Below are 56,135 nucleotides of genomic sequence, written 5' to 3' on the forward strand. Positions count from 1 at the left end.
GGAGGACACCTGGCTCGGCGACGAGCGCTACAGCGGCGACGCCCCGCTCGAGCTCGAGGGCGCCCTCGGCGCCGTCACCATGGGCCTCATCTACGTCAACCCGGAGGGCGCGAAGGGCCAGGCGGACCCGCTCGCGACGGCCCACGACATCCGCGTGACGTTCGGCCGGATGGCGATGAACGACGAGGAGACCGTCGCCCTCATCGCCGGTGGCCACACCTTCGGCAAGGCGCACGGCGCCGGCAACCCGGACCTCGTCGGCCCGGAGCCGGAGGGCTGCCCCGTGTTCTCCGGCGGCCTGGGCTGGAAGAACCAGAACGGCACCGGCAAGGGCGCCGACACCGTCACCAGCGGTCTCGAGGGCGCCTGGACCCCGAACCCCACCCAGTGGGACAACGGCTACTGGGACATGCTGTTCGGCTTCGAGTGGGAGCTCACCCAGAGCCCGGCCGGCGCCAAGCAGTGGAAGCCCAAGGAGGCCGAGGGCCAGGAGCTCGTGCCCGACGCACACATCCCGGGCAAGAAGAACCCGCCCATGATGGCGACGAGCGACCTCTCGTTGATCGTCGACCCGGAGTACCGCAAGATCTCCGAGCGCTTCCGGGACAACCCGGAGGAGTTCGCCGAGGCCTACCGCCGCGCCTGGTTCAAGCTGCTGCACCGCGACATGGGCCCCGTCTCGCGCTACGTCGGTCCGTGGGTGCCGCAGGAGGTCCAGCTCTGGCAGGACCCGATCCCGGCCGTCGACCACGAGCTGCTGTCGGACTCCGACGCGGCCGAGCTGAAGAAGCAGATCCTCGACTCGGGCCTGACGGTCTCGCAGCTCGTGCACACCGCCTGGTCGTCCGCGGCGTCCTTCCGCACCACCGACAAGCGCGGTGGCGCGAACGGTGCTCGCCTGCGGCTCGAGCCGCAGGCGAGCTGGCCGGTCAACGCCGGCACGCAGGAGGTCATCGCCAAGCTCGACGAGGTCCGCTCGGCGTTCGGCAAGCCCGTCTCGCTGGCCGACACGATCGTGCTGGCGGGCGCCGCGGCCGTCGAGAAGGCCGCCGCGGACGCGGGCGTCACGGTCACCGTGCCGTTCGCCCCCGGCCGCACCGACGCCTCGCAGGAGCAGACGGACGTCGAGACGTTCGCCTTCCTCGAGCCCCGCGCCGACGGCTTCCGCAACTGGATCACCCCGGACGTGAAGCTGGAGCCGGAGACGCTGCTCGTCGACCGCGCCTACAACCTCGAGCTCTCCGCCAAGGAGCTGACCGTCCTCATCGGCGGTCTGCGGGTTCTGGGCGCGAACACCGGCGGCACGCAGCACGGCGTCTTCACCGACCGGCCGGGCGTCCTGTCCCAGGACTTCTTCCGCAACCTGCTCGACCTCGGGGTCGAGTGGGGCACGTCGAAGGACCAGGAGGGCGTCTACGAGGCCCGCGACGCCGACGGCAACGTGGTCCGCACCGCCACCGCGGCCGACCTGGTCTTCGGCTCGAACTCGATCCTGCGCGGCATCGTCGAGGTCTACGGCGCCGACGACGCCAAGGAGAAGTTCGTCCGCGACTTCGTCAAGGCGTGGGACAAGGTCATGAACCTGGACCGCTTCGACCTGCGCTGACGTTCCGTCCGACGACGCCCCGGTCCGCCGCCCGCGGTGGACCGGGGCGTTCGTCGTCCGCGGCCGGGAACCGGGGCTCCTCGGGCGCCCGGCGACGCGCCTCGACGAATGCGCTCCGCGGCGTGCCCGTCCGGGCCCGCCACGCAGTAGGGTGCGGTCGGTCGTTCGGTTTTCGAGGTCCGTGTTCAGCACGCTCGCGGAAACACGGCGATGGACCGCGGCCCCGTCGTCACCGTGACGGAGGGACCCGCCATCGGGGTCGACCGGGCCCCGCACACCGCGGAGGGCCCCCTGCGAGGAGCAGTCACATGGCACAGGGCACCGTCAAGTGGTTCAACAGCGAGAAGGGATTCGGCTTCATCGAGCAGGACGGCGGCGGCGCTGACGTCTTCGTCCACTACTCGGAGATCGACAGCACCGGCTACCGCAGCCTCGACGAGGGCCAGCGGGTGGAGTTCGAGATCGGCCAGGGCAAGAAGGGCCCGCAGGCCACCGGCGTCCGCGTCATCTGACGGCAGCACGGACAGGAGCCCGTCTCCCCCGGGGGGGCGGGCTCTCGCCGTCCGGGCCCGGATCACGCCGAGCCGGCGGGGCGGAGCTCATTTCCGATCGGGTCGCCGGCCACGACCGGGCACTACACGTGTGTGGAGACGAGGGGAATCGAACCCCTAACCCCCGCCTTGCAAAGGCGGTGCTCTGCCAATTGAGCTACGTCCCCGTGGGCCCAACGCTACCGCGGGAGGCGCGAGGTGCACGCGGTCAGCGTGTCGCCTCGTGCCAGGGATCCTCGCCGGGGCGGCTCTTGGCCTTGAGAAGGACCAGGATCGCGGCGCCGGCTGCGGCGACGAGAGCGAGGATCTTCTTCACGTCGATCACCTTCGAAGCCGGTGCCGGGAGGAGTGGGCCTAGCTGGATTTGAACCAGCGACCTCATCGTTATCAGCGATGCGCTCTAACCAACTGAGCTATAGGCCCCTGCGGCAGGAACGACGATACATGAGCCCCCGCGGGCCTCCCGCACCGGCCCCTCGAACCGGGGCGGGAGGTGAAACCGCAGGTCGGCGGCCCGTGCCGGGGGCGCCGGGCGGGCGGACCTCAGTCGCGCTCGGAGAGCGTGACCTCGATCCCACCCACGAGGTCGGCGGAGACGTTGTAGACGAACGCGCCCACGGTCAGCGCGACCGCGAACAGCAGGCTGTTGATCGCGCCGATGATCGCGGCGAAGCCGAACACGCTGCCGGCGCTGATGAGCGAGCCGCCGCCGCCCTGACCACCGCCGGAGACCAGGTCGGCGTAGGTGCCGTTGAGCCGGTCCCACACACCCATGCCGTCGAGCACGCCGTAGAGCACGCCGACCGCCACGAGCCAGATGAAGAACAGCACCACGGCCAGCACCAGCGCCAGCTTCAGCACCGACCACGGGTCGAACCGCTTGACCTGCAGCAGCGCCTGCCGTGGGGCCCGGCCGGCCACGTTCGGCACCTCGGCGTGCACCTCGGCGCCGGTGCCACCCGGCAGGGTCGCGGCGCCGGCGGCCGCCCCGATCCCGGCCGCACCGGGCGCGGCGTTCCGGTCGATGTAGGCCGTGGGCGCCTCGCTCAGCAGCGAGTCGACCGCCGGCGAGCGCTGCGGCGCCGGGCGGGGGGTCGGCGCCCCGGCGGCGCGGTCCGCACCCTCCGTGCCGTCGGTGTCCTCCTCGCCCTGTGCGCGCCGCCACGGCGGGGGCGTCGGTACGGTGCCGGGCCGGGCCTCCTGGCTCTCGCCCGCCCCGTCCGGGCCGGCGCCCGACGTGGCGGCCTCCGGGCGTGGGCTGGGCACCGGCCGGGACGACGAGCCGTCGGTGTCACCCGCCGCGGCGACGCCGGCGACCGGGGACACCGCGGACCCGTTCGACGACGTCGACCCGTTCCCGGACGGCGCCGAGGCCGCACCGGAGGCCGCACCGGACGCGGAGGCCGCGCCGGCCGACCCGTTCCCGGCCGAGCCCGGCTCCGCGGCCGCGGGCGTGGTCCGGTCCTCGGCCGCGCCGGCCTCGGTCGGCACCGCCGCGGCCCCGTGGCCGGGGAGTTGGGTCGGCTCGGGGCTGTCGGTGGCGACCCGCCCCTCGTCCTGGGCGCCCGGCGGCGTCGCCGGCTTCTCGTTCTCGCTCACGAGGTGGAGCTCTCCTCGTCGGTCGGCGTGCAGGGCAACCTGCGGGTCAACGACGTCACCGGGTGGCCCGGCCTCAGCCGGTCACCTCGGGGGCGTCCGCATCGTCCTCCGCGTTGCGCGCGACGGCCAGCAGCGTGGCGCTCTCGCCGAGGTTCATGAGGCGGACCCCCTTCGTCTGCCGGCCGGCCTTCCGCACCTCGCGGGCCGAGGTCCGGATGACGCCGCCGGTCGACGTGATCGCGTAGAGCTCGTCGTCGATCCCGACGATGAGCGCGCCGACCAGCGTGCCACGCCGGCGGTCGTACTGGAGGGTCAACACCCCCTTGCCGCCGCGTCCCTGGACCGGGTAGTCCTCGATCGGGGTGCGCTTCGCGTACCCGCCGGCGGTCGCCACCAGGACGAAGCGGTCCGGCTGGACGACACCGATGGACAGCAGCCGGTCCCCGTCGTTGAACCGCATACCGAGCACGCCGGAGGTGGCGCGGCCCATCGGGCGCAGCACCTCGTCGCTGGCGGTGAACCGGATCGACTGGCCCTCGGCCGAGACGAGCAGCAGGTCGTCGTCCGCGCCGCAGAGCACCGCGCCGACCAGCTCGTCCTCGTCCCGCAGGTTGATGCCGATCAGGCCGCCGGAGCGGTTGGAGTCGAAGTCCTCGAGGCGGGACTTCTTCACCAGGCCACTTCTCGTCGCCAGGACGAGATACGGCGCGGCCTGGTAGTCCTTGATCTGCATGACCTGGGCGATGTGCTCGTCCGGCTGGAAGGCGAGCAGGTTCGCGACGTGCTGGCCGCGGGCGTTGCGGTTCGCCTCGGGCAGCTCGTAGGCCTTGAGCCGGTACACGCGGCCCTTGTTCGTGAAGAAGAGGATCCAGTCGTGTGTGGAGCACACGAAGAAGTGGGCGACGATGTCGTCCTGCTTCAGCGTGGCGCCCTGCACGCCCTTGCCGCCGCGCTTCTGCGCCCGGTAGAGGTCGGTCTTGGTGCGCTTCGCGTAGCCGGTCTGCGTGATCGTGACGACCACGTCCTCGACGGCGATGAGGTCCTCGTTGGTGACGTCGCCGTCGTCCGGGACGAGCCGGGTGCGCCGCTCGTCGCCGTGCTTCTCGACGATCTCCATGAGCTCGTCGCGGACGATCTGCCGCTGCCGCTCGGGCCGGTCGAGGATGTCCTGCAGGTCGCGGATGACCTCCTCGATCTCGGCCAGCTCGTCGATGATCTTCTGGCGCTCGAGGGCGGCCAGCCGGCGCAGCTGCATGTCGAGGATGGCCTGCGCCTGGATCTCGTCGATGTCGAGCAGGTCGATCAGGCCCTGCCGGGCGACGTCGACCGTCTCCGACGCCCGGATCAGCGCGATGACCTCGTCGAGCGCGTCGAGCGCCTTGACCAGACCACGCAGGATGTGGGCCCGCTCCTCGGCCTTGCGCAGCCGGTAGCGGGTCCGCCGGACGATGACCTCGATCTGGTGCCGGACGTAGTTCCGGACGACCTGGTCCAGCCGCAGCGTGCGGGGCACGCCGTCGACGATCGCCAGCATGTTGACGCCGAAGCTGTACTGCAGCTGGCTGTGCTTGTACAGGTTGTTCAGCACGACCTTGGCCACGGCGTCGCGCTTGAGCGTGAACACGATCCGCATGCCGACCCGGTCGGACGACTCGTCGTTGATCTCCGAGATGCCGGTGATCTTGCCGTCCCGGACCATGCCCGCGATCGACTCGATGAGGTTGTCCGGGTTGACCTGGTACGGCAGCTCCGTGACGACAAGGGTGGTGCGCCCCTTGGCGTCCTCCTCGACCTCGACCACCGCACGCATGCGCACCGAGCCGCGGCCGGTGCGGTAGGCGGACTCGATGCCGTCCCGCCCCACGATGAGGCCGGCGGTCGGGAAGTCCGGGCCCTTGATCCGCGCCATCAGCGCGTCGAGGAGCTCCTCGTCGGACGCCTCGGGGTTGTCCAGCGCCCACGCGACGCCCTCGCCGACCTCGCGCAGGTTGTGCGGCGGGATGTTGGTGGCCATGCCGACCGCGATGCCGACCGAGCCGTTGATCAGCAGGTTCGGCACCCGCGAGGGCAGGACGACGGGCTCCTGCGTCTTGCCGTCGTAGTTGTCCAGGAAGTCGACGGTCTCCTCGTCGATGTCCTGGAGCATCGCCATGGCCAGCGGCGAGAGCCGGCACTCGGTGTACCGCATGGCCGCGGCCGGGTCGTTGCCGCGGGAGCCGAAGTTGCCCTGCCCGTCGATCAGCGGGTAGCGCATCGACCACGGCTGGGCGAGCCGGACCAGCGCGTCGTAGATCGCCGAGTCGCCGTGCGGGTGGTAGTTGCCCATCACCTCGCCGACGACGCGGGCGCACTTGACGAAGGAGCGGTCCGGCCGGAAGCCGTTCTCCCCCATCGAGTAGAGGACGCGCCGGTGCACCGGCTTGAGGCCGTCCTCGACGAGCGGCAGCGCACGCCCCACGATCACGCTCATCGCGTAGTCGATGTAGGAGCGCTGCATCTCCTGCTGGATGTCGACCGGCTCGATCCGGTCGCCACCGCCCGCGCCGCCCTCGGCGGGCCCGGTGGGTGGGAGCGTGGGGTCCAGGGTGTCGGTCATCGTCCTTCTCTCACGTGCGTCTCGTACGGGCGTCTAGCACAGACGTGTGATCTAGACGTCCAGGAAGCGCACGTCCTTCGCGTTGCGGGTGATGAAGGAGCGCCGCGACTCCACGTCCTCGCCCATCAGGACGGAGAACAGCTCGTCCGCCGTGGCGGCGTCGTCGAGCGTGACGCGCGAGAGCATCCGGTGCGCCGGGTCCATCGTGGTCTCCCACAGCTCCTTGGCGTTCATCTCGCCGAGGCCCTTGTAGCGCTGCACGCCCTCGTCCTTGGGCAGCTTCTTGCCGGCCTCGCGACCGGCCGCGATCAGCCCGTCCCGCTCCGCGTCGGAGTAGGCGAACTCCGGTTCGGCGCCGCGCCCGCCCCACTTGATCTTGTAGAGCGGGGGGTTCGCCAGGAACACGTGACCGGCCTCGACCAGCGGCCGCATGAACCGGAACAGCAGCGTGAGCAGCAGCGTGCGGATGTGCTGGCCGTCGACGTCCGCGTCGGCCATCAGCACGATCTTGTGGTACCGCAGCTTCGCGAGGTCGAACTCCTCGTGGATGCCGGTGCCCAGCGCCGTGATGATGGCCTGGACCTCGGTGTTCTTGAGGACGCGGTCGATCCGGGCCTTCTCGACGTTGATGATCTTGCCGCGGATGGGCAGGATCGCCTGGTACATCGAGTCCCGGCCGGACTTGGCCGACCCGCCCGCCGAGTCGCCCTCCACGATGTAGACCTCGGACTTGCTCGGGTCCGTGGAGCGGCAGTCCGCCAGCTTGCCCGGCAGCCCGCCGATGTCGCCCGCGCTCTTGCGCCGGACCAGCTCGCGCGCCCGGCGGGCGGCCAGCCGCGCCTGTGCCGACGAGACGGCCTTGTTGACGATGATCTTGGCCTCGGCCGGGTTGCGCTCGAACCAGTCCGACAGCCACTCGTTGCTGATCCGCTGGACGAACGACTTGACCTCGGTGTTGCCGAGCTTGGTCTTGGTCTGCCCCTCGAACTGCGGCTCCGCGACCTTCACCGACACGATCGCGGCCAGGCCCTCGCGGATGTCGTCCCCGGACAGGGCCGGGTCCTTCTCCTTGAGCAGCTTCTTGTCGCGCGCGTACCGGTTGACCGTGGTGGTCAGCGCGGAGCGGAAGCCCTCCTCGTGGGTGCCGCCCTCGTGCGTGTTGATCGTGTTCGCGAACGTGTAGACGGACTCGGAGTAGCCCGAGTTCCACTGCATCGCGACCTCGACCTGGTGGCCGGGCCCCTCGCCGGTGTACCCGATGACCTTGCGGTGGATCGGGTCCTTGCTCTTGTTGATGAACGCGACGAAGTCCTCGAGCCCGCCCGGGTAGTGGAAGGTCTGCTCCTTGACCTTGGCCACGAAGCCCTCGGCGTCGGGCTCGTCCGCGCCGTCGGAGTCCCCGTTGCGCTCGTCCCGCAGGACGATGGTCAGCCCCTTGTTGAGGAACGCCATCTCCTGCAGCCGGCGCTGGATGGTCTCGAGGTTGTAGGTCGTGGTCTCGAAGATCGCGGGGTCGGCCCAGAAGGTGATCGACGTGCCGGTGCGCTTGGTGGCCGCACCCTTGTTCAGGGGGCCGGGCACCGAGTGGTCGTAGTGCTGGGTCCAGACGTGGCCGTCCACGTGGATCTCGACGTCGAGCGCGCTGGACAGCGCGTTCACGACGGAGACGCCGACGCCGTGCAGGCCGCCGGACACCGCGTAGGACTTGCCGTCGAACTTGCCGCCGGCGTGCAGCACGGTGAGCACGACCTCGACGGCCGGCTTCTTCTCCACCGGGTGCATGTCGACCGGGATGCCGCGGCCGTCGTCCACCACGCGGACGCCGCCGTCGGCGGTCAGGGTCACCTCGACACGCGTCGCGTACCCGGCCATCGCCTCGTCGACCGCGTTGTCCACGACCTCCCAGATGAGGTGGTGCAGACCGCGCTCGCCGGTGGAGCCGATGTACATGCCGGGGCGCTTGCGGACGGCTTCCAGGCCCTCGAGGACCGTGATCGACGACGCGCTGTAGCCGCTCTTCTTCTCCGCCACGGGCTGTTGGTCTCCTCGCCACGAGAGCCGGCCCGGGGACGCGCGGGACGCGCGCCGGTACCGGCGAGGACCGGCGGGGCACGGGGACCCGCTCGGCACTACTGATGATTCTACCGGTCCGGCCCGACAGGAATGCGGCTAGGACACGTCCAGAAGCGTCACAGCGGCGCGATCCGGCTCCGAACCGGGTCCGGACGGCGGGAACGGGGGTCGAACGTCGCTCCCGCGGCGTCATGTCGCGCTGAGCGGCCCCCTCGCGGACGCGAACGGTCGTCCCCGCCTTCTCCCCCGCCCGCGCGGGCGAACGGCGTCTTCGCTCGATCCTCCTCAGCGAACGCGCCGTTCGTGCTGGTCGCGACAGGGCGTCGCGCGCAGATCAGCCGTACGTGTCGCGTGGGCCGCGGCCGCGGACGTGCCGGGGACCGTGCCGCCAGCTCGGCCCGCTCGGGCCGACGACCCGGATCCGACGGACGACGTCGGGTCCGACCGCGCCGGCGAGCCGCTGCAGCAGCTGGCGCTGCAGGGTGCGCAGCTGCGTGGCCCACGCCGTCGACTCCGCCTGCAGGGTCAGCTCGCCGTCCCGCAGCGAGACCGGCGTGCAGTGGTCGGCGATGTCCGGGCCGACGAGCGTGGGCCAGCGGCCCAGCACCGTGGCGTCGGTCAGCCGGGAGGACCAGCCGCGGTCCATCGCCACCCGGGAGACCAGCCGGCCGAACGGCTGCGGGTCCCGGTTGTCCGGTCCCGGGCCCGACCAGCGACGGCGGCGTCCCCGCCCGAAGCCCTTCGGTCGCGTCCCTCGTTGCTCCGCCTCCCGCTCGTGCCGCTTCTGCGCGTTGGCCTCGCGCGCCGCGGCGAGGGCGTCCCGGGCGAGGTCGGCGCCACGCCGGCCACCGTCGGCGGGCGGCTCCCCCTCGTCGCGACGAGCGGTAGGCGAGATCGTGTCCCCAGGGGTGTGGACAGGGTTGTGGATCACGGGACGGCCCGACGGTCGGTCGCCCGCGACGGGCGGTGTGTTGTGACCGGAGTCACGGGAGGAGCGGTGGTTATCCACAGTATCCACAACCTTGTCCCCAGGAGCGCCCGCCCGAAGGGCGCTCGACGTCTTCCGTTCCGTCCCACGTCAGGTGGTGTTCGACGGCGGTGCGTCCGGTTCGACCCGTACCGCCGATCCACCGCCCACCGCGTAGCGCGTCCCCAACAGCTCCGCCGGGACGTCCTCCTCGACCGCCGCCGTCACGACGACCTGCTCCGCCTCTGCGGCGACCGCGGACAACGCACGGCGCCGCTGCGCGTCCAGCTCCGCGAACACGTCGTCCAGGATGAGGACGGGTTCGACGTCGTCCGCCTTGAGCAGGCGGTAGGAGGCCAGGCGCAGGGCCAGCGCGATCGCCCACGACTCGCCGTGGCTCGCGTACCCCTTCGCCGGACCCTCGCCGAGATTGAGCAGCAGGTCGTCCCGGTGCGGCCCGACCAGGCACACCCCGCGCTCGATCTCCTGCCGGCGCACCTGCGCCAGCTCGTCGAGCAGGAGCGCCTCGAGCTCGGCGGAGGCGGAGCTCGCGGAGCCGACCCTCGGTCCGGCTGCGGCGGGCAGCTCACCGGGGATCGAGCACCGGTAGGCCAGGGTGAGCGGGTCCGACGACGGCGCCACCTCGGCGAAGGCCTTCTCGGCGTGCGGCGCGATGCCCTCGACCAGGTCGAGTCGGCCGGCCAGCAGCGCGGCGCCGTGCCGGGCGAGGTGCCCGTCCCACACCTCGAGCGTGGAGAGGTCGGCGCTGCGGTTGCGCGCGGTCTTGAGCAGCGCGGACCGCTGCCGCAGCACCCGCTCGTAGTCGCTGCGCACCCCGGCGTAGCGCGGGTAGCGGGCCACCAGCAGCTCGTCGAGGAACCGCCGGCGCTCGCCGGGGTCGCCGCGGACGAGGGCCAGGTCCTCCGGGGCGAACAGGACGCTGCGCAGGATGCCGAGGACCTCCCGCGGACGGGCCACCGGCGCGCGGTTGACCCGCGCCCGGTTGGCCTTGCCGGCGGTGATCTCCAGCTCGACGTTCAGCTCCCGGCCCTGGTGCACGACCTGGCCGCGCACGATGGCGCGCTGGGCGCCGCGCCGGATCAGCGGGGCGTCGGTGGCGACCCGGTGCGAGCCGAGCGTGGCGAGGTAGCCGATCGCCTCGACCAGGTTGGTCTTGCCGACGCCGTTCGACCCGACCAGGACCGTGACGCCCGGCTCCAGGAGGAGCTCCGCACGTTCCCAGGACCGGAAGTCCTCGACGGCGAGCCGACGCAGATGCACCCCGTAGGTCTACCTCAACCGTGCGTGGAGCCGGTGCCCGAGCTGGGGCCCGCGACGTCGCCGGGCGCGCCGGCCGGTCCGGCGGCCCTCTTCACCGCGTGCCCGCCGAACTGGTTGCGCAGCGCGGCGACGGCCTTCATCGCGGGCGAGGAGTCCTGGCGGGAGGCGAAGCGCGCGAACAGGGCCGCGGAGATCACCGGCAGCGGGACGGCGTGCTGGATCGCCTCCTCGATCGTCCAGCGGCCCTCGCCGGAGTCGTCCACGTAGCCCTCGAGCTCCGCCAGGTGCGGGTCCTCGCGCAGCGCGTTGACCAGCAGGTCCAGCAGCCACGACCGCACGACGGTGCCGCGCGACCACGCCTGGACCACCGCGGGCACGTCGTGGACCAGCTCCGCGGCCTCCATCAGCTCGAAGCCCTCGGCGTAGGCCTGCATGAGGCCGTACTCGATGCCGTTGTGCACCATCTTCGCGAAGTGGCCGGCGCCGACCGGCCCGGCGTGCGCGAAGCCCTCCTCGCGCGGGCCCTCGGGGCGCAGCGCGTCGAAGATCGGCATGGCGAGCTCGATGTGCTCCTTCGCGCCGCCCGCCATCAGGCCGTAGCCGTTGTCCTTGCCCCAGATGCCGCCGGACACGCCGCAGTCGACGTAGCCGATCCCCTTGGCGTCCAGCAGCTCCGCGTTCGGCCCGTCGTCGGTGTAGCGGGAGTTGCCGCCGTCGATGACCAGGTCGCCCGGCTCGAGGATGTCCGCCAGCGCGCGCACGGTGGAGCGGGTCGGGTCGCCGGAGGGCACCATCACCCAGACCACACGCGGCGCGGCCAGCGCCTTCGCGAGGTCCTCGAGCGACGGCACGTCGGTCACCTCGGGGCGCGGGTCGTACCCGACGACCTCGTGGCCCGCCGCCCGCACCCGGTCCCGCATGTTCCCGCCCATGCGGCCCAGGCCGATCAGTCCGAGTTGCACGTCCCGCTCCTCACAGCTCGCTCGTGGTCCCCACGCCGGCCGGCGCCGGCCCATCGTGCCGCATCCGGCGCCGGGACGATCAGTCGGAGCGAGCCCGCCCGGTGCCGAGGTTCGCTCCGCGAGCTCCGCTCGGTGCCGAGACTCGCTCCGCGAGCTCCGCTCAGCCCGGCAGGCGGACCGGCATCAGGAGGTGGAGGTACCCGGGGACGGCCGGGGCATCCGCGGCCTCCTCGCCGTCGGCCGGCGGGACGACCGGGCGCACCAGGGCGGGCCGGTTCGGCGTGGTGAACGTGAGCTGCGCCTTCTCGGTGTGCAGCGCGCCCAGGGCGTCGAGCAGGTAGCCGGGGTTGAACGCGATGGTCAGCGCGGAGCCGTCGAGCGCGCAGGGCAGCTCCTCCTCGGCGCTCCCGACGTCCTCGCCACCGGCCGCGAGCCGCAGCCCCTCCTCGCCGAACTCCAGGCGGATCTGCGCGACCCGGTCCGCGACCAGCGAGACACGCTTGATCGCCTCGACCAGCGCGGCGACCTCGATCTCGGCCGCGGTGGTGTGCTCGGACGGGATCAGCTGACGGAAGCGCGGGAACTCCGCGTCGAGCAGGCGGGTGGTGGCCCGGCGGCCGCCGCCCGTCATGCCGAGCATGCCGTCCCCCGCGGAGAGCGCGATCTCGACGGTCCCGGCGCCGGCCAGCGTCTTGGCGACGTCCGAGAGCGTCTTCGCCGGGATGAGCACCGCGGTGGAGACGCCGGCGTCCTCCGGCTGCCAGTCCAGCTCGCGGACCGCGAGACGGAACCGGTCCGTGGCGGCGAGGGTCAGCCGGGTCCCCTCGATCTCGAGCCGGACGCCGGTGAGCATCGGCAGCGTGTCGTCGCGGCCCGCGGCGACGGCGACCTGGGCGACGGCGCCGGCCAGCTCCGCGGCGTCGACCGTGCCGGCGCGCTGCGGCATCGCCGGCAGCTGCGGGTAGTCCTCCACCGGCATGATCGGCAGCGAGAAGCGGCTGTTCCCACAGTTGATCGTGGCGCGGGCGCCGTCGACCACGAGGTCCACCGGCTTGTTCGGCAGGGCGCGGGTGATGTCCGCGAGCAGCCGGCCGGAGACGAGCACCTGGCCGGGGTCGCCGATCGTCGCGTCGAGCTCCACGCGGGCCGAGGTCTCGTAGTCGAACCCGGAGACCGTGAGCCGCTCGCCGCCCTCCCTCGAGGCGGCGTCGATCAGGACACCGCCGAGGACCGGAACCGGCGGCCGCGCGGGCAGGCTGCGGGCCACCCAGGCGGCAGCGTCGGCGAGGACGTCGCGTTCGACCCGGAACTTCATGGCGAGGGAGACCTTTCACCGGTGGTCACTGGGTGTGACCGTTAGGCGGGCACACGGGACGAGCTGTGGGGAGCCCGGACGAGGTGGGTCCCCGGCGGGTCCCCGACGGCTCGGCCGTGCCACGGCTCCCCGGGATTCCGCCGACGACCCGGCGGTCCGGGATCGGCCGACTCACCGTAGAGCCTCGCGCGGCCGGGTGTCACGTCGCCCGGTTCCCGTCCGACGAGCGGTCGAGGGAGGCCCGCGCCCGCCCCGTCCGTGTGCTCCATCCACCCCCCTCTTTCTCTTCGAGTTCGTGAAAGAGAGAACTCCAGGAACAGGAACAGGTCCTGTGCACAGTGTGGATAGCCGCCGTCGGCGCAGGTCGGACGGTGCGGCGTCCTGGGGACCGAGCCTCGGGACCGACTCGGGACGGAGGCCGCGGGTCGTGGATGGCCGGCGTTCTCGGGAGGTTGTCCTGCGCCCGTCCCCGTCCGCGCGGCGAGTTGTCCACTGTTCTCGGGCCGTCCGTCCACGGGCTCCGGCGCGACAATCCACAGAGTTGTCCCCAGATGTGGGTGAAGCGTGGCCGTGCGTCCACGCTGCGCGACCGGTCGGCGTCGTCGCGGCAACCCGGTGGCGACGGGCGGCACCCACAGAAACCCCGCCCTGCACACGCTTTGCAACGGAGCGTGACCGTTTCCGTGACGGTCCGGGGCCGGCGCTGGGCCGACTGTGCGCCGAACGCCCACTACCGGACGACGAGCGGTGAGCGCGGGAGCGACACGCGGGCGGTTCCGATCTCGACCGGATGGAGATCGGGTCGGGGCGGTGGAGGAGCCGGCGGACCGGATGTGGATCTCCGCGGAGGTCACCCCGCCTACCGGGAAGAGGCGCTGCGAGGGCGGCTCGGGCCCGATCGCGATGAGCCGTGTGGGTGCCGGTGGTCCGGCGCTGGCAGTGACGGTGCGAGACCGGGTGGCTCGGCGCGTCGGGGGGCGCCTCCGGGGTGGGGAGCCTGGGGACGGATGGGGACAACTCGCGATCTGAGCCCCTCCGACCCCCCGCGAGCCCGGCGAGTTCCTGCCCTCGCGAGTCGGGGGACCTGCCGTCGCGGGTCGAGAGATCCGGCCCCGCGAGTCGGGAGTTCTGGCTCCGCGAGTCGGGAGTTCTGGCTCCGCGAGTCGGGAGACCTGGCACCACCAATGGGGAGAACCGGCCTTCCCGGTCGGAGTGCCTGGCACCACGAGTCGCCTCGTGCCGTCCGGGGGCTGGTCACGGCCCGGCCGGCGTCCCGTAGCGAGGCCCCTCCCGACCGGCGGCACGACCGGCACGGGGGCGCACCGTCGTCGACGGGAGGAACGGGGCGTTCGTCGGGTCGCCGCGCGGGACGGGGCACGATTCCGCCGGCTCCCCGGCGGGATCAGTGCCGGGCGCGCTGCTTGATGCGGGCGGTGAGCTCCTGCACCTGCTCGAAGGTCTTCCGCCGCAGTGAGATCTCGTTGCGGATCTTCTTGTCCGCGTGCATGACGGTGGTGTGGTCCCGGCCGCCGAAGGTCTGCCCGATCCGCGGCAGCGAGAGGTCCGTCAGCTCGCGGCACAGGTACATGGCGATCTGCCGGGCCTGGGCGAGCGCCTTCGTCTTCCCCGGCCCGCACAGCTCGTCCATCGTCACGTCGAAGAACTCGGCGGTGACCGCCATGATCGTCGGCGCGGTGATCTCGGAGGCGGCCGAGTCCGGGATGAGGTCGCGCAGCACGATCTCGGCGAGCTGGGTGTCGACCGGCTGCCGGTTGAGCGAGGCGAACGCGGTGACCCGGATCAGCGCGCCCTCGAGCTCGCGGATGTTCCGCTCGATCCGCTCGGCGATGAACTCCAGGACGTCCCCGGGCACCGCCAGCCGGTCCTGCGCCGCCTTCTTCCGCAGGATCGCGATCCGCGTCTCCAGCTCGGGCGGCTGGATGTCGGTGATGAGGCCCCACTCGAACCGCGTGCGCATGCGGTCCTCGAGGGTCTCGAGGCGCTTCGGCGGCCGGTCGGAGGAGACGACGATCTGCTTGTTGGCGTTGTGGAGGGTGTTGAAGGTGTGGAAGAACTCCTCCTGGGTCCCCTCCTTCCCCTCCAGGAACTGGATGTCGTCGACCAGCAGCACGTCGACGTCCCGGTAGCGGCGCTGGAAGGCGACCTTGCGGTCGTCCCGGAGCGAGTTGATGAAGTCGTTCGTGAACTCCTCGGTGCTCACGTACCGCACCCGCATCCCGGGGAAGAGCCGCTGGGCGTAGTGGCCCACCGCGTGCAGCAGGTGGGTCTTGCCGAGCCCGGACTCGCCCCAGATGAAGAGCGGGTTGTACGCGCGCGCCGGCGCCTCGGCCACCGCCACCGCCGCGGCGTGCGAGAACCGGTTCGACGCCCCGATGACGAAGGTGTCGAAGGTGTACTTCTCGTTCAGCCGGGTCTGCGACCGCGGCGCCACCGGGTCGCCGGCCTGCGGCGCCGAGTAGGTCGGCCAGACCTCGGGCCGGCCGGGACCGAGCGGTCCGGTCTCGCCCGGCGCCTGCGGCTCGACGCCGGCGGGCTCGGGCAGCTGCGCGGCCGCGGCCGGGTCGACCGGGATGCCCGACGGCGGGGTGGGCGCGTCCTGCGCGGCGCCCGCCGAGCCGTTGGTCGCCGGCGGGGCCAGCCCGGGCAGGGGCGACGCCGGGGCGGGGCCGCGGCCGTCGGCGATCTCGCCGAGCGACGGGGCGCCGGGCCGCACGCGGGCCGGCGGGTCGGGCACGTCCGTGCCACCGGAGGCGGCGTTGGCGTCGACCACCACCGCCAGGTTCACCTGCACGCCCATGTGGCGACCGATGGCGTCGCTGATCGGGCGCCGGAGGATCCGCTCGATCGCGTCCTTCGCGAACTCGCTGGGCGCGGCGAGCAGCGCCGTGCCGTCGAGGAGCCCGAGCGGGCGGGTGAGTCGCAGGAAGGCGCGCTGCTGCGCGGACAGCCCGGGCGAACCCGGGTCCGTCGCGGGTCCGGCGAGGTCGGCGATGACCAGGCTCCACACCTGGGCGAGGTCACCGGGTTCGGCCACCGCTCGGCCCCTCTCCGCGTGCCGACCTGCTGGGGAGCGGTGGGCACGACCTCGTTCGTCGTCTCGTCGGCGTGGGGCCGGGCATCCCCAGACTTATCCACACATGTGCGTAGACCGTACGCAGGGGAGTACGGCGGGCCGCGACCACCCTCCCGTCGGGGGCGCGCCCGCAGCGTCCGTCGTGGTGACAGTCGGAGAAGCCCCGATCCCCCCGGATGGAACTGCGAAGCCCGCACGCTAACAACGACCCGCCGCGAGCCACAAGACGCGCAGGTCAGGAGGGTGTGCGAGGCTGTTCGACGCCCCCGCCGTGGCCTGCGGGGATGACGCAGCGCACCCGCGTCGTCACCCGTGCGCGGACCCGTCCGGGGGTGGTTTGCGCCGCTCGGAAGCGGCTGCGTACCCTGGTCTGCAGGCGCGGTCCGTCGCCGGCACCTCCGTGTGCCCCGGACACGGCACCCGCGCATGACCGAGATCAGCAGCGACGGACGGCCCGGTACCCCACGGCGCCGTCGACCGGGAGAGTCGACCGTGAGCAAGCGCACCTTTCAGCCGAACAACCGCCGCCGGGCCAAGACGCACGGCTTCCGGCTTCGGATGCGCACGCGCGCCGGGCGCGCGATCATCTCGGCGCGCCGCCGCAAGGGCCGCGCGCAGCTCTCGGCCTGAGCCCCGCGCCGTCGGAGTGCTGCCCGCCGGCGCCCGGCTGACCCGTCGGGACGAGTTCGCCTCGACGATCCGCCACGGTCGCCGGGCGGGCCGCTCCCGGCTCGTCGTGCACCTGGACATGGCGTCCACCACCGACCCGGCCTCGCAGGCTTCGCCGCGGGCCGGGTTCGTCGTGAGCAAGGCCGTCGGGAACGCGGTGGTCCGCCACCGCGTCACCCGACGGTTGCGTCATCTCGTCGCGGCCCGGCTCGGCACCCTGCCGACCGGGTCGTCGCTCGTCGTGCGGGCGCTCCCGACCGCCGCCGCGGCGACCTCCGCCGAGCTCGGCGCGGAGCTGGACTCCGCGCTGCGCTCCGCGTCGAAGAAGCTGCGCGGCCGGGAGCCCGCCCGGTGAGCCCCTCCCCCGTCGCGCGCGTGCTGATCGCAGCGGTGCGCGTGTACCAGCGCTGGATCTCCCCCGCGCTGCCCCCGACCTGCCGCTTCTACCCGAGCTGCAGCGCCTACGCGCTCGAGGCCGTTCAGGTGCACGGCGCGGCACGCGGCACGTGGCTGGCCGTGCGACGGCTGCTGCGCTGCCACCCGTGGCACCCTGGCGGGGTGGACCCGGTCCCACCGCGGGCCCCGGACCACCCGGAACCCCCGGACCCTCCCGAACGTTCGGAACCCGACCGCCCCGCCCGCCCCGACGACCGTCGAGCCGCCGACTGCACTGAGAAGTGCGAGGAGCAAGCGCCGTGCTGAACTTCATCTACTACCCCGTGTCGTTCATCATGTGGGTCTGGCACAAGGCGTTCGGCTTCGTGTTCGGCGCGGACTCCGGCGTCTCCTGGGTCCTCGCGGTGATCTTCCTGGTCTTCACCCTGCGCGCCATCCTGTACAAGCCCTTCGTCGGGCAGGTCCGCTCGATGCGGAAGATGCAGGAGATGGCGCCGGAGATGCAGAAGCTCCGGAAGAAGTACGCCAACGACCGGCAGAAGCTGGCCGCGGAGATGCAGAAGCTCCAGTCGGAGAACGGCGCCAACCCGCTCGGCGGCTGTCTCCCGGTCCTGGTGCAGGTGCCGGTGTTCATCGGCCTGTTCCACGTGCTGCGCGAGTTCAAGCCGGGCAAGACCGAGAACTACTTCTTCGGCGCCGACGAGGTGCGCTCCTTCGTCGACTCGGACTTCTTCGGCGCCAAGCTGGGCGCGTCGGTCGTCAACACGCAGTACTCGACCACGAGCCTGGCCGAGCTCGGCGGCAACCTCACCAGCCAGCTGATCGTGATGATCCCGCTGATGATCATCGCGGGCATCTTCACGCACATCACCGCGCGGCACTCGGTGGCCCGCCAGATGGCCAACCCCGCGGCCATGGCGAACCCGCAGACCGCGATCATGAACAAGCTGATGCTGTACGTGTTCCCCATCGGCGTCGTGGTCGGCGGACCCTTCCTCCCGCTGGCGATCCTCTTCTACTGGGTCTCCAACAACCTGTGGACCCTCGGCCAGCAGTACTTCGTCTACAAGCGGATCGACGCCGAGGAGGCGGAGAAGAAGGAGAAGGCGACCGCGCAGCGCAACTCCCTCGCTCCCAAGCCGGGCCAGAAGCCGCAGCGCGAGGTCCGCGGCGTGGTGAACGGCAACGGCGTCGCCGCGGACACCGACGGGGTGGACGTCGGCTCGACCGGCAGCGTCGACGGGAACGCGGACGGCGGTGCGGACGGCGGCTCGGACGCCAGCACGGACGGCAGCGGCGACGGTGGAGTCCCGTCCGCGCCGGCGAAGAAGCCGGGCGCCAAGCCCGTGAACAAGCCGAAGCCGGGAGCGAAGCCCGTGGGCGGCAAGCCGGGCAACCGGCCCGCCGGCCAGGCCGGGCGCCCCGGTGGCGGCGGCAACCGGACGCAGGCCCGGAAGGGCAAGAAACGCCGGTGAACACCCGGGTCGGTCGCACACCGACCCGACGGACCTTCGAGCGGGCGGCCCGGGCGGCGCCGCCCGCTCACGTCGTCCGACCCGCCCCCGGGCGGAGCGGACGAGCTGACGTGGAGAGGAGACACACGTGCCGAAGACCGCGGAGAGCGGGTCCGAGGACCAGCTGATCAAGGAGGGGGACATCGCGGGCGACTACCTCGAGCGCCTGCTCGACATCCTCGACTACGACGGCGACATCGACCTCGATGTCGAGGCCGGCCGGGCGATCGTCAGCATCGACGGCGGGGAGGACCTCGTGAAGCTCGTCGGCGACCGCGGTCAGACGCTGGAGTCGCTGCAGGAGCTGACCCGGCTCGCCGTCCAGCAGGCGTCCGGCAACCGCAGCCGGCTCATGCTGGACATCGCCGGCTGGCGGCAGAGCCGCCGGGACGAGCTCACCGAGCTCGGCACCCGCACCGCCCAGGAGGTCAAGGCGTCGGGCGAGTCCGTGCGGCTCCGCCCGATGACCCCCTTCGAGCGCAAGGTCGTGCACGACGCCGTCGCCGCGGTCAAGGGCGTCTCCAGCGAGAGCGAGGGCGAGGAGCCGCGCCGGCAGGTCGTCGTCTTCCGCGACAAGTGAGGCCGGGTCCTCCCGGACCCGCACCCCAGCACCCGCCCGCGCCCTCCGTGTCCGCATCGGACCGGAGGGCGCGGCCGTGTCCGGCCCCTGGAACATCTGGACGGTTTCACGTGGAACATCCCCCCGCCGCGGCGGAGAAGGTCTTCGGCGAGCGCCTCGACCTCGCCGCCCGGTACGTCGAACACCTCGCGACGTCCGGCGTCGAACGCGGGCTCATCGGCCCCCGCGAGACCGACCGGCTGTGGGACCGGCACGTCCTGAACTGTGCCGTCGTCGCGGAACTCGTGCCGGACGGCGCGAAGGTCGTGGACGTGGGTTCGGGAGCGGGCCTTCCCGGGATACCGTTGGCGCTGGCTCGTCCGGATCTTCGGATCGTGCTCGTGGAGCCGCTCGCCCGCCGGGTGGAGTGGCTCGGCGAGATCATCGACGATCTGGGCCTGTCGCTCACCGTGGAGCGGGGGCGGGCCGAGGAGAATGCGATCCGGCGTCGATGGGAGGGGGCGGACGTGGTGACCGCTCGTGCCGTCGCGCCGCTGGCCCGGCTCGCCGGCTGGTCGCTCCCGCTGCTGCGGGTCGGGGGCCGGCTGCTCGCCGTCAAGGGCGCGTCCGCGCCGGACGAGGTCGCCCGGGACACCGCGGAGGTCCACCGGCTCGGCGGCGGTACTCCCGTGATCGAGCGGTGCGGCGCAGGTGTCGTCGACCCGCCGAGCACCGTCGTCTCGGTCGAACGGGAGAGCCGGTCCGCCGGCAGGCCACGGAGGAGGCGCTCGTGATCCCGCCGTTCCACGTGACACGTCGTCAGGAAGGCCCCGCGCGATGAGCATCGGCTGGACCCCCATCGCCGAGGAGGCGGAGCGTGCCGCCCGCCTGCGGCACCCCGACCGGCACTCGATGCCGAAGCCGGCGCACCGCCGGATCCTCACCGTCGCCAACCAGAAGGGCGGCGTCGGGAAGACCACGAGCACGGTCAACATCGCCGCGGCGCTGGCGATGCACGGCCTGCGGGTGCTCGTCGTGGACCTCGACCCGCAGGGCAACGCGAGCACGGCCCTCGGCGTCGAGCACCGGGCCGGCACGCCGTCGATCTACGAGGCGCTGCTCGGCGAGATCGGCATCGTCGAGGCCGCCGCGGTGAGCACGGCGTCGGACGACCTGCTGTGCGTACCCGCCACGATCGACCTGGCCGGCGCCGAGATCGAGCTCGTCAGCATGGTCGCCCGCGAGTCCCGGCTGCGGCAGGCGCTCAACGACGCGGTGCTCGACGAGCTCGCCGTCGACTACGTCCTGATCGACTGCCCGCCCTCGCTCGGCCTGCTGACGGTCAACGCGCTCGTCGCGGCCCAGGAGGTGCTGATCCCGATCCAGTGCGAGTACTACGCGCTGGAGGGGCTCGGCCAGCTGCTCAGCAACATCGACCTCGTGCGCTCGCACCTCAACACCGCGCTGCACGTCTCGACGATCCTGCTGACCATGTACGACGGCCGCACCAAGCTCGCCGACCAGGTCACCTCCGAGGTGCGTCAGCACTTCGGCGGCACCGTGCTGCGGACGGTCATCCCGCGCAGCGTCAAGGTCTCCGAGGCGCCGGGCTACAGCCAGACGGTGCTCGCGTACGACCCCGGTTCGCGCGGCGCGATGAGCTACGTCGACGCGGCCCGGGAGATCGCGGTGTACGGCTCGCGGATGGGCGGGCCGGAGACGAACGGGGCGTAGATGGCCGAGCGCAAGGGCGGGCTGGGCCGCGGCCTGGCCGCGCTGATCCCGACGGCACCTCCGGCCGAGCAGCCGGGGCAGCCCTCCCCCCCGACCCCGTCGTCGCGGGTGCCGGAGGCGTGGGAGCGCGGCGCGCCCGCGCGGCCCACCCTCCAGGCGGCTCCCGAGGCCGTCGCCGAGGCCGGTGCGGTCTACCGCGAGATCCCGGTCGCGGCGATCCGCCCGAACCCGAAGCAGCCGCGTACCCAGTTCGACGAGGAGCACCTCGCCGAGCTGGCCCACTCGATCCGGGAGTTCGGGCTGCTGCAGCCCGTCGTGGTGCGCGAGACCGGTCCGGACGAGTACGAGCTCGTGATGGGCGAGCGGCGCTGGCGCGCCTCCCAGCAGGCCGGCCTCGAGGTGCTGCCCGCGATCGTCCGCCGCACCGGCGACGACGCGATGCTCCGGGACGCGCTGCTGGAGAACATCCACCGCGTCCAGCTGAACCCGCTGGAGGAGGCCGCCGCCTACGAGCAGCTGCTCGCGGAGTTCGGCGTGACCCAGACCGAGCTGGCCGACCGGATCGGCCGCAGCCGGCCGGTGGTCACCAACATGATCCGGCTGCTGCGCCTGCCGGTGGCCGTGCAACGGCGGGTCGCGGCCGGCGTGCTGTCCGCCGGGCACGCGCGGGCCCTCCTCGGGCTCGACGACGCCGAGGCGCAGGAGGAGCTCGCCGCCCGGATCGTCGCGGAGGGCATGTCGGTGCGCGCCACCGAGGAGGCCGTGGTGCTCGCGCGCAACGAGAAGCACCCGGGCAGGCCGCGGCAGGCACGCTCCCGCCCCGGTCCGACCGCGGGAATGACCGAGCTCGCCACGCGGCTCTCCGACCGGTTCGACACCACGGTCAAGGTGGAGATGGGCGCCCGGAAGGGCCGGCTCGTCGTCGAGTTCGGGTCGGCGGAGGACCTGGAGCGCATCGCCGGGCTGATCGAGCGCGGCTGATCGGGGCCCGCACACACGAACGGCGCCGCCCCTCCGGGCGGCGCCGTTTCACGTGGAACATCAGCCCCGCTCGACGGCCCGGTCCACGAGTGCGGCGAACACGGCGCCCAGGTCGTTCCCCTCGGCCGCGACGGCGGTGGGCAGCAGCGAGGTGTCGGTGAGACCGGGCGACACGTTCACCTCGAGGATCTGGACCCGACCCTCCTCGTCGACGACCGCGTCCATCCGGGAGAGGTCGCGCAGCCCGAGCAGCGCGTGCGCCTGCAGCGCGGTCTCGCGGAGGCGGTCCAGGACGTCCTCGGGCAGGCGGGCCGGGCAGTGGAAGCTCGCGGCGCCCTGGGTGTAGCGAGCCGTGTAGTCGTAGACGCCGCCGGGCACGTCCACCTCGACGGGGGGAAGTGCGCGCGGCTCGGCGCCGTCGTGCACCACGGACACGGCGACCTCGGTGCCGGTCACGAAGCGCTCGGCGAGGACCGTGTCGGCGTAGGCGAGACAGCTGACCATCGCGGACGGCAGCTCGGCCGCGGAGCGGACCACCTGCGCGCCGAGGGCCGAGCCGCCCTGGTCCGGCTTGAGCATCAGCGGCAGCCCGAGCCGGTCGACCATGGCGTCGAGGACGGCCTGCGCGCCCAGCTCGCGGAACGTGGTGTGCGGCAGCGCCACCCAGTCCGGGGTGTCCAGCCCGGAGCGGGCTAGCTCGGCCTTGGCGGTCGGCTTGTCCCAGGCGCGCCGGCACGCCGACGCGACGGTACCCACGAACGGCACGCCGAGGAGCTCCAGCACGGCCTGCACGGCACCGTTCTCGCCCTCTCCCCCGTGCAGCGCGACGACGGCGGCGTCGGGCCGCTCGGTTCGCAGTCGCTCGATCAGCGCGGCGTCGGCGTCCCACTCGCGGACCTCGAGCCCGCTGGCACGCAGTGCCCCCGCCAGTCGACGCCCGGATCGCAGGGACACCTCACGCTCGTGGGACAGCCCACCGGCCAGCACGGCCACGCCTCGATCGCTCACCGGGGCATTCTGCGCCACGGCCCCGGGCGCAGTGCCGACCGGTCCGCGCTGTTCCACGTGAAACGGAACCCGCACGGGACGGACGATCGTCGCCGCCCTGGGGGAAGTTCGGCCCTGCCGCGGGCGGAACCGGGGCGGACGCTGCTGAGGTTGGGCCGCCGCGACGAGGAGGACCGTCCGGAGTTGTTTCACGTGAAACGGGCCGAGAACGACGAACGCCCCGCGGAGCGAGGTCCGCGGGGCGCGTCGAGGAGGAGATCCTCAGGCCGTGTCGGGGCTCGGGGTGTGCGACCCCCGCCGGAGCTCGGGAGCGGGCGCGGCGGGGAGACCGAAGGTGCGCCGGACGTCCAGCTCGGCCTCGATGACCCCGGCGAGCCGGCGGACGCCCTCCGTGATGCGCTCCGGCGTCGGGTAGCAGTACGAGAGCCGCAGCTGCCGGCTGCCGAGACCATCGGCGTAGAACCCGGTGCCGGACGCGTACGCCACCCGGGCCGTGACGGCGCGCGGGAGCATCGCCTTGGCGTCGACCCCCTCGGGCAGGGTGACCCAGACGTAGAAGCCGCCGTCCGGCACCGTCCAGGTGCAGCCCTCGGGCAGGTACGTCTCGAGCGCGGCCAGCATCGCGTCCCGGCGCTCCCGGTACTGCTCGGTGTAGGCCTTCACCTGCGCCCGCCAGTCGTGCTTCGCCAGGTACCGCGACACGACCATCTGCGTGAAGCTCGGCGGGCAGAGCGTCGCGGACTCCGCGGCCAGGACCAGGCGGTCCCGCACCGCCGGCGGCACCAGGGCCCAGCCGACCCGCAGCCCCGAGGCGAAGGTCTTGGAGAACGAGCCGAGGTAGATGACGTCGCGGTCCAGCGAGCGCAGCGCCGGGTACCGCGTGCCGCTGAAGCCGAGCAGCCCGTACGGGTTGTCCTCGACGACACCCACCCCGTACTCCGCGCACAGGTCGAGCACCCGCTGCCGCCGCTCGACGGCCAGGGTCACGCCGGCGGGGTTGTGGAAGTTGGGGATCGTGTAGAGGAACTTCGGGGTGACGCCCCGTGCCGCGAGCGAGCGCAGCGCCTGCTCGAGCAGCTCCGGGACGAGCCCGTGCTCGTCCATCGCCACGTGGACCACGCGCGCCTGGTAGGCGGCGAAGCTGCCGAGGGCGCCGACGTACGAGGGACCCTCGGCCAGCACGACGTCACCCGGGTCGCAGAACAGCCGGGTGACGAGGTCGAGCGCCATCTGCGAGCCGACGGTCACGACGACGTCGTTCGGGTCGGCCTCGATCCCCTCCTCCCGCATCACCTCGCAGATCTGCGCGCGCAGCGCCGGCACGCCCTGGGCGGAGCCGTACTGCAGCGCGACCTGCCCCTCACGGGCGACGAGATCGCCGACGTCGGCTGACAGCGCGTCGAGCGGGAGGGCGGCGAGGTTGGGCATGCCGCCGGCGAGCGAGACGACCTCGGGCCGGCTGGCGACGGCGAACAGCGCCCGGATCTCGGAGGCGACCATCCCGGAGGTCCGTGCGGCGAACCGCTCGCTGGGCGGGACCGGCGCGGCTGCCGCCGCCCGCTCGACGGGAACGTCGGGCTGCTGCGGGGACGGCGGGATCGTCACGGTGGATCCTCCAGATCGACTGCTGAGCGGAGCGTGCGGAGCGAACATCGGCACCGATCGCCGCCCGGCGGCCACGCGCACGCAGCCTCGGGGAGCGAAAGTGGCTCCTGAGTGTAACCGGGACGGGTGTACGCCCTGCCCTTCGGCGAGGCTGAGACACCGGTCGCAGCAGCCGGGGTGTCGCAGGGGCCCGGGCCGACCTACCATCGAACGGCCATCGTGATCACACGGGGGCTCTCGACCACGCGGAACCCGATCGGGTCGACCGCCGGAGGTAGCACGTTGTCCTGGCACGTCGCCGCGGTCAACCTCGACAACCTGGGGGACCTCCCCAAGCGTTGTCGCTCCTGCGTCTTCTGGGAGCTCGCGCCGCACCTGGCCAAGCAGGCCGAGGAGTTCGGCACCACCGAGCTCGAGAAGGAGGCCTGGGTCTCGGAGATCCTGCTCGAGTGGGGGTCGTGCGGGAAGATCGTCTACGTGCGCGGCGCGCCCGCCGGTTACGTCATGTACGCGCCGCCCTCCGCCGTCCCCCGCGCCACCGAGATGCCCACCGGCCCGGTGAGCGCGGACGCCGTGCTCCTCACCACCCTGCAGGTGATGCCGGAGTACGCCGGCGAGGGCCTGGGCCGCATGCTCGCCCAGGCCGTGGTGAAGGACCTGACGCGCCGCGGCGTCAAGGCCGTCGAGGCGTTCGGCGAGGCGCGGCCCGGCTCCGAGCCCGGCTGCATCATCCCGGCCGACTTCCTCCGCAGCGTCGGGTTCAAGACCGTCCGGCCGCACCCGCGCTGGCCCCGGCTGCGGATGGAGCTCCGCTCGGGGATCGAGTGGAAGGAGGACGTCGAGCGCGCGCTCGAGCAGCTCCTCGGGTCCGTCACGATCCCGATGCAGGCTGCGGCGCCCGTCGCGCAGCCCGGGTACCGGGTACCGGCCCCCGCCGGTACCCGCGTACGCGCGATCTGAGGGCGCGCTGTACGGGCCGCTGAGCGACCGAACTACACAGATGTAAGTGGACGGGCCGGGAAGGTGAATATGGCCGTTCCCGGCCCTGAGAGCGATTCTCCCGGCCTCAGATGGCCTGAGCCTGGTTCCGGCCGATCTCGTGGGCCAGCACGTCCGAGAACGTGAACGTGCCCGTCGGCTGGTCGTTCTGACCGAGCAGGTACAGCCGCTTGACCGCCACGAGGATGCCCTCGGCCACGACGTCCCGGAAGCCGGGGTCGAGCAGCTTCGTGCGGTCCCCGATGTGCGTGAGGTAGCCGAGCTCCACGCGCACGGCCGGCATCCGGGTCAGCCGCAGCAGCTCCCAGGTCCGCGCCTGGCTGCCGCAGTCGAGCATGGCGGTGCGGGTGAGCAGCTCGCGCTGGATGAGCCCGGCGAGCGCCTCCCCCACCGTCGAGGTGGCCCCGGAGCCGTTGCCGAAGTGGAACGTGGCGAGGCCCTGGGCGTACATGCTGCGGTTGGCGTCCGAGTGCAGGGAGAGCACGAGATCGGCGTTGGCCTCGTTGGCGAACGCCGCGCGCTCGGCCTCGGCCGGGCAGGTGTCCTCGCGGCGGGAGAGCAACGCCTCCATGCCGGTGGCGGACATCCGGCCGACGAGCCGGCGGGCGAGGTCCCACATCAGGTCGGCCTCGCAGACTCCCGCCACCTGCACACCGCGGTCGAGGCCGCCGTGCCCGGGGTCGACCACGATCCGCTTGCCCCGCATCCGCGGACCCGCGCGGCGGAGCAGCTCCTGCTCGCGCAGCAGGCCCGGGCGACCGCCGACGACCTTGCGGCCGAGCTGGCGCAGCGCGCGCAGCGTGCCGGGGCCGCACACGCCGTCCGGGGTGAGCCCGTAGTCCCGCTGGAAACCGCGCAGGGCCTGCTCGGTGCGCTCGTCGAACACCCCCGAGGGGCGCCCGGGGTCGTAGCCGAGCTCGAGCAGCCGGGTCTGGAGCTGACCGACGTCGTCCCCGCTCATGGGCGCGGACACCATCAGCGCCAGCATCCGGTCGCCGAGCTTCCACCCGGCCTCACGCAGCGCGCGGTAGGTGTCCGGGCCGACGATCCCGTCGGTGATCAGCCCCCGGCGCTGCTGGAACGCCTGGACGGCTCGCTCGACGGCGCCGTCGAACACGTCGTCGGAGGCCGGGGCCGGGGCGGCGGCCAGGAGGCCGAACCGCCGCAGCGTGGTCCTGATCTCGACGACCGCCGGGCCGCGGTCCCCGCGGCGGAGCAGCTGCATGCACCCCTCGCTCGATCTCCGTCGCGCCGGCCAGGGCGCGTCTGGATGGTCCGGGACCGCACACGGCGACACGGCACACGACCTGCCGCCTCCGGCGTGCCCGGCCCGGTTCTCGGCCGACGACCATTCTGCCCTGGCTCACCCCGTCCGGGGGACAGCGGGGCGAGCACGGGCGTGTCCGCGCAGCCAGCGGCGGCAGGAGGCGCCGAACGGCCGAACGGCCCGCCGACCGAATCGCCGGGTGTGCCCTGCGGTTCGGCGACAGGCCGTGTCGGAGCGGTTGCGGAGCGCGCTTACAGGTACTCGGACAGGTCGCTCAGCAGCGCGGCCTTCGGCTTGGCGCCGACGATGGTCTTCACCGGCCGGCCGTCCTTGAAGAGGATCATCGTCGGGATCGACATGACCTGGTACTGCTGCGCGGTCTTGCCGTTCGCGTCGATGTCGAGCTTCGCGACGGTCAGGTTGTCCTTGTGCTCGCCGGCGATCTCGTCGAGCACCGGGGCGACCATCTTGCACGGGCCGCACCAGGTGGCCCAGAAGTCGACCAGCACGGTCTTGCCGCTCTTGAGGACGTCCTGCTCGAACGTGGCGTCGGTGACGTCCACGGTGTTCTTGCCCATCGCGATGCTCTCCTCGTTCGGTACTGCGCCAGGGTTGCCAGGAAGGGGGTGGGTCAGCGGAGCGCGGCGGCGACGTCCTCGGCGTCGCTGCCGTAGCCGCCGCCGGCCATCTCGGGCTCGATCGGCTCCTCGGCCAGCCAGCGCTCGGCGTCGATCGCGGCCGAACAGCCCGAGCCGGCGGCCGTGACGGCCTGCCGGTAGGTGTGGTCGACCAGGTCGCCGCAGGCGAACACGCCCGGGATGTTGGTGTACGTGGTCGGGGCCTGGGTCTTGACGTAGCCCTCGTCGTCGAGCTCGACCTGGCCGCGCACCAGCTCGCTGCGCGGGTCGTGCCCGATCGCCACGAACATGCCGGACACCTCGAGGGTGGACTCCTCGCCGGTGACCGTGTCCTTGAGCCGCAGCGCGGTGACCCCGCCCTCGCCGACGACCTCGAGGACCTGCTTGTTGGTCGCCCAGTGCATCTTCGGGTCGTTCTTCGCGCGCTCGAGCATGATCTTCGAGGCGCGGAACTCGTCGCGGCGGTGCACGATCGTGACCGTCTTGCCGAAGCGGGTGAGGAAGGTGGCCTCCTCCATCGCGGAGTCGCCCCCGCCGATCACGGCGATGTCCTTGTCCCGGAAGAAGAACCCGTCACAGGTGGCACAGGCGGACACACCGCGGCCGAGCAGCTCCTGCTCGCCGGGCACGCCCAGGTAGCGGGCCGCGGCACCCATGGCGAGGATGACCGCGCGGGAGCGGTAGGTCACCCCGTTGGCCACGACCTCCTTGACCGGGCCCTCGAGCCGCAGCGACTCGACGTCCTCGGCGCGCAGGTCGGCGCCGAAGCGCTTGGCCTGGCCGCGCATCTGCTCCATCAGCTCGGGGCCCATGATGCCGTCGGTGAAGCCGGGGAAGTTCTCGACCTCGGTCGTGGTCATCAGGGCGCCGCCGAACTGGGTGCCCTCGAACACCAGGGGCGCGAGCTGGGCGCGCGCGGCGTAGATCGCCGCGGTGTACCCGGCCGGTCCGGAGCCCACGATGATCAGCTCGTGGATCTTCTGCTCGGTGCTCACCGATGCCTCTCTTCCCGCTCGACTCGCTCGGCCCACTCAACACGATCCTAGGGACGGGAATTCCCCGCCCGGGCCGCGCGCGGCGGTGCCGTGGCCCCGGTCACCCGCCCGTGGTGAGGTCGGCCAGGACCGCGGCACAGCCCTCGGCCGGGACCACCGCACGCACCCGGCCGAGCACGCCCGTCCCCAGGACGAGCAGTGTCCCCTGCCGCCCCTCGACGACGACCGGGCGCCCGGCGAGCAGCGGCCCGCGGGCGGGGGGAGCGCCGGCCCGGGCCAGGCAGGCCGCGAGCGCCGCCGGCTCCCGCAGCGCGCCGACCTCGAGTGTGCCCTGCGCGAGCACCCGGGCGGCGGCCGAGGCAGGGTCGACGGCGTCCTCCCGCGGCCCGGCGGACGGTCCGACGACGGCCACCGCGACCAGCGCCGCCGCCGGGGCGGTGAGGAGCAGGGGCCGGCGTCGGCGCACCCGCTCCGACCGGCGCCCGGGGCGTCGGGAACGGTAATCGTCGCTATGACGACGAACGCCGCTCACGCCCTCGTCCAGCGCGTCGAACCCGGCCGCGAGTCGGGTCGCGACGGCGGTGGGCATCCGGACCGGCGGCACGGCCGCGAGCTCGGCCCGGGTCGCGGCCAGCGCGGCCAGCACCCGGCCGCTGCCCGGGCCCGAGGCCGCGATCACGCGGGTCGCCGCGTCGTCGTCCGGCAGGCCCGCCTCCGCCTCGGCGAGCCGCGTGAGCCAGCCGCTCCCGTCCTGCCACTCGCCTCCGTCCTGCCACTCCCCCGGCCCGCTCATGCGCCCTCCTCCCGCAGGTGCCCGAGCAGCCCGGCGAGCCGGACCCGGCCGCGGGCACAGCGGCTCTTCACGGTGCCCACCGGCACCTGCAGGATCGCCGCCGCTTCGGCCACCGGATATCCCATCACATCGACGAGAACAACGGGTATCCGCTGGTCAGCGGCAAGATGTGCGAGCGCGTCGAGCACCGCGAGCCGGGTGGTGGCCCCCTCGGCGGGATCGCGCCCGACCGGCAGCCGGTGGATGTGCCCGTACCCCGACGGCGGGCGCGCGCGGTCGTACCGGATCCGGTCGACGCACTTGTTCACCACGATCCGGTGCAGCCACGTGCTCACCGACGCCTCCCCACGGAAGCCTGCCGAGCGGCGGTACGCCGACTCCAGCGCGTCCTGCAGGACGTCCGCGGCGTCCTCCGGGTCGCGAAGCACCCGCAGCGCCACCGCCCACAGCCGGTCGCCGTGCCGGCGCACCAGCTCGTCGAACGCGCGGCGCTCGCCGGACCGGTGCGCCTCCAGCAGCTGCAGGTCGGACCGCGCGTCGAGCAGGGGCACGCGGCGGACGCTAGGAGCGGGACACGCCCCCGCGGCCCGGAACGGCGGAACCGTTCACGGGAGCGAACTACAGGCCGGCGCGGTAGAAGGTGAGCTCGTCGATCTGGCTCACGTTCGCGTCCCCGCCACCCGAGAGCTTCGTGATCCACACCAGCACGTGCTGCGTGGGCTGGCTGTCGGCCAACGAGATCGTGGTGGTGCCGGCGCCGAGGGTCTGCGTGGCGAGCAGCTGGGTCTCTCCGAGCTCGGCGTCGGCGGAGGGTGCCGACCGGATCTCGACGACGGTCCCGGCGCTCGGCGAGCGCACGCTCAGCCGGGACAGCTGCTCGACCGAGGCGAAGGAGGCCATCAGGCCCACGCCCGGCTTGAGCGCCGGGAGCTGCTGCTTGTAGGTGAAGGTGGACCAGCTCGTGGCGGGGTCGCCGTCGACGGCCCGCTCGACGTCCGCGGGGTTGTCCCGGTCCCCGGTGCGGTCGTACACCTCGAGCGACACGCCGCTCACGGCCACGCTGGCGGCCGGCCCGCCGGGCGTGGTCGGGACGGGCGCGCCGGCCGCCGCGTTGTCGCCGACCACGATCGCCGGGCCGCGCGACTCGCCGAACATCGCCCCGACCTGCACGCCCAGGTACCCGAGCACCACGAGCACGCCCGCACCGAGCACGCCCAGCCCGATCAGCAGCTTCCGCCGCCGGTCGGGAGGCTGCGGGGCGGCCCTGCGGGTCTTGGCCTGCCAGACGTCGCCGGGCTCGGCGGGCACGCCGTCGTGCTCAGGCGGGAAGATCGCGGCGCGATCGTCCTCCCGCACGACCTCGCCGATCATCCGGTGCACCGCGGCGGCCGTGTGCACCCGGCCGACGACCGGGCCGGCGCCGTGCGCGCCCAGCGCGGCCGTGCAGACCGCGTCGAGCTCCACCGGGACGCCGGGGCGCAGCGCGGAGGGCGGCGCCGGGGCGCCGTGCTCGTCCCGCTCCGGGGAGGGCAGCCCGGCGCGGGCGGCGTCGGACCCGGACAGCGGCCAGCGCGAGGTCAGCAGGGTGTAGAGGACGGCGCCGAGGCCGCGCACGTCGTCCTCGGGCGTGAGGCCGGGCCGCGGCAGCACGAACGCGACCTGCGCCCGCCCGTCGCCGGTGACCCGGATCCGCTGCGGGTGGTCGGTGCCCAGGACCAGTCCCCGGCCGTGCGCCTCCTCGGCGGCCGCGGCGAGCTGCTGGACCATCCGTGCCGCGCGCAGCGGCTTGATCAGCCCGCCCGCGACGGCCTCGGTCAGGCTGTGGTCGGCGACCCATTCGGTGACGGCCGCGCCCAGCACGTCCGACGGGACGCCGGGCGAGCCGGCGGCCAGCACGTCGAGCAGGCGGGCGCACCCCGGGTGCTCGAAACCGCCGGAGCGCAGGGCGCGGAGGATCATCTCGCCGGCCCGTGCCGTGCCCTCCGGGTCCTCGTCCGCCTCGTCGGCCGGGAGCCGGCGCAGCACGGTGACGCCGACGTCGCGCTGCAGGATCGTGTCCTCGGCCCGCCAGAACTCCGCACCGGCGGAGAGGTCGGAGCCGACCCGCAGGACGAGCCGGTAGCGGTTGCCGAGGACCGTGCCGGGGCCGGTCGCGGCCGTGGACCGCACCGCGCTCCCGCCGCGCGCGACCGAGGTGCCGTTGACCGGAGGGGCGGACCGGGACGCACGGACCGCGGCGGTGTCCGGCGGACCGGCCGGGCTCGGGATCGTGGTCCCCGGGACCTCGGGGACGGCGGCGACGGGCGCGGCTGCGGCGGTACCGGTGCCCGAGCCGGGCACAGGCGTCTCCTCCGTCTGCCCGCTCACCGGTCGCGACCTCCACCCCGTGCGCCCCGCGCGACTGTCGTGTCCCCCTGCCGCCGACTCGTCAGCCTACGGCAGATCGCCGTCCGGCGCGGTCACCCCGCGCCGTGACGCGCGCCGGAGCCCGGACGGGAACTCCACGGGCCCCACGGGCGTTCCGGTCGGCCGCTCGACGGGCCGCACCGCAGGTCCGGAGCCCTCGGGCGCGCCCCTGACGGGCGTGTCGACGGCACCGGGCCCGGATCCCGTCGGCGGCGCCACGCCCGGCGGGCGCACCGGGACGGGCGGGCCGACGGGCCCGGAGGGCGGTCCGGACCCGGGTCCGCCCGGTCCGGTTCCCCCGTCCGGACCTGACCGGTCGCCCCGGATCCGCCGGACGATGCGGCGGGCGGCGAGCAGGACGAGCAGCACGCCGGCCACCGCGGTGAGCCAGATCGTGACCGTGCCGTAGACCGTGGACCGCACCTGCAGCCGGGTCGGTTCGCCGAGCGCCCCGCCGTCCGGGGTGCGGACGGAGGCCTCGACGGTGAACTGGCCGGCGCGCAGCACCTCGGCGCTCACCCGGACCTGCACCCGGCCGAGCGGGGGCACGCGCTGCACCGGGATCGGGGCGACCCGCAGTCCCGCGGTGCTGGCCAGCTCGACGCGCACCGTCATGGTGATCGGCAGCCCGTTGGCCACGGTCAGCGGCACCGGCGCGTCCCGCGTGCCCAGGGAGAACGGCCCCGGCGGCTCGAGCACGCGCACCGAGCCGACCAGCTCGTCGATCCGGGTGCCGACCAGGCCGGCCTGGGCGCGGGCCGCGGCCGGGTCGCCGCGCCACCACCCGGAGACCGCCCGCAGCAGCCCGCGCAGCAGCGGGTCGAAGACCTGTTCCGGGGGCGCGCCGACCCCCGTCTCGTAGTCGGCCGCGGCCCGCAGCCGCTCGACGTCGTCCCGGTCCGCGGCGACGGCGGCGACCACGGCCGGCGGGATCTCCTGTGCCCCCATCCGCACCGGGTAGGCGAGCCGCTGCCGTTCCGCGCCGGCGGGGGCCCCGGCCGCGACCGACGCACCCAGCGCGCGCGGCTCGGCCAGTCCCGCGGCGACGAGCCGGCCGGCCCCGTCGAGCAGGGCGTCGGCCCCGCGGCCGTCGACCGCCCAGCGGTGCGGCGGGGCGAGGACCATCGGCCCGGTCGCGCGGGCGCCCGTGGTGAGCGCCCGGAAGGCCAGCGCGCCGAGCGCGTCCTGCGTCCCGAGGGCCCCGGGCCCGCCGGCCGGGCTGGTGCTGGTGGTGGAGGACGCGCCGCCGCCGGCGGCGAGGGTCAGCAGCGGGTCGGTGAGCACGCCGACCGTCGTGGTGCCGCTCGCGGCCGGGTCCGCGAGCGGGACGACCCCGGAGACCTGCGCGGCCCCGGGCTGCTCGACCGAGTCGGCGGACAGCACCGCGGCCGACGACCCGTCCCCGGCCTGCCCGACGTCGGCCAGGGTGCCCTCGTCGAGCGCGCCGTCGACCGGCCACACGGTGTCGGCCAGCACCGGGGTGCCCAGCAGCCGGCCGGTCAGCTCCCGGCCGTCGGCGACCGCCCGCCGGGCCAGGTCCGACGCCCCGGACCGGACCAGGGCGACCAGGTCCGCGTCGCTCTCGGCGAGGGCGAGCACGCAGCCGCCGCGCAGCGTCGCGGAGAGCCGGGCGAGCCAGGCCCGGGCGGCCTCGGCGCCGGTGCCCGGCACGACCGTCCCGGCGGGCGCGCGCACCTGGTAGCCGTCGGCCATCTGCGCCGCGGTCTCGACGAGGTCCGGGTCGACGGCCACGCACACCCCGGCCCGCAGCGGCGACCCGACGGGGGCGCGCGCGGACAGGGCGTCGACCAGGCCGGCGAGCCGGCCGCCCGGGGCGAAGGAGGCGGCGAGGCCGTCGTCGGTGAGGGTGACCGGCTCGCCCGGCACGGTCGGCAGCCGCCGCGGGGGCTCGACGATCGGGAGGAGCAGGGTCATCGGGGTCGGGCCGGCGGGCTGCCCGGTCGACCCGGCCGGAGCCCCCGCGGGCAGGGAGAGCACCGGCAGCAGCATCCGGACCGCGGCCATGCGGGCGCGCAGGCCCTCCCGCGTGCCGTTGACGTTGACCAGCAGGGCGTGCACCCCGGCCCGGGCCAGGGCGAGCGTCGTGGCGGGCGACCCGGTCAGCGGGACCGACAGCGTGACCGGGGCCGACGCGCCGGCGGCCAGGTCGGGCAGGTCGGTGAAGGCGGGCGTGACGGCGTCGGCGGCGACGTCGCCGGCCAGGGCCTCGCGCACCGCGGCCTCGCTGCGCAGCGGGTCGCTGCGCTGGACGCGGACGCCGAGGCCGGTCACCGGGCTCGAACCGGTGTTGGTGAGGGTGCCGGTGAGGGTGAGGGCGGCGGGACCGTCCGCGGTGACGACCCGGGGCGTGGCGGCCGTGACGTCGAACCGCAGCCCGGTGTCGGTGGCGGGCGGGGCGTCCGGCTGCGCCTGCGCCGTCCCCACCGTCCCGACGAGGGTCACGAGCAGGGCGAGGATCGCGGCGGCCGCCGCGACCGTTCTCACGCGGTCTCCTCCAGCAGTTCGGTCGCCCGCCGGATCAGCCGCCGCTCGTCGGCGTAGGCCAGCCGCCCCTCCAGCTCCCCGAGCGGCACCCAGGCGACCTCGGCGACCTCCACGTCGTCGTCGCACAGGTCGCCGCCGAGGGCCCGCATCAGGAAGTGGTGCACGGTCTTGTGCACCCGGCGGTCCTCGGCGACGAACCAGAAGTCGATCGTGCCCAGGGGTGCGACCACCCGGCCGATGATGCCGGTCTCCTCCTCGACCTCCCGCACCGCCGCCTCCTCGGCGGTCTCACCGGCCTCGATGTGTCCCTTCGGCAGGGACCACAGCAGCCGGCCGCGGCGGTCGAGCCGGCCGATCACGGCCGCGCGGCCCAGCTCGTGGTCGACGACGAGGCCACCCGCGGAGGTCTCGTCGACCGTCCGCAGGCGACGGCGCCGGTCGGCGGGCCTCCCCGCGCGGCGCCCCCCTGAGCGGCCGCGGGAGGAGGACATGTGGCGATGGTAACGAGCCGGGGGCCCCGCGGTCGGGTTCCGCGCGACGCGTCCGTCACGAGCCGTCCCCCTCCGGCAGCCCAGCGTGTCGATCACCGTCCGGATCCCCGGGGCGGGCCGCCGGCGCGCCGCCTACACTGGCCCGCCGTGTCTTCCCCGCTCGTGACCTCCGGTACCGCCGTCGTGGCCGACCCCGCAGGCGCTCCGGACCGGCCCGACGCGCTGCGGCGCGCCCAGGAGAATGCGCTCGTGGAGCTGCTCGACATCCCCGCCGTCGCCGACGAGCTCGGCGACCGGTTCCGTGCGGCCGGGCACACCCTCTACCTCGTGGGCGGCAGCGTCCGCGACGCGCTGCTCCGCCGCGGCGGTGCGGACCTCGACTTCACCACCGACGCCCGGCCCGAGCGCATCCTCGGGATCGTCGCCGGCTGGGCGGACGCGACCTGGGACACCGGCATCGAGTTCGGAACCGTCGGCGTGCGCCGCGCCGACGAGACGCTGGAGATCACGACCTTCCGGGCCGACGCCTACGACCGCGTCGGTCGCAAGCCGCTCGTGCGGTTCGGCGACTCGCTCGAGGGCGACCTGGTCCGCCGCGACTTCACGGTGAACGCGATGGCCGTCGAGGTGCACACCGCGCCCGGCGACCGCCGGTTCGTCGACCCGTACGGCGGGCTGGCCGCGCTGGCCGCCGGGGTCCTCGACACCCCCGCCTCGCCGCAGGAGTCGTTCGCCGACGACCCGTTGCGGATGCTGCGCGCCGCCCGGTTCGTCTCCCAGCTCGGCTTCACCCCCGCCGAGCGCGTGACGTCGGCGATGTCGGCGATGGCCGGCGAGCTCGCCCGGATCACCAGGGAGCGGGTCCAGGCCGAGTTCTCCAAGCTGCTGCTCGGTGCGCACCCGCGGCGCGGGATCGAGCTGCTGGTCGACACCGGGCTGGCCGAGTACGTGGTGCCCGAGGTGCCGGCGATGCGGCTCGCGATCGACGAGCACATGCAGCACAAGGACGTCTACACGCACTCGCTCGTCGTCCTGGAGCAGGCGATCGACCGCGAGGAGCCGGGGAAGCCGGACCTGGTGCTGCGGCTCGCCGCCCTGCTGCACGATGTCGGCAAGCCGCCGACCCGGCGCAAGGAGCCGGACGGCCGGGTGAGCTTCCACCACCACGAGGTGGTCGGCGCGAAGATGGTGCGCAAGCGGCTGCGCGACCTGCGCTACCCGAAGCACGTGGTCGACGACGTCAGCCAGCTCGTCTACCTGCACCTGCGGTTCCACGGGTACGGCAAGGGCGAGTGGACGGACTCGGCGGTGCGCCGGTACGTCGCCGACGCAGGGCCGCTGCTCGAGCGGCTGCACAAGCTCGTCCGCTCCGACTGCACCACCCGCAACCGGCGCCGGGCCGCGGCCCTGCAGCGCTCCTACGACTCGCTCGAGGACCGCATCGCCGAGCTGCGCAAGCAGGAGGAGCTCGACGCCATCCGGCCGGACCTCGACGGCAACGCGATCATGGCGATCCTCGGGATCCCGCCGGGCCCGCAGGTCGGCAGGGCGTACAAGCACCTGCTCGCCCTGCGGATGGAGCGGGGCCCGCTGTCCCGCGAGGACGCCGAGACCGAGCTGCGCGCCTGGGCCGCCGACAACCTCTGACCAGGCGTTATGGAACCATGACGCGGTTTCCAGCCGGTTTCGACGCGTTATGGATCCATAGTGCGGTTCCTGCGCCGGTTGTGACGCGTTGTGGATCCATGGTGCGGTCCCCGTGCCGGTTCTGACGCGTCAGGGATCTCTGGTGCGCGTCAGGTGCGGCGGCGCAGCTGCGCCTCGTGCGCGGCCAGCCCGAGCAGGTAGACGAGGGCGGCGGAGCCGAGCAGCCAGGGCGAGTTCCCGTCGGGCGGGGCGAGCAGCGCCGCCGCGGCCACGGCGACCACGTAGCAGGTGTTGAACAACGCGTCGTACAGGGCGAAGACCCGGCCGCGGGCCTCGTCGGCGGTCTCCTGCTGGATGGCCGCGTCGGCGCACAGCTTGACCACCTGCCCGGCGGTGCTGAGCACGAAGGCCCCGGCCAGCACCGTCGGGATCGTCGTGACGGCCGCGACCCCCACCTGCGCCACCGCCGCGACGACGAGGCCGGTCCGGATCGTGGTCGCACGGCCGAGGCGGTGGGTGAGCCACGGCGTGACCAGCGCCGCCACCCCGACGCCCGCGCCGGCGGCCACCACGACCTGCCCGACGCCGGCGAGCCCGGCCCGCCAGATGCCGGCGTCGTGGAAGGCGTAGCGGAAGAGCAGCAGCGACAGCAGCGTGCTCAGGCCGAACGCCAGCCGGTGCGCGCCGACCGCGCAGAAGGCGGCGCTCGCCGTGGGCACCCGGACCACCGCCCGGGCGCCGTCCACCCAGCCGCGCGCGACGGCGGCGGCGCTGCTGCGCGGGTGCCTCCCGTCCGGTCCGAGGGCCCGGCGGGCGAACCCGGCCGCGGCCAGGGCCGCGGCCAGGGAGCCGACGGTCGCGAGCGCCGTCGTCACCCCGGACCCGGCGTCGGCGGCCCCGACCAGCTCCCGGACGCCGATCGCCATCGCCCCGCCGAGCGCGGCCGAGGCCGCCCCGGCGGTGGACGCCACGACGTTCGCCTCGACGAGGTTGCGCGGCTCCACGACGTGCGGCAGCGCCGCGGACAGCCCCGCCCCGACGAACCGGCTCACCCCGACGACGGCCAGCGCGCCGAGGTAGAGCGGCGGGCCCGTCACCCCGGTCCCGACCGCCACGGCGACGATCCCGATCAGCACGCCGCGCAGCAGGTTCGCCGCGAGCAGCACCCGGCGGCGGTCCCAGCGGTCCAGCAGCGCGCCCGCGAAGGGTCCGACGAACGAGTACGGCAGCAGCATCACCGCGAGCCCGGCCGCGACCGCGAGCGGGTCGGCCTGGCGCTCGGGGTTGAACAGCACCGCGCCGCCCAGCGCGGCCTGGAAGAACCCGTCCCCCCACTGCGCCGGGACCCGCGAGGCCATCAACCGGCGGAACCCGCGACCCCGCAGCAGCGCCCGAACGCCGACCTTCTCGCCCGCCATCGGGGCCACGGGCCGAGCGGGGTTCGGGAGGGACACGGGGGGAGCGTACGTCGCGCGGAGGGGGTGCGAATATGGGCGAGTGAGGGACGACCGCGCCGGCAGGCAGGCCACCGCACCGGTCGGTCCGGGCACCCTACTGGTGGCCGCACCGAACCTCACCGATCCGAACTTCTCCCGCACGGTCGTGTACCTCGTCGAGCACCGCGAGCACGGCAGCCTCGGGGTGGTGCTCAACCGGCCGTCGGAGGCCTCGGTGCGCGACGTGCTCCCCCGGTGGGCCTCGCTGGCCTCGGGTCCCGGCACGGTGTTCGTCGGCGGGCCGGTCGACGGCACCACCGCGCTCTGCCTGGCCAGCCTGCGGCCGGGCCAGCGGGCGGACGGCGTCGAGGGCGTGGTCGCGGTGAACGGACCGGTCGTGCTGGTCGACCTGGACAGCGAGCCGGCGGCCGTGGCGTCGCGGGTCCGCGGGCTGCGGGTGTTCGCCGGGTACTCGGGCTGGGACTCCGGGCAGCTCGCCGGGGAGATCGCCCGCGGGGACTGGTTCGTGGTCCCGGGCCTGCCCGACGACGTCACCACCGAGCGGCACGCCGACCTCTGGGGCCGGGTGCTGCGCCGGCAGGGCGCGCCGCTGGCGCTGCTCTCGACCTTCCCGGTGGAGATCGGGCTGAACTGAGCGCGGGCCCGGCGCCGGTGGCAACGCGTTCGTGACCTGCGAGGCCTTCCGCCGGCGGCACGGGACGGGGACCCTGGAGTCCCGCTCGGACCGAGGAGGCCGGATGTCCGCCCGTCGCGTCCCGTCCCGCGTCCGTCTCGTGGCTGCCGCCGCGGCGGTCCTCGCCCCGCTGCTTGCCTCGTGCGCCGTCCTCGTGCCGGGCACACCGACCCCCGCCCCGCCCCGCACGGTCGACGGGGCGCAGCTGGAGCGGGACGTGCGGGCGGTGCTGGCGGACGACCCCGCCACGGCCCCCCTCGCCACGGCCCCGGTGCAGTGCCCGCAGCAGGTCGTCGTCTACCCGCACCTGGTGCTGTTCTGCCAGGTCGTGCAGGGACCCGTGATCAGGTCGATCCCGGTGACGATCCTGGACCGGGAGGGGAACTACCAGGTCGGCCGGCCGTTCTGACGTCCGTCCAGCGAGGGTTCATACGTCCGTCTGAGACGAACGTCTATGACGTCGGCGCGTTCTGGACGACCGCTCGCGCGGGAACGACGCCAGGGCCGGCTCGGCCGCCAGTGCGTACAGCGGCTGCTCCTCGGACACGCGACTGCTCTCCATTCCCGGCTGCTCCCCGCACACCCCGGACGCTCCCCGCATACGGGGCTGGTCCTCGCGCAGGCGGCTGGTCGCGCACCGGGGCTGGTCGCACAGCGGGCTGGTCGTCGCACAGCGGCTGGTCGTCCTCCACGCGACCGGTCTCCGCGCGGCTGACGTCGCACCCGGGCTGGTCCACACCGGGCTGGTCGTCGCACACCGGGCTGGTCGTCGCACACCGGGCCGGTCCTCGCACACCGGGCTGGTCCGCCCACACCCGCCCCCGCGCCGCGACACACCTGATCGCTCCGTCGCACACCCTGTTGACGGGGTGTGGGACGCCTCTTCGGGTGTGCGAGCTCGGGCGGCGCGAGATGTTCGACGCCCCGGCTGAGCCGCCAGGTGGCGGCACGGCGTCGACCGTGCTCGCGAGCAGCACGACCGCTCCCAGACCCTTGGACGCGGCGTCCTATCGAGTCGCCCGCTGCTGCCAGCGCGACACCCCGACGCGATGTCCTGTCGGACGCTGGCGATCCGTCGGCGGCTCGACACCGACGTCGCGAGCCGGGCACACCGGAAGTGCACAGCACACCCTGTCGACCGGGTGTGCCGCGAGCGTAGGAGCTGTGCGACGGGGCCGAGCAGCATGTGCCGGGGCAGAAGTAGGTGTCCCGGGTCACGAGTGGATGTGCCGACGAGAGGCCAGGGGTGGGTGCCGGGCGGGGGACCTGCTGGGCGGTGCAGAGCAGCCGTCCAGGCCGACCACGACCGTCGCCGAACCGGGACGAGGCGTGGAGACCCGGCCAGGCCTCTCACATCCGGCCGCTCCTCTCCCATCCGGCCGGTCCTCCCACACCCGGCCGCTCTTCTCGCACCCGTCCTGGCGCCGCGGCACACCTGGTCGCTCCGTCGCACACCCTGCCGACGAGGTGTGGAACGCCCCGTGGGGTGTGCGATCCCCGTAGGAGACCGGCGGGAGATGCCGGAGCGTGCCTCAGCGGGTGGCGGGGCGGCAGCCCTCGACCAGGTCACAGCCCGCGCAGGAGCCCGTGCAGCCGCTGTCCGCGGCCTCGGCGGCGCGGGTGGCGGTCTCGATCCGGCCGGCGCGGTCGCCGAGCGCCCCGCCGATCCCCGCGAGCACGAGCGACCCGACGATCCCGATCGCCGTCACGGTCCACCCGAGCGGGGCCGTCGGGCCGGCCAGCAGGACCACCCCGGCGAACAGGCAGATCGCCCCGGCGGCGCCCAGCGGCGGCGCGGCGACGCGGTTCGCCGAGACCCAGGCGGGCACCGACTCGAGGGTCGCGGCGGTGCGCACACCGGCCCAGCGGTTGCGCGGGAGCAGCGAGCGTGCCCCCAGCACGGCGACCGTGACCAGCGCGACACCGATCAGGACGAAGAGCACACCGAGGACGAGGCGCAGGGTCACGGGCACGCCACCAGGGTAGATCGGGCCTCCGGGTGCCCGCCGCGCCCCCGACATCACCCGCGCCGCGGACCGACGTCACATCCCGCGCGCACCGACGTCACTCCTGCCGCAGCCCGACGTGACACCCGCCACGCCGCCGACGTCACTCCCGCCGCGGCCCGACGTGACACCCGCCGCGCGCCCAACGTCACACCCACCGCGGACCCGGGTGTCGCACCCGCGCCGCGTCCTCCACGTCGCACCCGCCGCGTCCCGGCCGGCGCATCCGCCGCATCCCCGGCACACCGCCGTGTCCTCGGCGCACCCACCGTGTCCTCGGCGCACCCACCGTGTCCCGGCGCACCCACCGTGTCCCGGCGCACCCACCGTGTCCCGGCGCACCCACCGTGTCCCGGCGCACCCACCNGCACCCACCGTGTCCCGGCGCACCCACCGCGTCCCGGCGCACCCACCCCGTCCCCACCACACCCGCCGCGTCCTCAGCATCGCACCCGGCATCACACCCGGCGTCACAGAGCGCGTCACCCCCGACGGCACCACACGGCCGACCACAGCCGGGCGCCGGGCTCCCCCGCCCAACCCCGTCGAGGCCCGTCGGCCAGCGGCGTTACCCTGGGTACGCGTTCCACGGCCCGCCGGAAGCCCGGCCTCACCGGCGCCGCGCCGAGCCGCACGCCGAGGTCACCTCCCGGACCGACCGGGGAGGGTCACCGACGCGGCTCCCGGCGACCGCACGAGCAGGCCGACCGGCGAACCGTCGGCGACGGTTCATCCTCGAGGTAGAGCGGGATCATGAGCACGGAGAGCACCACCATCGCGCCCGGAGACGCTCCCGCGTCCCCGCCCCACCGCTACGACGCGCGCCTGGCCGGCGAGATCGAGCGCCGCTGGCAGGACAGGTGGGAGGCCGAGGGCACGTTCCACGCGCCGAACCCGGGCGAGCCGGGCTCGGAGAAGCCCAAGGCGTACGTGATGGACATGTTCCCGTACCCCTCGGGCGCGGGGCTGCACGTCGGGCACCCGCTCGGCTTCATCGGCACCGACGTGCTGGGCCGCTACCTGCGGATGACCGGGCACAACGTGCTGCACCCGATGGGCTTCGACGCGTTCGGCCTGCCCGCCGAGCAGTACGCCGTGCAGACGGGCACGCACCCGCGCACCACCACCGAGGCCAACATCGCCCGGTACAAGGCGCAGCTGCGGCAGCTGGGCCTGGCGCACGACCCGCGCCGCTCCATCGCGACCACGGACGTCTCGTTCTACCGCTGGACCCAGTGGATCTTCCTGCAGATCTTCGAGTCCTGGTACGACACCGAGGCCGACCGCGCCCGCCCGATCGCCGAGCTGCGGGCCGACCTCGAGTCCGGCGCCCGTCCCACCCCGGACGGCCGTCCCTGGGCCGAGCTGGCCGAGGCCGAGCGCCGCGCGCTGATCGACTCCTACCGCCTGGCCTACATCTCCGAGGCACCGGTGAACTGGTGCCCGGGCCTGGGCACGGTGCTGGCGAACGAGGAGGTCACCGCCGACGGCCGCAGCGAGCGGGGCAACTACCCCGTCTTCCGCCGCAACCTCAAGCAGTGGATGATGCGGATCACCGAGTACGCGGACCGCCTGGCCGCCGACCTGGACCGGGTGGACTGGCCGGAGTCGGTCAAGGCGATGCAGCGGAACTGGATCGGCCGCTCCGAGGGCGCCCGGGTGCGCTTCCCCGCCGCCGGCGAGCAGATCGAGGTCTTCACCACCCGTCCGGACACGCTGTTCGGCGCCACCTACATGGTCCTGGCCCCCGAGCACCCGCTGGTCGACGTGCTGACCCCGGGCGCGTGGCCCGAGGGCACGGACGAGCGGTGGACCGGTGGCGCCGCCACCCCGGTCGAGGCCGTCGCCGGCTACCGCGCCGAGGCGGCGCGGAAGTCGGAGCTGGACCGGCAGGAGAACAAGGAGAAGACCGGCGTCTTCACCGGTGCCTACGCCACCAACCCGGTCAACGGCGAGGAGGTCCCGGTCTTCGTCGCCGACTACGTGCTGATGGGCTACGGCACCGGCGCGATCATGGCGGTACCGGCGCAGGACCAGCGGGACTGGGACTTCGCCACGACGTTCGGGCTGCCGATCGTGCGGACCGTCGACCCCGGCGAGGGCTGGCAGGGCGAGGCCTTCACCGGCGACGGCCCCGCGATCAACTCGGCGAACGCGGAGATCAGCCTGAACGGCCTGGGCGTGGCCGAGGCCAAGCGCCTGATCATCGACTGGCTGGCGGCGAAGGGCTCGGGCGAGGGCGTCGTCCAGTACAAGCTGCGGGACTGGCTGTTCTCCCGGCAGCGGTACTGGGGCGAGCCGTTCCCGATCGTGTGGGACGAGCACGGCCCCGTCGGGCTGCCGGAGGACCAGCTCCCCGTCGTGCTGCCGGACGTCGACGACTACTCCCCCAAGACCTACGACCCCGAGGCGGCGGACACCGAGCCGGAGCCGCCCCTGTCGCGCGCCGACGACTGGGTGAACGTCGAGCTGGACCTGGGCGACGGGCCGAAGAAGTACCGCCGCGAGACGAACACGATGCCGCAGTGGGCGGGGTCGTGCTGGTACTACCTGCGCTACCTGGACCCGGAGAACTCCGAGCGGTTCACCGGCGTCGAGGCCGAGAAGTACTGGATCGGCAAGGAGCCGGAGATCTCGCCGGTCGACCCGGGCGGCGTGGACCTGTACGTCGGCGGCGTCGAGCACGCGGTGCTGCACCTGCTGTACTCGCGGTTCTGGCACAAGGTGCTGTACGACCTGGGGTACGTGACCAGCGAGGAGCCCTTCCGCAAGCTGTTCAACCAGGGCTACATCCAGGCCTACGCGTACACCGACTCGCGCGGCCTGTACGTGCCGGCCGAGGAGGTCGTCGAGGACGAGAACGGCCGTTTCACGTGGAACGGCCAGCCCGTGAACCGTGAGTACGGGAAGATGGGCAAGTCCCTGAAGAACGTCGTCACGCCGGACGAGATGTGCGACCGGTACGGCGCGGACACCTTCCGGCTGTACGAGATGTACACCGGCCCGATGGAGGCCTCCCGGCCCTGGTCGACCCGGGACGTCGTCGGGCCGCAGCGGTTCCTGCAGCGGGTGTGGCGCAACCTGGTCGACGAGAACACCGGCGAGTCCCGGGTCGCCGACGTCGAGCCCGACGTCGACACCCTCCGGGCCCTGCACAAGGCGATCGCCGGCGTGCGCGAGGACTACCCGGCGCTGCACTACAACACGGCGGCCGCGAAGCTCATCGAGCTGAACAACCACCTGACCAAGGCCTACCCGGGCGGGGCGCCGCGGGCGGTGGCGGAGCCGCTGGTGCTGATGCTGGCGCCGCTGGCCCCGCACATCAGCGAGGAGCTGTGGCAGCGGCTGGGGCACGAGGCCACGCTGGCCTACGAGTCCTTCCCGGTGGCCGACGAGCGGTACCTCGTGCAGGACACCGTCGAGTACCCGATCCAGGTCAACGGCAAGGTGCGCTCGCGCGTCACCGTGCCGGCCGACGCGGACGACGCGGCCGTGCGAGCCGCGGCGCTGGCCGACGAGAAGATCGTCGCCGCGCTGGCCGGGGCCGAGCCGCGCAAGGTGATCGTGGTGCCGGGCCGCCTGGTGAACGTCGTCCGCTGATCCTCGGCCGTTCACGGCGGGCCGGTCCCCCGGCCCGCCGCCGGGCCTCGTGGCTCAGCTCGTGTCGGAGGCCCGGCGGCGCTTGAGCGGCCGCACGGCCCGCCGGGTCGCCCCCGGCCGCGGCGGGGCGCTGCGGGCCGGGTCGTCGAGCCACTCGTCGACCTCGGTCAGGACGAGCGCGGCGTCGGCCAGCGCGGACCGCGCCTCCTCGAGCGGAACCGCCGCCCAGGAGCGCTCCGCCAGCGCCGCGCGGTTGAGCAGCGAGCGGAGCAGGCGCCCGGTGACCGGGTCCATGGCGCGCTCGCGGACCACCCGGCGGACGTAGGCCGACACGACGTCCGACGACTGGTCGCGGGCCTCGTCGAGGGCCGCCAGCGCCATCTGGGCGGAGTCCAGCGCGGCCCGGGCCGCCGCGGCCACCGCCTGGCCGGCGAACCCGCTCGCGGCCAGCAGCTCGGCCGCCGCAAGCTCGCGCCGCGCCCGGGCCATGCCGGGCCGCGGCCCCGGCACCGGCACCTCCGCGTTCGTCACCGCAGCCGCACCGCCTCGGTGCGGGCCCGGACCAGCCAGGGCTCCTCGGGCCGGGACAGCTGGGCCTGGGTCACCGGATAGGCGCAGACCGTGATGCCCGAGCGCTCGGTGTGCCGCCACAGCACGGACTCGACGGCCCGCAGCTCGGCCCACGGCGACTCCAGGTCCTCGAGCACCACGAGCAGGTCCAGCTCGGACTCGACCGAGCCCTCCCCGCTCGCCCACGGCCCGACCAGCAGGATCTGGTGCAGGCGGTCGCCGTAGTGCGCCGCGATCTCGGTCGCGACCGCGGCGGGCAGGTCCTCGTTCTCCGGCGCCGGGTCCGGGTAGGCGGCGGCCGCGAGCTCGGCCTTCTCCGGGTCCACGAGCCCGGCGTCGGCGAGCCAGGCCAGCGCGCGCCGGCGCGACCGGGCGTCGCGGAACCGGAACCACTGGTCCCGCACCTCGGGGAACTCGAACAGCGTGTTCTTGAAGCGACGGAAGGCGCCGCGGCCGTTGAGCGCGCGGTCGAGCAGCTCGGCGGCCCGCCGGTGCTGGACGCCCGCGGTGAAGTCGGCCATGTCCTGGTAGCCCTCGCGCGAGCCGGTCTGCTCGATCGGGACCCAGCCCTGCTCCTCGAGCTCCTCCGAGTCGTCCGGCTCACCGGTGTAGACCTCGGGCACCGTCGGCACGATCCGACCCGTGCGCGGGTCGATCCACCACTGCACCTCGGGGGTGCGGTCGTCGAGCGCGTTCGCCAGCTCGCCGAGATCGACCTGCGCCGGATCGAGCATGGCACGCACCCTACCCACGCGTCGGCCCGCCGGAACCGTCCTCGCCCTGTCGGTTCGGCGGGGACCCGACCCGCCGCAGTCGACGACCCGGGATCGGCGATCCGGGATCGGCGGCCCGGTGTCGAGCGGCCGGGGAATCGGCGGCGCGTGATCGGCGCCCGGACGAGTGCGGCCGGATCGGCGACCCCGGATCAGCGCGGCCGGATGACGATCTCGGGCACGTGGGCGTCGTCGGTCGCCGCGACCGCGGTGACGATCGCGGCGGCGACGCTCTCGGGCCGCAGGAACCTCGACCCGTCGTACTCCCCGCCCTCGTGCGCGACGACGGCCCGCTGCATGTCCGTGTCGACGCGGCCGGGGTGCACGGAGGTCACCCGCAGGTCCGGCTCCTCGGCGCGCAGCGCGTCGGCGAAGGCGCGCAGCGCGAACTTGCTGGCGGCGTAGGAGCCCCAGCCGGCCCGGGCGGTGAGCCCCGATCCGGAGTTGACCAGCACGACGTCGCCACGGGCCGCCCGCAGCGCGGGCAGCAGCAGCCGGGTCAGCCCGGCCACCGCGACGACGTTGACCTCGAACTGGCGCCGCCAGGTCTCCGGCTCGGTCTCCTCGATCGTGCCGAGGAGTCCGACGCCGGCGGAGTGCACCAGGACGTCGAGCCGCGGCAGGTCGAGCCCGGCCACGGCCGCGGCGACGGAGCCGTCGTCCGTCAGCTCGACCGGCCAGGCCCGCGCGCCGCCGAGTTCGGCGGCCAGGGACTCGAGGGCCACCGCGTCGCGCCCGCCCAGCAGCAGGTCGTGCGTGAGGGCGAGGGCACGGGCGGCGGCGGCGCCGATCCCGCGGGAGGCACCGGTGACGAGGGCGAGGGGCCGGGGGTCCACGGTCGCCACCCTAGATCGGCTGCCGGTGTCCCGTGGATCGGACGACGACCGGACGCGGGCCGGGCGCGGACGAGGTGCGGCTCAGACCCGGCGTGCGCCGCTGAACGGCATCGCGTCCAGCGAGGCGATCTTCACCGGCTGCCCGCTCGTGCTCGCGTGCACGACCTGGCCGTTGCCGATGTACAGGGCCACGTGGCTCACCGGCTTGTAGAAGAAGACCAGGTCACCGGGCTGCAGGGCGCCCTTCGAGACCGGGGTGCCCACGGTCGACTGGGCGCGGCTGGTGCGCGGGATCGAGACCCCGGCACTCTTGAACGCGTAGCTCGTGAGGCCGGAGCAGTCGAACGCCGACGGGCCGGCGGCCCCGTAACGGTAGGGCTTGCCGACCTGCGCGAGCGCCGCCGACAGGGCGGAGGCGCGCTTCGCGGCGGGCGAGAGGCCGGCCGAGGCCGCCTCGACGGCCTGCGCGGGTGCGGTGAACGCGACCGTCTGCACCGCGGCCTCGACGGGGGCGGCGGGAGCGGCCGCGGTGGTGGCCGGGGCCTCGGCGCCGGCCCCGGTGGAGGCGGGCGCGAGGGAGAAGAAGGCGGCCGCGGCTGCGGTGGCGGCGACCAGGGTGGAACGCAGGAGCGCAGGTTTGTGCTCGGGCACCGGTGTGCATCCTCGTGAATCGCACCGCCCGACGACCGCCGGCGCCCGCTCGGGGGAGAGCGGGGATCCGGCCTGACGGGTGCGGGGGGAGTACTCCGGCGGGGAGGCGTGGGGAGCCCGGGGCCGGCGGTGCACCCGCCCGTCCGGGCGGTGACCCCGTGCCCGTCCTCCCGGGTGGAGGGCGGTGCCGCGAGGCCGCGAAGGAAATTACGAACGCATTACGGTCGTCGCCATGACGCAGATAACATTCTTACCCGGAAATTCGGGTGAGCGTTCTCACCGGATTGGTTACTCGTTCGGACCAACGAAGATCGTGATCGGCATGTGATTGCGTGGTCAAACTCGGCGATGCAGGTGAGGCTGCTTCGGCGGCCTCACGTTACGCGGTCGTGATGACTCCACCCGGGTGAAATCTTTTCCGGTCCGGAAGCTCCGTCAACAGTTCCGGAAGGCAAACAAAAAGGAACCCCGGCCGGAGCGAGGCTCCGACCGGGGTCCTGGACGGGTGAGAGGCGTCAGCGCTCCCGCTCGCCCCGGATGAACTCCTCCACCGCGACCCGGGCCTCGGAGTCGCTGTACTGCTCGGGCGGGGACTTCATGAAGTAGCTCGACGCGGAGAGGATGGGACCGCCGATCCCGCGGTCCTTCGCGATCTTCGCGGCGCGCACGGCGTCGATGATGATGCCCGCGGAGTTGGGCGAGTCCCAGACCTCGAGCTTGTACTCGAGGTTGAGCGGGACGTCGCCGAACGCACGGCCCTCGAGCCGGACGTAGGCCCACTTGCGGTCGTCGAGCCAGGCGACGTAGTCCGACGGGCCGATGTGCACGTTGTCCTTGCCCATGTCGCGGTCGACCTGCGAGGTCACCGACTGGGTCTTGGACACCTTCTTCGACTCGAGGCGCTCCAGCTCCTTCATGTTCAGGAAGTCCATGTTCCCGCCCACGTTGAGCTGCATCGTGCGGTCGAGCTGCACGCCGCGGTCCTCGAAGAGCTTGGCCAGCACCCGGTGGGTGATGGTGGCGCCCACCTGCGACTTGATGTCGTCGCCGACGATCGGGACGCCTGCGTCGCGGAACTTCTGCGCCCACACCGGGTCCGAGGCGATGAACACCGGCAGGGCGTTCACGAAGGCCACGCCCGCGTCGATCGCCGCCTGCGCGTAGAAGCGGTCGGCCGCCTCGCTGCCCACCGGCAGGTAGGAGACGAGCACGTCCGCCCGCGTCTCGCGCAGGACCTGCGCGACGTCGACGGGCTCCTCGTCCGACTCGGTGATCGTCTCGCGGTAGAAGCGGCCCAGCCCGTCGAGGGTGTGGCCGCGCTGCACCGGGACGCCGAGCGGCGGCACGTCGGCGATCTTGATGGTGTTGTTCTCGCTGGCCGTGATGGCCTCCGAGAGATCGCGGCCGACCTTCTTCGCGTCGACGTCGAACGCGGCGACGAACTTCACGTCGCGCACGTGGTAGCCGCCGAAGTCGACGTGCATCAGGCCGGGGACGCGGGTGGCCGGGTCGGCGTCCGCGTAGTACTGGACGCCCTGGACCAGCGACGCCGCACAGTTGCCGACGCCGACGACGGCGACTCGCACCTCACTCATGCCGGCTCTCCTTCTTTCTCGGTCGGGGGACTTCGGCCTTCGTCAAGGCCTGTTGGGTCCGGCCTCGTCGCCGGGGTGACGCTCCCGCTCGATGAGCTCGTTCAGCCACCGCACCTCGCGTTCGGTGGTGTCCAGGCCGAGCTCGTGCAGCTCGCGGGTGTACCGGTCGATCTGCTCGCCGGCCCTGGCGAGCGCGGCGCGCAGCCCCTCGCGGCGTTCCTCGACCGCCCGCCGCCTGCCCTCCAGGATCCGCATCCTGGTCTCGGCGGGGGTGCGGGAGAAGAACGCCAGGTGGACGCCGAAGCTCTCGTCGTCCCAGGTCTGCGGGCCGGACTCGGCCAGCAGCTCGCCGAACCGCTCCTTGCCGTCGGCGGTGATCCGGTAGACGCGCCGTGCGCGCCGGGACCAGCCGCCACCGCTCGCCGGTGGGCTCCCGGACCTGTCGGGATCCTCGACGATCAGGCCCGCGCGGACGAGTCTGCGCAGCGCGGGATAGAGCGAGCCGTAGGAGAAGGCGCGGAAGCCGCCGAGCCGCAGCCCGAGCTGTTTGCGCAGCTCGTAGCCGTGCATCGGGGCTTCCAGCAGTAGCCCGAGGATGGCGAACTCGAGCATCCGCCTCCCTCCTCCCGTGGGCCGCCCGGGGACCCCGCTGGCCCCGGCGATCGGTCGGATCACTATATCGACCCGATACATCCGCGCGCAGTGTCGACACGGGATTCCGACCCGGATCGACGGGGTCCCCGACGCGTGCCCGGACCGGCGTCGGGATCCCGGTCACGGCCGCGACCTGCGGCTGCGCCGGGCGGCCACGCCCGTCCGGGCGGTTCGGGAACCGCACGGGCGGGTGGCTGAGTACCCTGGTCGGGTGCTCACCCAGCGACAGGTCGTGGACTACGCGTTGCGGCGCCGCGCGCTGCTCGCCGATGTCTACGCCGGTCGGGTGGGAACCGCGGAGGTCTGCGACGCGAGCCCGTACCTGCTGCGGGCCGCCCGTTTCCACGGCCGGCCGACCCAGCAGCAGTGCCCGGTGTGCCGCAAGGAACGGCTGACCCACGTCTGGTGGGTGTTCGGCGAGGAGCTCCGCCAGGTGTCCGGCTCGGCCCGCGACCCCGAGGAGGTCGAGGAGCTCGCGGCCCGGCACGGCGAGTTCTCCGTCTACCTCGTGGAGGTCTGTCGCACGTGCAGCTGGAACCATCTGGTCCAATCGTCGGTGCTGGGCACCGGCGCCCGGCCCGACCGCCCGCGCCGCCGGAGGACCGCCGCCGAGTGACGCGTCCCGCCCCGATCCCCGCCCGACGAGCCCCTACCCCGTGAGCCGTACAGCGCCCGCACCCCACGCCCCAGCCCGGTCCGCCCCCACTCCCCGCCGGCGGACCGGAGAAGCACGGAGCCCGCGGTGACCGATCAACGCAGCGACCGACCAGGAGCCGGCGGCCCGCCGCCCCGGCCCGGCGTCCCGGACGTCTGGGACGTCCGCCCGAACCAGGGCCCCCCGCCACCGGGCGGGGGGCCCTGGCGGGGCCGCGCCGCCCGGTCCGGTCCGCCGCCGCAGCGGTCGCAGGGCGCACCCCCGGTGCCGCCCGGGCAGCCGGGCGCGTTCGGCCCGCCGAACCGGCCGATGCCGCACCGCGTCGGGCCGCAGGGCGGACCCGGCGGTCCGGGGAGTCCCGGGCAGCCGCCGGTGGCACCCCCGACGCTGCTGACGCACGACCCGAGCACCTCGGGCCCGGACGACCGGCCCACCTCGCTGGCCCTGGCCGAGCCGCCCGGTCCGCCGCCGCGCCGCCCGGGCCCCGGGGGTGACGGCGGCGGGGACGGCGAGGGCCCCCGACCGGGAGGACGGAGGCGGCTCGTGCGCCGGATCGTGCTGTGGGCGCTGGCCGCCCTGGTCCTCGGCCCGTTCCTGGCCTTCGCCGTCGGCTGGGTGGTCTTCCGGGTGCCCAGCTCCGACGACGTGGCCAACACCCAGGTCGCCACCTTCACCTTCGCCGACGGCAGCCCGCTCGCCACCGTGCGGCCCAACAACATCAACCGGACCAACGTCACCCTCGACCAGGTGCCGGTGCCGGTGCAGCACGCCGTGCTGTCCGCCGAGGACCGCTCGTTCTTCTCGAACCCGGGCTTCGACATCTCCGGCATCGGCCGGGCCGTGTGGAGCCAGCTGACCGGCGGCATCGGCGGCGGCTCCACGATCACCCAGCAGTACATCAAGGTGACCACCGGCCAGGACCAGTTCTCGCTCTGGCGCAAGTACAAGGAGATCGTGCTCGCCGCGAAGATCTCCAAGGAGCAGACCAAGCAGGAGATCCTGGAGAACTACCTCAACGCGATCTACCTGGGCCGCGGCGCGTACGGCATCCAGGCCGCCGGCCAGGCGTACTTCGGCAAGGACGTCCAGCAGCTGACCCCCTCCGAGGGCGCGATGCTCGCCGGGCTGATCCAGTCGCCGTCGCGCTGGGACCCGGCGAAGAACCTGGACAAGTCCCAGGAGCGCTGGAACTTCGTGCTCGACGGCGAGGTCCAGATGGGCTGGATGAGCCCGGCCGAGCGCGCCCAGCAGCAGTTCCCGAGGTGGCTGCCGCCCGCGGCCGTCGAGGGCGGCATCCCCGGCGACGCCAACGGCCACATCTACAACCAGGTCCGCGCCGAGCTCGAGCAGAACGGCATCTCCGAGGCGGAGATCAACACCGAGGGCCTGACCGTCCAGACCACGATCGACCCGGACAAGCAGAAGGACGCGGTCGACGCGGCCAACAAGGTCCTCAAGGGCCAGCCGGACAACCTCCGGACCGCCCTCGTGTCGATCGACCCGAAGACCGGCGCGGTGCTGGCCTACTTCGGCGGCAACGACGGCGTGGGCCTCGACTACGCGCAGGCGTCCAAGCAGCCCGGCTCGTCGTTCAAGCCGTTCGTGCTGGCCGCGGCGCTGCAGCAGCCGGACCCGATCGGCCTGGGCACCCAGTACGACGGCTCGTCGCCGCAGACCCTCGCGGGCCAGAAGGTGTCCAACTCCGAGGGCGTGAGCTGCGGCCGGTGCTCGGTCAAGACGGCCATGACGCAGTCGATCAACACCGTCTTCTACCGGATGGCGCTGGACGTCGGGCCGCAGAAGGTCGCCGACGCCGCGATCAAGGCCGGTATCCCGGCCGCGCCGCTGGCCAACCCGACCGGCGGCATCTCGCTCGGCGACAAGAACGTCACCACCGAGAACATGGCGTCCGCGTTCGCCACGTTCGCGGCCGACGGCGTCGCCCGCCAGCCCTACCTCGTCGCCAAGGTGACCACGAGCGACGGCCGGGTCATCTTCGACCACGGGGCGGGCGCCTCGGCCGGCACGCAGGCGTTCAGCCAGCAGGTCGCGCGCAACGTCACCGAGTCGATGACGGACGTGGCCAGCTCCTCGCGGATCGGGCTGCGGGACGGCCGCCCGGTCGCCGCCAAGACCGGCACCGTGCAGAGCAGCATCGAGGGCCAGAACAACGACGCCTGGACCGTCGGCTACACCCCGCAGCTCGCCACGGCGGTGTGGGTCGGCACTGACGACAACTCGCCGATCAAGAACTCGGCCGGCCGGCCGATCTACGGCCGCATGCTGCCGGGCTCGATCTGGCAGGAGTACATGTCCGACGCCCTGCGCGGCACCGAGGTCGAGCCCTGGTCCAAGTTCACGCCGATCGGGCAGGCCCCGGTCTCCGACTACGCCGGCCAGTCGAGCACGCCGACCCGGTCCGCCGACTCGGGTGGCGAGGACCAGGAAGGCCAGCAGCGGCGCAGCCGGGACGGCGGGGACAACGGCGGGGACAACGGCGGGGACAACGGCCGTGACAACGGCAACGGCCGCAACCGCGACTCCGGCAACGGCGACTCGGGCCGTGGCAACGGCAACGGCAACTCCGGGAACGGCGACGGAAACGGGAACGGCAACGACGGCGAGGACGGCGGCAACTAGGTGACGTCGCGGCCGGTCGCCCCGGAGGACGCCCCGTCCCCCGCGCCCCGGCGGCCGCGGGGCACCGACCGCAGGCCCCGGCCGCCCCGGGAGCCCGCGCGGGTGGTCCCGACGTGGACCGAGCCGCTCGCCGCGGCCGCGAGCCGGGTCGTCGGTGGTCCGCTCGGCCGGCACGCGCTCGTCGGCCGCGCCGCCTTCTGGACCCCGCTGCGGGTGGTGCTGCTGCTCGCCGTGGTCACCCTCGCGCTGGGCTGGCTCGGCAAGTCGCCGTGCCTGCAGCAGTACCGCACGGGCGACGGGCAGCTGGCCCTCGACTGGCAGAACAACCGCCAGTACGTGGCCATGTGCTACTCGGACACGGTGCCGCTCTACGCCATCGAGCGGCTCGACGACCCCTCGGCCGTCCCCTACCGGGACGCGTGGACCGACACCTCCGGCGGCGGCGCCCCGCAGACCCGGTACATGGAGTATCCGGTGCTCACCGGCTTCTACCAGTGGGCGGCGGCGCGGCTGACGGACGGCTGGACGGCCGCGGCCGAGGTGCTGCCGCTGCCGACGGCGCTCCCGGTGGTCGTGTACTTCGACCTGGTCGCCCTCGGCCTCGCCCTGGCCTGGATCGTGGCGGTGTGGGCCGTGGTGCGGCTGCGCCCCGGGCGGCCCTGGGACGCGGCGCTGGTCGCGGTCTCCCCGCTCGTCGCGGTGCACGCCTTCACCAACTTCGACGCCCCGGCCGTCGCCCTGGCCTGCGGCGGGCTCCTCGCGATCGCCCGGCGCCGGCCCGTCCTCGGCGGGGTCCTGCTCGGCCTGGGCGGCGCCGCCAAGCTCTACCCGCTGCTCCTGCTGCTGCCGGTGCTGCTCGTGGCCGCCCGCCGCCGCGAGCTCGGCACCGCCTTGCGGACGATCGGCGCCGCCGTCGTCACCTGGCTGGCGGTGAACCTGCCGGTCGCGCTGCTGTGGCCCGCCGGCTGGTGGGAGTTCGTGCGGCTCAACCGGACCCGGCCCGCCGACCCCGACTCGCTGTACTACGCGCTCTCGTACTTCACGGGGTGGAGCGGGTTCGACGGCCCGCTGCGCCCCGACCAGGCACCCGACACGCTCAACGCCGTCACCGCGGCCCTGCTCGTGACCGCCTGCGCCGGCCTGGTCGTGCTGGCCGCCAAGGCGCCCCGGCCGCCCCGGCTGGCGTCCCTGGCCTTCCTGATCGTCGCCGCGTTCCTGCTGGTCAACAAGGTCTGGAGCCCGCAGTACTCGCTGTGGCTGGTGCCGCTGGCCGTGCTCGCCCTGCCGCGCTGGCGGTTGCTGCTCGCGTGGATGACCGTGGACGCGCTGGTCTGGGTCCCGCGGATGTTCTTCTACGTCGGCACGGACGAGAAGGGGCTGCCGCCGGACTGGTTCCTCGGGGCGGTCCTGCTGCGCGACGCCGTCGTCGTACTGCTGTGCGTGCTCGTGGTGCGCTCGATCCTGCGGCCCTCGCGGGACCCGGTCCGGGCCGGCGATCCCGCGGGCGATCCGGACTGGCCGGTGCGACAGCCGTCACAGCGGACCGCGCGCCGCGTCCCGGTGGGGCAGAGTCCGGAGCATGGCAACGGCTGAGAGCGGGGTCGGGTCCGACCCCGGGGGCCGCGTCGCAGGGCTGCGCGCGGCCGTCGAGGAGCGGCTGGCGGGGTTCGAGCGGCGGGCCGTCGAGCGGCCCGACCTGAAGCGCTCCGCGGTCACCGTCACGCTGGTCACCACCGGTGGCGCCGGCCTGGCGGACGGGCTCGCCTTCCTGCTCACCCGGCGGGCCGCCACCCTGCGCCGGCACTCCGGGCAGTGGGCGCTGCCCGGCGGGCGCTCCGACCCGGGCGAGACGATCACCGAGACCGGCCGCCGGGAGCTGCTCGAGGAGGTCGGGCTGCCGCTGGGCGAGGACGCCGTGCTCGGGCTGCTCGACGACTACGTGACCCGCTCCGGGTACGTCATCACGCCGGTCGTGCTGTGGGGCGGCGAGGTCGGCGAGCTGACCCCGAACCCCGCCGAGGTCGGCGAGCTGCACCGGATCCCGCTGGCCGACATCGACGTGGAGCCGCGCTTCCTCACCATCCCGGAGTCCGACGCGCCGGTCATCCAGGTGCCGCTGTTCGACCGGTTCGTGCACGCGCCGACCGGTGCGGTGCTGTACCAGGTCCGGGAGCTGCTGCTGCACGGCCGCCCGACCCGGGTGGACCACCTGGAGCAGCCGGTGTTCGCCTGGCGGTGAGGTCGGCACCGACCCGGTCACGCGCGTCGACCGTCGCGGGCACGCGGAGGAACAGCACGAACAGGATCGCCAGCAGCGCGGCCTTGCCCCACACCCCGAGCACCACGGCCTGGGCGGCGAAGCCGGCGCCGATCCCCGCGTCGGCGCCGACGTCGAGCAGGTGGAACCAGCGGAAGATGCCGATGCCGATCAGCGCGTCGGCCGCGAGGTAGGCCACGATCCAGCCCCAGCGGATCCGCAGCAGCACCAGGAAGGGCAGCAGCCAGAGCGTGTACTGCGGGGAGTGCACCTTGTGCAGGAGCAGGAAGGCGCAGAGCATCGCGGCGCTGACCCCGATCCACGGGTAGACCGCTCCGCGCCGCCACCGCCACAGCCCGATCGCGGCCGCGACCACGAAGGCCAGCAGCACCGACGCCGGCGACAGCACGGCGACGACCGGCTCGAAGTCCTCGCCGACGCCCAGGTCGGCCATCAGCGGGCGGGCGCCCCAGAACCAGATCGAGTTGGTGCTCACGTCGATCGGCCGCTGCTGCTGGAAGGCGAACGAGGCGGCCCAGCCGGGGAAGCCGAGCAGCGCGAAGGGCAGGTTCACCGCGACCGCGGCGAGCGTGCCGGCCAGGCACACGCGGACCGCGCCCGTGACGTCGAGGCCCGCACCCGGCGGGCGGCCGCGGGTGAGCACGTAGAGCGCCAGCGGCAGCAGGAACGCCCCCGGGTAGAGCTTCACCGCGAAGCCGAGGCCGAGCAGCACCGCGGCCGCGGTGGCACGGGTGGGCAGCGGCACCTCCCGCCGCAGGCCGTGCAGCACGAACACCGCGCCGACCGCGCACGCGACGGCCGGCAGGTCCCAGTTGTGGAAGGCGTAGAGCACGAGCGGTGGGCCGAGCGCCCACAGCAGGGCCCGCCAGCGCGCGAGACGGCCGAGCATCCCTCCGGTGACCAGCCCGAACGGGGCCAGGATCAGCGCCGAGGTGAGCAGGAAGCCGGCGTCCGTCGAGGCCCCCAGCGCACCGAGCCACATCAGCACGCCGGTGAGCACGGGGTACTCGACGGTGCCGCCCTGCAGCTGCCCGTCCGGGGTGATCGAGCCGTGGACGTAGGGGAAGACGTGCCGGTCCACCTCGCGGCCCAGCCACAGCTTCTGGATGTCCGAGTAGCAGGCGTCGCGGTACTGCCGCACCGCGTAGTCGGGGGCCGAGCGGCCGGCCGCGTCGAACTCCGGGCCGGTGCAGCGGGCCTTGTTCGCGTAGCCCAACAGCAGGGTCAGGCCGGTGAGGAGGACGAGCAGCACCAGGCCCGCGGTGCCCAGGGGCGCGCGGCGGGCGGGAGCGCCGCCCGCGGGCTTCTCGGAGCGCGCGGTCCCGTCCTCGTGCGCGGGGGAATCGCCGTCGGGCGGGGCGGGGTCGGCGGGCCGCGCGGGATCGACGGGCCCCGCGGGACTGGCGTGGCGCGCGGCAGGGTCGGCAGGGTCGGCAGACTGCGTGGCGGGCCCGGCAGGCTGCGCGGCGGGGTCGGCGGGCTGCGCGGCGGGGTCG

46 protein-coding genes and 2 tRNA genes are annotated in these 56,135 nt (G+C 73.9%); 19 read left to right on the forward strand and 29 right to left on the reverse strand.

Translation table 11 applies throughout. From position 1 onward, the window contains the following. On the forward strand, positions 1-1,606 hold a 1,606-nt coding region (locus ACFQH9_RS19960; protein ID WP_379567681.1), incomplete at its 5' end, for a peroxidase family protein. Between the two features lie 308 nt (positions 1,607-1,914). Continuing rightward, complete coding sequence (locus ACFQH9_RS19965) at positions 1,915-2,118, forward strand: cold-shock protein (protein ID WP_379567682.1); 204 nt, start codon at positions 1,915-1,917, stop codon at positions 2,116-2,118. 133 nt (positions 2,119-2,251) lie between these two features. On the opposite strand, the gene ACFQH9_RS19970 is transcribed toward ACFQH9_RS19965, so the two are convergent. The 11 genes from ACFQH9_RS19970 to dnaA form a co-directional block, all read right to left on the reverse strand. After that, a tRNA-Ala gene (locus ACFQH9_RS19970) sits at positions 2,252-2,324 on the reverse strand. A 41-nt stretch (positions 2,325-2,365) separates the two neighbouring features. Then, positions 2,366-2,473 (reverse strand): DLW-39 family protein, encoded by a 108-nt coding sequence (locus tag ACFQH9_RS19975; protein WP_379567683.1) that lies wholly within the window; start codon positions 2,471-2,473, stop codon positions 2,366-2,368. Between the two features lie 33 nt (positions 2,474-2,506). Further along, a tRNA-Ile gene (locus ACFQH9_RS19980) sits at positions 2,507-2,580 on the reverse strand. A 120-nt stretch (positions 2,581-2,700) separates the two neighbouring features. Then, positions 2,701-3,756, reverse strand: a complete 1,056-nt coding sequence (locus tag ACFQH9_RS19985; protein WP_379567684.1) for a DUF3566 domain-containing protein — start codon at positions 3,754-3,756, stop codon at positions 2,701-2,703. A 73-nt stretch (positions 3,757-3,829) separates the two neighbouring features. Beyond that, positions 3,830-6,352, reverse strand: a complete 2,523-nt coding sequence (gene gyrA, locus ACFQH9_RS19990; RefSeq protein ID WP_379567685.1) for a DNA gyrase subunit A — start codon at positions 6,350-6,352, stop codon at positions 3,830-3,832. Between the two features lie 51 nt (positions 6,353-6,403). Continuing rightward, positions 6,404-8,383, reverse strand: coding sequence for a DNA topoisomerase (ATP-hydrolyzing) subunit B (gene gyrB, locus ACFQH9_RS19995; RefSeq protein WP_379567686.1), 1,980 nt, complete (start codon positions 8,381-8,383; stop codon positions 6,404-6,406). 376 nt (positions 8,384-8,759) lie between these two features. Continuing rightward, on the reverse strand, positions 8,760-9,356 hold the full coding sequence (locus ACFQH9_RS20000) for a DciA family protein (protein WP_379567687.1): 597 nt from the start codon (positions 9,354-9,356) through the stop codon (positions 8,760-8,762). Positions 9,357-9,503: 147 nt separating this feature from the next. Next, the gene (gene recF / locus ACFQH9_RS20005) at positions 9,504-10,673 is read right to left on the reverse strand and encodes a DNA replication/repair protein RecF (RefSeq protein ID WP_379567688.1); all 1,170 of its coding nucleotides are present in this window, start codon (positions 10,671-10,673) and stop codon (positions 9,504-9,506) included. Positions 10,674-10,687: 14 nt separating this feature from the next. Beyond that, positions 10,688-11,689 (reverse strand): phosphogluconate dehydrogenase (NAD(+)-dependent, decarboxylating), encoded by a 1,002-nt coding sequence (gene gnd, locus ACFQH9_RS20010; RefSeq protein ID WP_379567689.1) that lies wholly within the window; start codon positions 11,687-11,689, stop codon positions 10,688-10,690. Between the two features lie 106 nt (positions 11,690-11,795). Further along, positions 11,796-12,950, reverse strand: coding sequence for a DNA polymerase III subunit beta (dnaN, locus tag ACFQH9_RS20015; RefSeq protein WP_379567690.1), 1,155 nt, complete (start codon positions 12,948-12,950; stop codon positions 11,796-11,798). A 1,402-nt stretch (positions 12,951-14,352) separates the two neighbouring features. Next, complete coding sequence (dnaA, locus tag ACFQH9_RS20020; RefSeq protein ID WP_379567691.1) at positions 14,353-16,005, reverse strand: chromosomal replication initiator protein DnaA; 1,653 nt, start codon at positions 16,003-16,005, stop codon at positions 14,353-14,355. Between the two features lie 531 nt (positions 16,006-16,536). Between dnaA and rpmH the strand changes: the two genes are divergently transcribed. From rpmH to ACFQH9_RS20060, 8 genes are all read left to right on the forward strand, one after another. Continuing rightward, entirely contained in the window at positions 16,537-16,674 is a 138-nt protein-coding gene (gene rpmH / locus ACFQH9_RS20025; RefSeq protein WP_232872451.1) for a 50S ribosomal protein L34, read from the forward strand. 16 nt (positions 16,675-16,690) lie between these two features. Continuing rightward, positions 16,691-17,068: a ribonuclease P protein component gene (gene rnpA, locus ACFQH9_RS20030; RefSeq protein ID WP_379567692.1), complete on the forward strand. Its 378-nt coding sequence runs from the start codon at positions 16,691-16,693 to the stop codon at positions 17,066-17,068. Positions 17,069-17,109: 41 nt separating this feature from the next. Next, on the forward strand, positions 17,110-17,415 hold the full coding sequence (yidD, locus tag ACFQH9_RS20035; RefSeq protein WP_379567741.1) for a membrane protein insertion efficiency factor YidD: 306 nt from the start codon (positions 17,110-17,112) through the stop codon (positions 17,413-17,415). Then, positions 17,409-18,584, forward strand: a complete 1,176-nt coding sequence (gene yidC / locus ACFQH9_RS20040) for a membrane protein insertase YidC (protein ID WP_379567693.1) — start codon at positions 17,409-17,411, stop codon at positions 18,582-18,584. The genes yidD and yidC overlap by 7 nt, the downstream gene beginning before the upstream one ends. Before the next feature lie 127 nt (positions 18,585-18,711). After that, the gene (locus ACFQH9_RS20045; RefSeq protein ID WP_379567694.1) at positions 18,712-19,203 is read left to right on the forward strand and encodes a Jag family protein; all 492 of its coding nucleotides are present in this window, start codon (positions 18,712-18,714) and stop codon (positions 19,201-19,203) included. 110 nt (positions 19,204-19,313) lie between these two features. Then, positions 19,314-19,976 (forward strand): 16S rRNA (guanine(527)-N(7))-methyltransferase RsmG, encoded by a 663-nt coding sequence (gene rsmG, locus ACFQH9_RS20050; protein WP_379567695.1) that lies wholly within the window; start codon positions 19,314-19,316, stop codon positions 19,974-19,976. 43 nt (positions 19,977-20,019) lie between these two features. Then, positions 20,020-20,916: a ParA family protein gene (locus ACFQH9_RS20055; protein ID WP_379567696.1), complete on the forward strand. Its 897-nt coding sequence runs from the start codon at positions 20,020-20,022 to the stop codon at positions 20,914-20,916. Beyond that, a complete protein-coding gene (locus ACFQH9_RS20060; RefSeq protein ID WP_379567697.1) occupies positions 20,917-21,897 on the forward strand; it encodes a ParB/RepB/Spo0J family partition protein in 981 nt (326 codons plus the stop codon). It begins immediately after the preceding gene. 60 nt (positions 21,898-21,957) lie between these two features. On the opposite strand, the gene ACFQH9_RS20065 is transcribed toward ACFQH9_RS20060, so the two are convergent. After that, on the reverse strand, positions 21,958-22,905 hold the full coding sequence (locus tag ACFQH9_RS20065) for a D-alanine--D-alanine ligase family protein (RefSeq protein WP_379567698.1): 948 nt from the start codon (positions 22,903-22,905) through the stop codon (positions 21,958-21,960). 261 nt (positions 22,906-23,166) lie between these two features. Further along, entirely contained in the window at positions 23,167-24,558 is a 1,392-nt protein-coding gene (locus tag ACFQH9_RS20070) for an aminotransferase-like domain-containing protein (RefSeq protein WP_379567699.1), read from the reverse strand. A 234-nt stretch (positions 24,559-24,792) separates the two neighbouring features. On the opposite strand from ACFQH9_RS20070, the gene ACFQH9_RS20075 reads away from it, so the two are divergent. After that, positions 24,793-25,470 (forward strand): GNAT family N-acetyltransferase, encoded by a 678-nt coding sequence (locus tag ACFQH9_RS20075; protein WP_379567700.1) that lies wholly within the window; start codon positions 24,793-24,795, stop codon positions 25,468-25,470. Positions 25,471-25,576: 106 nt separating this feature from the next. On the opposite strand, the gene ACFQH9_RS20080 is transcribed toward ACFQH9_RS20075, so the two are convergent. The 8 genes from ACFQH9_RS20080 to ACFQH9_RS20115 all read right to left on the reverse strand — a co-directional run bounded on the left by ACFQH9_RS20080 (position 25,577) and on the right by ACFQH9_RS20115 (position 34,604). After that, the gene (locus ACFQH9_RS20080) at positions 25,577-26,734 is read right to left on the reverse strand and encodes an N-acetylmuramoyl-L-alanine amidase (RefSeq protein WP_379567701.1); all 1,158 of its coding nucleotides are present in this window, start codon (positions 26,732-26,734) and stop codon (positions 25,577-25,579) included. Between the two features lie 293 nt (positions 26,735-27,027). Continuing rightward, the gene (gene trxA, locus ACFQH9_RS20085) at positions 27,028-27,354 is read right to left on the reverse strand and encodes a thioredoxin (RefSeq protein WP_379567702.1); all 327 of its coding nucleotides are present in this window, start codon (positions 27,352-27,354) and stop codon (positions 27,028-27,030) included. A gap of 53 nt (positions 27,355-27,407) precedes the next feature. After that, entirely contained in the window at positions 27,408-28,409 is a 1,002-nt protein-coding gene (gene trxB, locus ACFQH9_RS20090; protein ID WP_379567703.1) for a thioredoxin-disulfide reductase, read from the reverse strand. 100 nt (positions 28,410-28,509) lie between these two features. Further along, positions 28,510-29,202: a hypothetical protein gene (locus ACFQH9_RS20095; protein ID WP_379567704.1), complete on the reverse strand. Its 693-nt coding sequence runs from the start codon at positions 29,200-29,202 to the stop codon at positions 28,510-28,512. Continuing rightward, a complete protein-coding gene (gene sigM, locus ACFQH9_RS20100) occupies positions 29,199-29,753 on the reverse strand; it encodes an RNA polymerase sigma factor SigM (protein ID WP_379567705.1) in 555 nt (184 codons plus the stop codon). The genes ACFQH9_RS20095 and sigM overlap by 4 nt, the downstream gene beginning before the upstream one ends. 67 nt (positions 29,754-29,820) lie before the next feature. Then, positions 29,821-31,569 (reverse strand): protein kinase family protein, encoded by a 1,749-nt coding sequence (locus ACFQH9_RS20105; RefSeq protein WP_379567706.1) that lies wholly within the window; start codon positions 31,567-31,569, stop codon positions 29,821-29,823. A gap of 66 nt (positions 31,570-31,635) precedes the next feature. Beyond that, positions 31,636-34,113, reverse strand: coding sequence for a DUF6049 family protein (locus tag ACFQH9_RS20110; RefSeq protein WP_379567707.1), 2,478 nt, complete (start codon positions 34,111-34,113; stop codon positions 31,636-31,638). Continuing rightward, a complete protein-coding gene (locus ACFQH9_RS20115; protein WP_037042079.1) occupies positions 34,110-34,604 on the reverse strand; it encodes an NUDIX domain-containing protein in 495 nt (164 codons plus the stop codon). Before ACFQH9_RS20115 ends, ACFQH9_RS20110 begins: the two co-directional genes overlap by 4 nt. 147 nt (positions 34,605-34,751) lie before the next feature. Here ACFQH9_RS20115 and ACFQH9_RS20120 point away from each other — a divergent pair, with 147 nt between their 5' ends. Next, positions 34,752-36,251 (forward strand): CCA tRNA nucleotidyltransferase, encoded by a 1,500-nt coding sequence (locus ACFQH9_RS20120; RefSeq protein ID WP_379567709.1) that lies wholly within the window; start codon positions 34,752-34,754, stop codon positions 36,249-36,251. 149 nt (positions 36,252-36,400) lie between these two features. On the opposite strand, the gene ACFQH9_RS20125 is transcribed toward ACFQH9_RS20120, so the two are convergent. Further along, the gene (locus ACFQH9_RS20125; protein ID WP_379567711.1) at positions 36,401-37,705 is read right to left on the reverse strand and encodes an MFS transporter; all 1,305 of its coding nucleotides are present in this window, start codon (positions 37,703-37,705) and stop codon (positions 36,401-36,403) included. 43 nt (positions 37,706-37,748) lie between these two features. Here ACFQH9_RS20125 and ACFQH9_RS20130 point away from each other — a divergent pair, with 43 nt between their 5' ends. Then, entirely contained in the window at positions 37,749-38,342 is a 594-nt protein-coding gene (locus ACFQH9_RS20130; RefSeq protein WP_379567713.1) for a YqgE/AlgH family protein, read from the forward strand. Between the two features lie 103 nt (positions 38,343-38,445). Beyond that, positions 38,446-38,790, forward strand: coding sequence for a hypothetical protein (locus ACFQH9_RS20135; RefSeq protein WP_379567715.1), 345 nt, complete (start codon positions 38,446-38,448; stop codon positions 38,788-38,790). 1,123 nt (positions 38,791-39,913) lie between these two features. On the opposite strand, the gene ACFQH9_RS20140 is transcribed toward ACFQH9_RS20135, so the two are convergent. Continuing rightward, a complete protein-coding gene (locus ACFQH9_RS20140; protein WP_379567717.1) occupies positions 39,914-40,354 on the reverse strand; it encodes an SdpI family protein in 441 nt (146 codons plus the stop codon). Between the two features lie 786 nt (positions 40,355-41,140). Here ACFQH9_RS20140 and leuS point away from each other — a divergent pair. Next, positions 41,141-43,987 (forward strand): leucine--tRNA ligase, encoded by a 2,847-nt coding sequence (leuS, locus tag ACFQH9_RS20145; protein ID WP_379567719.1) that lies wholly within the window; start codon positions 41,141-41,143, stop codon positions 43,985-43,987. Positions 43,988-44,041: 54 nt separating this feature from the next. On the opposite strand, the gene ACFQH9_RS20150 is transcribed toward leuS, so the two are convergent. From ACFQH9_RS20150 to ACFQH9_RS20175, 6 genes are all read right to left on the reverse strand, one after another. Beyond that, positions 44,042-44,518 carry a hypothetical protein gene (locus ACFQH9_RS20150; protein WP_379567721.1) on the reverse strand — a complete coding sequence of 159 codons (477 nt, stop codon included), beginning with the start codon at positions 44,516-44,518 and terminating at the stop codon, positions 44,042-44,044. Then, positions 44,515-45,291, reverse strand: coding sequence for a UPF0158 family protein (locus tag ACFQH9_RS20155; RefSeq protein WP_379567723.1), 777 nt, complete (start codon positions 45,289-45,291; stop codon positions 44,515-44,517). Before ACFQH9_RS20155 ends, ACFQH9_RS20150 begins: the two co-directional genes overlap by 4 nt. Positions 45,292-45,482: 191 nt before the next feature. Further along, positions 45,483-46,166, reverse strand: coding sequence for an SDR family oxidoreductase (locus ACFQH9_RS20160; RefSeq protein WP_379567725.1), 684 nt, complete (start codon positions 46,164-46,166; stop codon positions 45,483-45,485). Positions 46,167-46,247: 81 nt separating this feature from the next. Next, entirely contained in the window at positions 46,248-46,817 is a 570-nt protein-coding gene (locus tag ACFQH9_RS20165) for a C40 family peptidase (protein ID WP_379567727.1), read from the reverse strand. Between the two features lie 515 nt (positions 46,818-47,332). After that, the gene (locus tag ACFQH9_RS20170; RefSeq protein WP_379567729.1) at positions 47,333-48,412 is read right to left on the reverse strand and encodes an inositol-3-phosphate synthase; all 1,080 of its coding nucleotides are present in this window, start codon (positions 48,410-48,412) and stop codon (positions 47,333-47,335) included. A 42-nt stretch (positions 48,413-48,454) separates the two neighbouring features. Continuing rightward, complete coding sequence (locus tag ACFQH9_RS20175) at positions 48,455-49,024, reverse strand: PadR family transcriptional regulator (RefSeq protein ID WP_379567731.1); 570 nt, start codon at positions 49,022-49,024, stop codon at positions 48,455-48,457. Between the two features lie 253 nt (positions 49,025-49,277). On the opposite strand from ACFQH9_RS20175, the gene ACFQH9_RS20180 reads away from it, so the two are divergent. The 4 genes from ACFQH9_RS20180 (at position 49,278) to ACFQH9_RS20195 (ending at position 54,600) form a co-directional block, all read left to right on the forward strand. After that, on the forward strand, positions 49,278-49,682 hold the full coding sequence (locus ACFQH9_RS20180; RefSeq protein ID WP_379567733.1) for a DUF5318 family protein: 405 nt from the start codon (positions 49,278-49,280) through the stop codon (positions 49,680-49,682). A gap of 411 nt (positions 49,683-50,093) precedes the next feature. Continuing rightward, entirely contained in the window at positions 50,094-52,361 is a 2,268-nt protein-coding gene (locus ACFQH9_RS20185; protein ID WP_379567735.1) for a transglycosylase domain-containing protein, read from the forward strand. Between the two features lie 102 nt (positions 52,362-52,463). Then, entirely contained in the window at positions 52,464-53,954 is a 1,491-nt protein-coding gene (locus ACFQH9_RS20190; RefSeq protein ID WP_379567737.1) for a glycosyltransferase family 87 protein, read from the forward strand. Next, positions 53,941-54,600 (forward strand): NUDIX hydrolase, encoded by a 660-nt coding sequence (locus ACFQH9_RS20195; RefSeq protein WP_379567739.1) that lies wholly within the window; start codon positions 53,941-53,943, stop codon positions 54,598-54,600. The genes ACFQH9_RS20190 and ACFQH9_RS20195 overlap by 14 nt, the downstream gene beginning before the upstream one ends. Positions 54,601-56,135: the final 1,535 nt, after the last annotated feature.

This window comes from Pseudonocardia lutea (assembly GCF_042658055.1).
Taxonomy (GTDB): Bacteria; Actinomycetota; Actinomycetes; order Mycobacteriales; family Pseudonocardiaceae; genus Pseudonocardia; species Pseudonocardia lutea.

What these genes read in the sequence shown, in the direction of transcription:
- ACFQH9_RS19965 (WP_379567682.1), top strand. Translation starts at nt 1,915, where the DNA reads ATGGCACAGGGCACCGTCAAGTGGTTCAACAGCGAGAAGGGATTCGGC.
- gyrA (WP_379567685.1), bottom strand. Translation starts at nt 6,352, where the DNA reads ATGACCGACACCCTGGACCCCACGCTCCCACCCACCGGGCCCGCCGAG.
- gnd (WP_379567689.1), bottom strand. Translation starts at nt 11,689, where the DNA reads ATGGGCCGGCGCCGGCCGGCGTGGGGACCACGAGCGAGCTGTGAGGAG.
- dnaN (WP_379567690.1), bottom strand. Translation starts at nt 12,950, where the DNA reads ATGAAGTTCCGGGTCGAACGCGACGTCCTCGCCGACGCTGCCGCCTGG.
- ACFQH9_RS20055 (WP_379567696.1), top strand. Translation starts at nt 20,020, where the DNA reads ATGAGCATCGGCTGGACCCCCATCGCCGAGGAGGCGGAGCGTGCCGCC.
- ACFQH9_RS20060 (WP_379567697.1), top strand. Translation starts at nt 20,917, where the DNA reads ATGGCCGAGCGCAAGGGCGGGCTGGGCCGCGGCCTGGCCGCGCTGATC.
- ACFQH9_RS20070 (WP_379567699.1), bottom strand. Translation starts at nt 24,558, where the DNA reads ATGTTCGCTCCGCACGCTCCGCTCAGCAGTCGATCTGGAGGATCCACC.
- ACFQH9_RS20080 (WP_379567701.1), bottom strand. Translation starts at nt 26,734, where the DNA reads ATGCAGCTGCTCCGCCGCGGGGACCGCGGCCCGGCGGTCGTCGAGATC.
- trxA (WP_379567702.1), bottom strand. Translation starts at nt 27,354, where the DNA reads ATGGGCAAGAACACCGTGGACGTCACCGACGCCACGTTCGAGCAGGAC.
- ACFQH9_RS20095 (WP_379567704.1), bottom strand. Translation starts at nt 29,202, where the DNA reads ATGAGCGGGCCGGGGGAGTGGCAGGACGGAGGCGAGTGGCAGGACGGG.
- ACFQH9_RS20115 (WP_037042079.1), bottom strand. Translation starts at nt 34,604, where the DNA reads ATGTCCTCCTCCCGCGGCCGCTCAGGGGGGCGCCGCGCGGGGAGGCCC.
- ACFQH9_RS20135 (WP_379567715.1), top strand. Translation starts at nt 38,446, where the DNA reads ATGTCCGCCCGTCGCGTCCCGTCCCGCGTCCGTCTCGTGGCTGCCGCC.
- leuS (WP_379567719.1), top strand. Translation starts at nt 41,141, where the DNA reads ATGAGCACGGAGAGCACCACCATCGCGCCCGGAGACGCTCCCGCGTCC.
- ACFQH9_RS20155 (WP_379567723.1), bottom strand. Translation starts at nt 45,291, where the DNA reads ATGCTCGATCCGGCGCAGGTCGATCTCGGCGAGCTGGCGAACGCGCTC.
- ACFQH9_RS20170 (WP_379567729.1), bottom strand. Translation starts at nt 48,412, where the DNA reads ATGAGTGAGGTGCGAGTCGCCGTCGTCGGCGTCGGCAACTGTGCGGCG.
- ACFQH9_RS20175 (WP_379567731.1), bottom strand. Translation starts at nt 49,024, where the DNA reads ATGCTCGAGTTCGCCATCCTCGGGCTACTGCTGGAAGCCCCGATGCAC.
- ACFQH9_RS20195 (WP_379567739.1), top strand. Translation starts at nt 53,941, where the DNA reads ATGGCAACGGCTGAGAGCGGGGTCGGGTCCGACCCCGGGGGCCGCGTC.